We start from the raw sequence: 55,201 nt of genomic DNA on the forward strand, positions 1-55,201 counted from the left end.
CTACATTAGAGTAAATATGCAGTTTTTGCGTATTTTGAAATACTCATCTGCCGATTCGAAACCTTTACCGACCGCGCATCTGCGCTTTGACAGGGCTTCACAATACAAAGGTTTCGGCTTATAACAAGGATATTGACAATGATGACCAAACCCCTCTGCGCTTCTGCCGTTTTTGTGTTGCTCCAATGGAGTGTCTCTGCCTACGCGGCACCCGCTTCCGCACCCGCAGCCCCACCAACCAATACACCCGCCGCAGCTTCTGCACCTGCTCCCGCTCCCACATCGACAACTACGGCCAACCGCCACCGCTGCTATGTGCAACTGGGCGCGTTCCAAAACCAGCAATGGGCGGAACAACAAGTGGCCGAAGTGGCGCTGTTGGGCATCAAGGCACAATCGTATAAAACCAGAACGGCGCAGGGCGATATTTATCAAGTCCGCGTTGAAAGTTTGAACTATCAGCAGGCGCAGACCATTCTGCAACGGCTGAAACAGAGCAACATCAATGCCTTTATCGCCACCAAACCTTAAAGCACAACTTCAATAATCAAAGCAGCCTGCACTTTTCATTCCCTCGAAGTGCAGGCTGCTTTTTCATGGTCAAACAAACAGGCTTATTGCTTGGCCGCTTCCACTTGCAGCGTTAATGTTACATTTTTTGTCATGCCCGCATCCACCAAATAATTCATACCCCATTGGGTTCGGTCGATGGTGGCCGTGAAATCACCGCCGCACACCTGTGTTTTCAACATCGGGCTTTCATAGCAGTTGAATTTTTGCGCCGCGAAACGCACGGGATGGGTTTGCCCCAGCAGCGTCAGTTGGCCGTCCACCGCCGTAACGCGGTTGCCCGAAAAATGGAATTTGCTTGATACAAAACGCATTTCGGGGAATTTTTCCGCGTTGAACAAATCGGCAGATTTCAAGTGGTGTGTGAACGCATCCGAACCGGTTTGCAGGTTTTTCATCGGCACGCGCACATCAATGCTGCCGGTGCGTTTGGCCGCGTCAAACTGCAAGCCACCCTCAATGCCGTAAAAACCGCCTACGTTGGTCGATGTGTTGAAATGGTCAATCGCAAAACGCGCGTTGGTATGCGCCGAATCGATTTTATAATCGGCAGCACCCGCCGTTGCCGCGCACACCGCCAAAACCAATGCCAATACTGTCTTATTCATATCAAAGCTCCTGTTCTTAAAAAATATTCCCAAGGCCGAATCATACCATCAAACCGATTGGCAGAGTTTTCCTGTGGGGCAAAACAGTTTTTACTTGGCGCGCATGCGTTACAATATAACATATTTGCGCTATAATCCGCTCCCTAACCCAACCTTATTCCCTCAAACAACCCGAACAAACAAAGGAAAATCCCATGAAATCCCGTTTGACGTTTCTTGCCGCTTCCCTGTTGCTGGCAGGCAGCCTGCACGCAGAGCCTTTGGAAGTGGTCAGCAGTTTCAGTATTTTGGGCGACGTGGCCAAGCAAATCGGCGGCGAGCGCGTACATGTCAGCACCCTGGTCGGACCGGATGCCGATGCACACGCTTATCAATTAAACAGCGCGGATTTGCGCAAAATCTCTGCCGCCAAACTGATTTTGCTGAATGGTTTGGGCTTGGAAAAAGCCGATGTCGTGCGTGCCGTGCAGCAAAGCAAAGTGCCGTTTATTGAGGCCAGCGCAGGCATCACGCCGCTCAAAGCCAGCGGACACCACCATCATCATGACCACGATCACGACCATGACCACGACGAACACGACCACCATCACGACCACGACCACGGCGAATTCGACCCGCACGTGTGGCACGACCCGATTTTGATGCAGAAATACGCCTCCAATATCGCCCAAGCCCTCATCAAAGCCGACCCTGCCGGCGCGCGCTATTACCAAACCCGCTTCCGCCAATATTCGCAACAACTGGTGCAACTGGACGCATACGCTCGTCAGCAATTCGGTGCCATTCCCGTTGCCCGCCGCAAAGTGCTGACGGGACACCACGCATTCGGTTACATGGCCAAACGCTACAACATCACCTTCCTCGCACCGCAAGGCGTGAGCACGGAAGCACAGCCTTCAGCACAAACTGTGGCCGACATCATCCGCCAAATCAAGCAGCAGAACATCAAGGCCGTGTTCACCGAGAACATTAAAGACGGCCGCATGGTGCAACGCATTGCGCAAGAAACCGGCGCGCGCGTGGGCGGTCAGCTGTATTCGGACGCTTTGTCGCGCGGCGCACCGGCAGCCACCTATGCCGACCTGTTCCGCTACAACGTGCGCACCATCAGCGCGGCCATGAAGTAAACCCAACCGATTGGCACGGCAAACGTGAAAAAGCAGCCTGCACTTTCATTTTCAAAGTGCAGGCTGCTTTGTTGCCTATGGATTGTCCAATCTCCGAATAATGAGAGATAACCGCTAAACAGCGGTCAGCGTGAAATTCAGAGGCAGGCGGCGGTAGGACTCGAACCTACATCATAGCGGAGGCTTTACCCAGCGATAACCTTTGGCCTAGCCGAAAACGGCATTACATATAGGAAACTTCCGCCTGCCTGTTCTCATTTTACCATTCTTTATTCGAAAAACAAATATATAACAGGCTGCAATAAACACCATCACGCCAAACCACACCCAAAGTGCAGGCTGCTTTTTACCATTTGATGCTAGAATATCCGCCTTTCCCCACAACACGGAATCCGCCATGCAGAACGAATTATCCGATGCGCAATTACTGCGTTACAGCCGCCACATCCTGCTGAACGAAATCGGCGTGGAAGGGCAGGAAAAGCTCTGCCGCGCCACGGTTCTGGTGGTGGGTTGCGGCGGCTTGGGCACGGCGGTGCTGCCTTATCTGGCGGCATCGGGCGTGGGGCGGCTGATTTTGGCGGACGACGACACGATTGACGAAACCAACCTGCAACGCCAAACGGCTTATGCCGAAAGCGATGTGGGGCAATCCAAAGCATTGGTCATGCAACGTTTTTTGCAGCAACGCAATAGCGCCTGCCGCATCGACGCACTGACGGAACGCCTGGACGAAGCGCAGCTGAACGCCTTGTTGCCGCAATGCCAGGCGGTGGTGGACTGCTGCGACAATTTTGCCACGCGCCAAGCCGTCAATCGCGCAGCAGTGGCCTGCAAAACGCCGCTGATTTCAGGCGCCGCGGTGCGCTTTGAAGGCCAGTTGGTGGTGTATCGCCCTGATACGGACGGAAGCCCGTGCTATGCCTGCCTGTTCGACATGCCGCATGCCGATGACGGCGCATGTGCCGTGTTCGGCGTATTCTCGCCGCTGGTGGGCGTGATTGGCGCGGCGCAGGCGGCCGAAACGCTGAAAGTGCTGCTGGGGCTGCCCTCCCCCGTGGGCGTGCTGCAATGCTACAACGCTTTGTCGGGCGAATGGCAGCGTTTCCGCTTCGGCAAAAACCCGCAATGCCGCGTGTGCGGTTAAACCGGTTTCCGGCCAATGAAAAAGCAGCCTGCACATTCAAAATAAAAGTGCAGGCTGCTTTTGATTGTTTTATTGGCGGATGGCGGGCAATGCGAATTCACAACACCGCCAGCGTGGTCTGGTCGGCATTGAACATGGCCAGCACTTCCTGCCCTTCGTGTAAATCCAAATATTCGCTGCTGTGCAACGTGATGGCGGCCGCCAATGAATGGCCGTATTCGTCTTCCAGCGCCACCACATTGTTCACCGCGCCTTTTTCCACCTTCCGCACCGTGCAAGTCATCTGGTTTTCCGCCGACAAACGGAACGGCAAAGGGTCGGTGACCACAATGACCGACGGCGCTTTCACCATCACTACCGCCGTTTGCCCCACAAAAGGCCGCAAAGCAGCGGCAGAAGCGCTGCTGATATGGGCATATACCGTGCGCATTCCGCATTCCACTTCAATCCGCCAAAGGTGCGGCCATTCTTCAATGTGCCGTATCGTACCCGCAAACTGGTTCCGCGCGCTACTTTTCATCTCCAATCCTTTATTTATTATTGTGTTTTTCCAAATCCGGCAGCGGAATATTGTGCTGCACGGCATACACGGCAGCCTGCACGCGGCTGTCCAGTTCCAGCTTGCGCAAAATATTCTGCACATGCACTTTCACGGTCGATTCCGCCAAATCCAGATGACGCGCAATGATTTTGTTGCTGTGCCCCGCGCTCAAATGCCCCAAAATTTCCAGTTCGCGCGCCGTCAATTCATCCAGCGGCGTGCTCTCCGGCTGGTGCGGGCGAATCAGCGACTGCACCAGCCGCGCCGTCATTTCGGGCGAAAAAATATTATCGCCGTGATACGCCTTCTTCACCGCCTCAATCAGAAAATCCGCATGGATGTTTTTCAGCAGATAACCGCGCGCGCCCAAGCGCATACATTCGGTCAAATCATCGCCGTCTTCGGAAATCGTCAGCATCAGCACCGTCTGCTCGGGATGTACGCTCATGATTTGCGCCAATGTTTCGCGGCCATTCATCACCGGCATGTCCAAATCCAGCAGCACCACGTCCGGGCGGGTCTGCTCAATCAGTTTCAGGCCGCTCAAGCCGTCCGCCGCTTCGCCCACCACTTCGCAATCCGTCTGACGTGCCAATAAGGCCTTGATTCCGCTTCGGAACAAGGTGTGGTCATCAATCAGGAGAATCCGTATTTTCTCGCTCATTATTCTTTATCCGTCTTTATCATTACATCATCTGACTTATTCTAACATACGCTCACACTCGGGCAACACCAGACGAATCTGTGTCGCATGGTTTTCCTTCGATTCAATGCTCAATTCCGCCCGAATGCGTTTGGCACGCTCACGCATAATGTGCAGCCCCACATGGTTGCCGGCCAGCAAGTGCAGCCGTTCCACATCGAAACCGCGCCCGTCGTCCCAAATCGTCATGCTCACGTCTTTTTCAAGGTCAAACGTGATGCGGACGTTTTTCGCCTGCGCGTGTTTGCGGATATTCGACAAACTTTCCTGCAAAATAAAAATAAACTGCAACTGCTGGTCGGACGACAACGGCAAACCTTCGCCATGCCACTCCACCGCCACCGGGACATGCGTCTGCTGCTCGAACCGTTGCGTCAGCGTTTCCACGGCTTCGCGGAATTCTTTTTTGGTGATTTTGGTGCGGAAATTCAGTAAAAGCTCGCGCACATCGTCATAACACTCTTCCACACCCTCGCGGATAAAGGTCAGGTTTTCCTTCACCTGCTCTTTTTCATCGTTCAGCAGCGCGCTTTCCAACATCTGCACCTGCAAATTCAGGAAGGTCAGGCTTTGGGCAATACTGTCGTGCAGCCCCTGCGCCAAAAGGTTGCGCTCTTGCAGCACCGCCAGCAAACGGTTTTCGCCCACCAGCCGGATATGGTTGAGTGCAATCCCCAACTGGTTGCACAACGCATTGAGCAAATCTTTGGGCAATGCATTGGCCGAACCTTCTTCCGGCATTTTTTGGAAATACAGCGTCATCAGGCCCAATTCCGTGTCTTTATAGCAAATGGGGAACACACTCAGATAATGGAAGCCGGAGCGCTCGCAAACGGCGGTGAAGGGCTGGCTGCCCGGATGTTTTTCGTGAAAACGAATGGGCTGCCATTCGCTGTTTTGCGCAGCCTGCCCGCACAGGCAATCGTCAAACCGCTGGCAGGCTTCTTCTGTTTGCAACACTTCGGGCAGGCCGATATGGGCAATCAAATCCATGCGGCCGCGCTTGTTGTCGATGAGACGGATGCTGCCGGCCTGCGCGGGAAAGTTGGACATGATTTGGGTGAGGAAGTGGGTGGAGGCTTCGGCAACGCTTTGGCTTTGCGTCAGCTTGTGCAGCACTTCATACATCGTGGCCAATTCGCGGTTTTTATGGATTAAATCCTGCGTTTTCTTATTCACTTCGTGTTCCAAATGGCCGTACAGTTCCTGCAAACGTGTACTCATTTGGTTAAAGCCTTTGCCCACCAAGGCAAATTCGGCGGAGTCTTCCAATGGGATTTGCGTGCCGAAATGACCGTCGTGCACTGCCTGCACGCCGTTTTGCAGGCTTTGCAGTGGGCGCAGCACCCAGCGCGACAACAGCAGCACGGTAATGGCGGCGCTGACCAGCACCATCATCAGCAATAAAATCTGAAAGGCGCGCAACCATTGGATATAGCGCGTATTGACGGTTTCCACGGTTTTGTTGAGCCGGTTGATGGTTTGCAGGAAGGATTCCAGCTTCGCCAGCGATTCAGGCATAATCACGGGCGAATTTTCGCTTTCCGACCGGAACATGGGGCGGATTTGCTGCTGCCATTGCTGCTTGACCTGCTGCATCTGCGCCTGCACTTCGGGCGTGGACGGCAAAAAAAGCGGGCGCGACGGGTCGCCCGTTTCCAGCCGGCTGATGGTGTCATCAAACTGTTGGATTTTGGCGTTGATTTCGGCGGTGTTGTGCCATGTATTGTGGCGCAGTAGGCTCAAACGGTAGCTTTGCATGCGCAGGCTGCCCACATCGTTAATCGCTGCCGCGCCGCCTTCAAGCTGCCAGGAAAGTATCAGGGTCAGACTGATGGAAAACGCGGCGGCCACCAGCCAGATGAACGTGAGTGTCTTTAATCGGAAGGAAAGGCTGTTGATGGATACGAACATGATGAAACCATAAACGAAAGTGCAGGCTGCCTGCATCGGTTTGAAACGGGTGTTTTGCCCACCGATATACGCGCGCCTGTGGTTCTGCTGTTAACCGGCGGATGGGAAAAAGCAGCCTGCACTTCAACATCCAAAGTGCAGGCTGCTTTATTTGCTAAAAAATCAGCATTTGGCTTCTGCGCCGTTGCGCGAATAATACCACCAATTCAGCAGCAGACAAACTGCATAGAACAGGATGAAACCGATAAACGCGGCGGTAACACTACCTGTTGCCTTCAGGGAAAAGCTGTAACTTTGCGGAATGAAGAAGCCGCCGTATGCCGCGAACGCACCGGAGAAACCGGCCACTGCCGCACCTTCGCGCGTCGCGTTCAGGCGGGCTTGTTCGGAGCTGACCAATCCTTGTTCGGCATATTTTTGGTGCTGTTCCAGAAAAATCACGGGAATCTGCATAAACGTGGAGCCGTTGCCGATACCGGTTAAGGCGAACAGTACGACAAAGCAGGCGAAAAAGCCCCAGAAGTTACCGCCCTGCCCGTTGTTCGGCAGGAACATCAGGGCACCAATCACGGCAAGAATCATGCCGATGAACACCAGCTGGGTCACTTTTGCGCCGCTTTTGATTTTGTCCGCCCAAATGCCGCCCACAGGCCGTGCCAACGCGCTCACTAATGGGCCGACAAAAGCGTATTTCACGGGGTCGATTTCGGTGAACTGGCTTCGAGTCAGCAGCGCAAAACCAGCGGCAAAGCCCAAAAACGAACCGAATGTGCCCAAATAGAGAATGCACATAATCCAGTTGTGTTTTCGTTTGAAAATAATGGCTTGCTCTTTGAAGCTGGCTTTGGCATCGGCAATATCGTTCATGCCGAACCATGCGGCGATGGTGGATAATACGATAAACGGCACCCAAATAAAGCCGGCGTTTTGCAGCCAGATTTGTTTGGTCACGCCTGCCTTCGTCCAAGTTTGCGGCTCGCCGCCCAATGCGCCGAACACGCCGGCGGTAATCACCAGCGGCACGACAAACTGCACGGTGGACACGCCCAAGTTGCCCAAACCGGCGTTCAAACCCATGGCCGTGCCTTTTTCGGCTTTGGGGTAGAAAAAGCTGATGTTGGCCATACTGGACGAGAAGTTGCCGCCGCCCAAACCGCACAGCAGCGCCAAAACCACCATAGTGGCGTAGGAAGTTTCAGGGTTTTGCACGGCAAAGCCCAAGCCGATGGCGGGCAGCAGCAGGCTGGCAGTGGAAATGGTGGTCCATTTGCGGCCGCCGAACACAGGCACCATAAACGAATAGAAAATCCGCAATGTCGCGCCGGACAAGGCAGGCAATGCGGCCAGCCAGAAGAGTTGGTTTTCGGTGAATTTAAAGCCGATGCTGGGCAGGTTCACCACGGCCACGCTCCAAACCTGCCAAATGGCAAAGGCCAGTAGCAGCGCGGGAATGGAAATCCACAAGTTGCGCTTGGCGATTTTCTTACCGGTGCTCTGCCAGAATTGCGGGTCTTCCGGCTGCCAGTGGGTAATGACTTTGGACATAGTATTATTTTCCTTTTAAAACAAATCGATTTAAAGGTGCAGGCTGCTTTTCAAACGGGCAAAAAGCAGCCTGCACTTTGACGGTATTATTGGTTCTGTTTCGATTTAAACGAGAAGTGCATACAAATCAACGATACGCAGGTGCAGCCGTACAACAGCATAAACGCAGTCGAACGGACGCCGGACCAGTCCAGCAGCGCGCCGAACATAATCGGCAACAGGAAGCCGCCCATGCCGCCGGCCAAACCCACCGCGCCAGATACCGCGCCGATGTTGTCGGGATAATCGTTGGCCACGAATTTGAAGACAGACGCTTTACCCACTGCCATCGCGATACCGGCCGTAAACATCAGCACAGTAAACACCACCACATTCAAGTGAATATTCAGCGAAATATCGCCTTTGCCGCCGTGAATCACAAAATCGGTGTTCGGATAAGACAGGATAAAGAAGCACACCCACAGCACCCACATCACGCCCCAGGTTACTTTATACGCACCATATTTGTCAGACAGCCATCCGCCCAATGCGCGCAGCACGCCGCCGGGCAGGGAGAAGCAAGCGGCCAAGAACGCGGCAGACTGCATGGATACGCCGTATTCGTCGATATAGTATTTGGTCATCCACAATGACAAGGCCACATAGCCGCCGAACACGACGGAATAATATTGGCTGTAACGCAGCACGCCGGGTTCTTTCAGCAGCAACAGCTGTTGTTTGAGCGATGCTTTGGACGACACCAAGTGTTTCGGGTCGTGATAGCTGAAAAACCAGAACGCAATGGCCGTCACCAACATAATGCCGGCATACACGTTTGGCACCAGCGTCCAACCGCCTGCGGCAATCAGGGCAGGCGCGATGAATTTATTAACCGCACTACCCGCGTTACCCGCACCGAACACGCCCATGGCCAAGCCTTGCTGCTCTTTCGGGAACCAGCGCGCCACATAAGGCGTACCCACCGAGAACGAACCGCCGGCCAAACCCATCACCAGACCGATAATCAAGAACTGCCAGTATTGTGTGGCATATTGCATGGCAAAAATAGCGGGAACGCTCAACAGCATCAGCACGAACATCACGATACGGCCGCCGAATTTGTCGGTCCAAATGCCCAGCGGCACACGGATTAACGAGCCGGAAAGCACGGGCAATGCCGCCAAAAAACCGAATTCGGTTTCGCTCAGCCCCAGTTGTTTTTTAATCGGAATGCCGACCACCGCCAGCATCATCCAAATCATAAAGCACACGATAAACGATACGGTGCTCGATACCAAAACGGCATAGCGTTTATATTTTTCGGTTGCCATAATCTATATCTTTCTGTGGATAAAATATTGACGGAGGCGGAGGTGCGGTGTTTTCAGGCCGTGAAAACAGATTCCGCCTTGGACATAAAGCAACATTACGCTATTTTTCACAGGGGCGCATTCCCTTGAAGTTTGTAAGGATAATGCCATTGGGATTAGCGAAACTAAACCAAAAGGATTATTTTTGCGCGGCGGCTTTTATACGGCAGCACACCGCCGCCCGCCGATTCTCGAAACACGGCATTTTATTTATGTGCAGGCTGCTTTATAATAGTCGGAAGTTTTTATAAATTTTTATCAATGTGCCCACAGGAAACGTTATGGCCTTTTCATTTGCACAATATGGTTTGTATTTGCAGTATTTGGGTACCGCTTTATTGATGACGGTGCTGTTTGCCGTGGTGTACGAACGCATCACGCCCATGCACGAATGGAAGTGGATTGCACAGGGCAACATTGCCTGCGCTTTATCGTTCGGCGGCGCCGTTGCGGGCTTTTGCCTGGCCTTGGCTTCGGCCATGGTGCACAGCGTCGGGTTCGCGAATTTTATCGTGTGGGGCTTGGTGGCCGCTTCGGTGCAAATCATCTTGTTTGCCATCGGCTGCCGCGCCCTACCCCGCCTGCCCAAAGAATTGGAAGCGAACAATATCGCGGTTGGCCTGTTTTTGGGGCTTTGGGCCATCGCGGTGGGCATACTCAATGCCGCCAGCCTGGTCGATGGTTAAACCGCCACATTGGCAACACTCAAAAAGGAAATCAACATGTTGAACTTTATCCGCAAGCAGTTTATTGATGTCATCCAGTGGGAAAACCCGGATGAAGACACGCTGGTGTGGCGTTTCCCGATTGCCGACCAGGAAATCCAAAACGGTGCGAGCCTGACCGTGCGCGAAAGCCAAGCCGCGGTTTTTGTTGACGAAGGCGTGGTGGCCGACGTATTCCTTCCCGGCCGCTACACTCTGAACACGAAAACACTGCCAGTGCTGACCAACCTGCGCAACTGGGACAAATTCTTCCAGTCGCCCTTCAAATCGGACGTGTATTTCTTCAATACGCGCCAACAGTTGGGCAAACGCTGGGGCACGGCGCAGCCGGTAACTGTGCGCGACACAGATTTCGGCATGGTGCAGCTGCGCGCGTTCGGCATGTATTCCTACCGCATCGCCCAGCCCGATGTGTTTTTCAAAGAAGTGTCCGGCGTGGTGGAACGCTATTCGGGCAATGATTTGGAAACGCAGTTGCGCAACACGGTGATGACGCAGATGGCGGCAGCGTTCGGCACATCGAACATTCCGTTTTTGGATATGGCGGCCAACCAAGTGCTACTGTCGCAGGCGATGGTGGAAAAATTGCAGCCTGCATTTGCCGCGCTGGGCTTGGCATTGGAAAGCTTCACGGTGGAAAGCGTCACGCTGCCGGAAAACGTGCAACAAGCGTTGGACAAACGCATGAGCATGAATATCGTGGGCGATTTAGGCACCTACACGCAATACCAAACGGCGGAATCCATTCCGCTGGCTGCGCAAAACGAAGGCGGGCTAGCCGGCATGGGCGCAGGCATGGGCGTGGGCGTGGGCATCGGCCAAGCCATGGCGGGCGCAATGTCGAATACCGCCGCGCCGAATGTGCAGGCTGCTTCCGCACCCGCCGCCGACCCGAACGCCAAATTGGCACAACTGAAAACCATGCTGGACAACGGTTTGATTACCCAAGCGGATTACGATTCCGCCAAAGAACAGGTGCTGAAACAACTGCTGGGATAAGCACATAATAAAAGTGCAGGCTGCTTTCGGTTCGCATTGCCCGTTCGTTCGGGCAAACCTTCCGGAGAAAACCACCATGAACATCTTTGCCGCCGCATTCCTGCTGATTTTCGCCCAAGGCGCACTGGCCATCGTCATGCACTGGATTTGGAACGAAGAAGAAAGCATGGACGACTGGATAAAATACTGGTTGTGGCTGACCGGTACGGCACTGCTTTGGGCACTGCTAAAAGCCTGGATGGGCGGCTGAACCAAAGCAGCCTGCACGCATTTATCCGCCACCAACGGCACACACAACACGAGCAACGCATGAATTTAGATTTAAGCAACATCATCAAACTATTACCCGAATTTTACAAAGCACTGGGCGAAACCTTCATCATGGTCGGCATTTCGTCCGTGTTCGGCATTGTGGTCGGCGGGCTGCTGGGCGTGTGGCTGTTTGTCAGCGGCGAACGCCAACTGTTCGCCAACGCCACTGCCAACCGCATTTTAAACGGCGTTATCAGCCTGATGCGCGCCTTCCCGTTCGTCATCTTAATGATTGTGCTGATGCCGCTCACGCGCCTGATTGTCGGCACATCCTTCGGCCCCACCGCCGCTTCCGTATCGTTGAGCGTGGCCGCCAGCTTTTATTTTGCGCGGCTGGTGGAACAAAACCTGAAAGAAGTGCCGCGCGGCGTGGTGGAAGCGGCACAGGCCATGGGCGCAACGCCGAACACCATTATTTTCAAAGTATTACTGAGCGAAGCACGTTCCGGCTTGGTGTTGAGCATCACCATCCTGATGATTGCCGTTTTGGGCGAAAGCGCGGCGGCCGGCCTGATTGGCGGCGGCGGTATCGGCGATTTGGGCATCCGCTACGGACACCAGCGTTACATGCCCGACGTGATGACCGCCGTGGTGCTGGTGCTGACCCTGATGGTGATTGTGATTCAATCCATCGGCAATTTCCTGTCGGCAAAGCTCAACAAACGCTAACGTGCAGGCTGCTTTTTCGGCGGCGCACACTCTCTTTTCCCGAACAACACTCTATTTTTTGGAGCATTTCATGAACACGACACATTCTCTTTTCAAACTTTCTTTGGCAGGCGTGATTGCATTGGCATTGGGCGCTTGCGGCGGACAATCCAACACAGCGCAAACACCGGCGGCTTCCGGCGCGGCAGCCAGCGGTGCGGCCACACCCGTAGTGGAAAAAACCGAAATCCGCTTCGGCACCACCGTGGGCGATTTCGGCGACATGGTGAAAGACCAAATCCAGCCGATTTTGGAGAAAAAAGGCTACCGCGTAACGCTGACCGAATACTCGGATTATGTCACCCCGAACAAAGCATTGGCGGAAAACGCAATTGACATCAACATTTTCCAACACAAGCCTTATCTGGACGGCTTCAAAGCGGAACACAATCTGGATTTGACCGAAGTGTTCCAAGTGCCCACCGCGCCTTTGGGTTTGTACGGCGGCAAACTGACCGCGCTGGACCAAGTGAAAGACGGCAGCACCGTTTCCGTTCCGAACGACCCGTCCAACTTGGCGCGCGCTTTGGTGATGCTGAAAGAATTGGGCTGGATTAAACTGAAAGACGGCATCGACCCGTTGAAAGCGGCGGTGAGCGACATTGCCGAAAACACGCGCAATATCAAACTGGTGGAAATGGAAGCAGCCAACCTGCCACGCAGCCGCCAAGACGTGGATTTTGCGATTGTGAACGGCAACTACGCCATGTCCAGCGGCATGAAGCTGTCTGAAACCCTGTTCCAAGAACCGAGCTTTGCCTATGTGAACTGGGCGGCCGTGCGCACGGCGGACAAAGACAGCCAATGGGTGAAAGACGTTGCCGACGCGTACAACTCCACCGAGTTCAAACAATACGCGCACCAACGCTTCAACGGCTATAAATACCCTGCCGCATGGGGCGAAAACGCCGCCGGCAATGCCAAAGCCGAAGCCTCTGCCGCATCGTCAGCGTCTGCCGCGAAGTAATATCGGACTGAAAAAAGCAGCCTGCACTTTGGTTTTCCAAGTGCAGGCTGCTTTTTTTGTGGGTTATTCAGGCCGGAAGCCCACCGAAAAATCTGTTTCGCCGCGTTCGTCTTCGCGCAGCAGCACGTCATAACGGTGCGTTTTGCCGCACGCTTGCACGCGCCACGTCTCTTGCGCCAACCAGCGGTTTTCCGGACGCGTGACACGTTCGACTTGCGCATCAATCCGCTGAATCTCCCGACAGCCCTGTGCGGCCTCAGACACCGCAATCATGCGCGTCACATCGTTGCGCAGGATATCGTTGCCGCCGAACGTGGTGCTTTCGCCGTGATACGCCAAAGGCTCCGCTGCCGCGCCGCCTGCCAAACCAGCTAATAAACAGCCGAATACACAATAAGACAATTTCATCGTTCTCTTCCCGTATTGTCCGTTTCAAAAACAAAAGTGCAGGCTGCTTTTTCGCCTTCCAAAAGCAGCCTGCACGCCAATCAATCATCCATCAACCGTGCAGCGCGCGTTTATCCGCTGCCAAAGCCGCTTCGTGCACCACTTCCGACAAAGTCGGATGCGCATGGACGATGCGGGCAATGTCTTCGCTGCTGGCTTTGAATTCCATCGCCACCACCGCTTCGGCAATCAGTTCGCTCACCATCGGGCCAATCATGTGCACGCCCAAAATGCGGTCGGTTTTCGCGTCCGCCAGCACTTTCACCGTGCCTTTGGCCTTGCCCAAACCCAAAGCGCGTCCGTTCGCGCCGAAGCCCGAAGTGCCTTTTTTGTAGTCCACGCCTTCGGCTTTGAGCTGCTCTTCCGTTTTGCCCACCCAAGCGATTTCGGGGTCGGTGTAAATCACCCAAGGAATCGTGCCGAAATCCAAATGCGGTTTCTGACCGGCAATGCGCTCGGCCACGGCCACACCTTCATCGCTCGCTTTGTGCGCCAGCATCGGGCCGCGCACCACGTCGCCAATCGCCCAAACGTTCGGCAGGTTGGTTTGGCACAGCTCGTTCACGGCAATGAAACCGCGCTCGTCTTTTGCCAAGCCCACCGCTTCGGCGTTCAGTTTCTGCGTATTCGGAATGCGGCCGATGGCGACAATCAGTTTGTCGAACGTTTCGTCTTTTTTCGCGCCGTTCAATTCGTATTGCACGCGCACGCCTTTTTTCTCTTTGCTGATGCTTTCGATTTTCACGCCCAGCTCAATATTCAGGCCTTGCTCTTTGGTGAAATATTTGAAGGCTTCTTTGGCGATTTGCTGGTCGGCGGCGGCCAAGAAGGTTGGCGCGGCTTCCAGAATGGTCACTTCCGCACCCAAGCGTTTCCATACCGAACCCATTTCCAAACCAATCACGCCCGAACCGATCACGCCCAGTTTGGCGGGCACTTCGGTCAGGTTCAGCGCGCCTTCGTTGTCCAGCACGTTCACATTGTCCACTTCCACCAAAGGCAGCGGGCGCGGCACAGAACCGGTCGCCACAATCACGTGTTTGGCTTCGATGGTGGATTTTTCGCCTTTGTTGTCGATGTCGATTTGCCAGAAATCGCCGTTTTTGCCCTTAAACGAGCCAAAGCCGAAGAAATTTTCCACTTTGTTTTTTTGGAACAGGAACTTAATACCGCCAGTAAGTTTGGTCACAATGGCGTCTTTGCGCTCAATCATTTTGGCTGCGTCAAAGTGCAGGCTGCCTGCGCTGATGCCGTGTTCGGCAAAATCGTGTTGCGCGGCATGGAAATGTTCGGACGATTGCAGCAGGGCTTTGGACGGAATGCAGCCCACGTTCAGGCAAGTGCCGCCCAGCGCAGGCGCATCGCCCGCTTTATTGACACCCGCATCGATACACGCGGTTTTGAAACCCAGTTGCGCGGCGCGGATGGCCGCCACATAACCGCCGGGGCCCGCACCAATGACAACAACGTCGAATTGAGACATGATGTTTTCCTTTGTAAGTAGGTTTAGGTAATGGGCAAAACGACCGCCTTGCCCATGGGATTATTCTAGCATGAAACATCGGCAAACCCTATATCCGCCGTGCTTCTTTGCGCCACGAAAGCAGCCTGCACCCTGCCGGCCGCAAACAGCAGTCGTTAAGTTCCTGCAAATATGGTACATTCTCTTTTACCGCCCAAACGGTGGCCGCGCGCGGCGGTAAGGAAAAGTCCGTCATCATTTTTTCGGGAGAATTATCATGTTGGATTTATTGCTGTTGTTGCTGTTTGCCAAAATGCAGGACCATGTTTACGAAGAAGCCCCTGCTTGGAAATGGGCGCTGGCGTGTTCCGCCGTCATTGTCGGCAAGTCTTGGATTCTGAAATCGACCGGAATCGGCGCGGAAACCACATTGGTTGCAGCCATCATCGCCTTTGCCATGCTGTTTTTCTATGCATGGGGCTATTTTGCCTTACTGCGCCAAGTGGGCGATTCCTTGCTTTTGTGGCTGTTGGTTTTTTTCGGCGGCGCAATTTTGCCGTTTCTGCTTTCAGTCTGGGCAATCACCCAGACAATCGAGAACGGCCCGCCCGTCCGCGGGCATAACGAATGGTCTGTGCCTGCCCAAGCGGCGGCCGCGCATCGCGTTTTGCCCGATTGGGCAGCTTAATGTATTGAACTGTTTTTAAAGAGAAAGGTGTAAAAGTAAAAATGAAGATTATCAACCGTTGGGTGGAAGGACGCTGCTTTGTGGCCAGCAACGAGCAAGGCAACAGCGTTGTGATGGAAGGTGCGGCAGACGAAGGCGCGGTGCGGCGCGGTGCCAGCCCTATGGAAATGCTGCTGATGGGCGTTGCAGGCTGCTCCAGCACCGATGTGGTCGATATTGCCAAAAAACAGCGGCAGAAAATTACCGGCTGCATCACCACCGTCGAAGCGGAGCGTGCCGACAGCATCCCCAAAGTGTTCACCAAAATCCACATCCACTTCAAAGTGTTGGGGCATGATTTGAAAGAAGAGAGCATTGCCAAAGCCGTGCAGTTGTCGGCGGAAAAATATTGCTCCGCATCCATCATGCTGGGCAAGGCGGCGGAGATTTCGCACAGCTTCGAAATTGCCGAAGCGGACGTTTAACCGTTTCCCAACGCCACCAAAACAAAGTGCAGGCTGCTTTCCGTTATCCGAAAAAGCAGCCTGCACTTCTGTTTGCAATGAAAAATCAACGTTTTTCTTTTTTCTGGCACTCCGCGCACACGCCATACATATACAGCGCGTGATCGACAATGCGGAAGCCGTTTTCTTCGGCAATCCTGTCTTGCAGCGCTTCGATTTCCTCGCTGTGAAACTCAATCACCGAGCCGCATTTCACGCACACGATATGGTCGTGGTGGCCGCCTTTGTTCAATTCATATACCGCCTTGCCCGTTTCGAAATGGTGGCGCAGCAGGATGCCCGCCTGCTCAAACTGCGTCAGCACGCGGTAAATGGTGGCCACGCCGATTTCAATGCCCTCATCCAGTAAAATGCGGTACACATCTTCGGCACTCAAATGTTCTTCTGCGTGTGTTTCAAACAAATCCAAAATTTTCAGGCGCGGGCCGGTCACCTTCAAACCGTTGTCTTTTAATTGGGATATATTGTTCATATTTATGTGACTTTCCGATAAAACAATTGAAATATTGTCGATAGAATAATTGCCGTATAATAGCACCTTTTAACCGTTTGCTTGCAAATAATTGATAAAAGTTGTCAATAAGGGTATTTGAACCCGCGCGATTGTGGTATCTTCCCGACTGTTTAAAAGCCCCATTTATCCGAAAGGTCATCTTGTGAAAGCATTATTATCCGCCGCCGCTCTGGCCGTCTGCGTCAGCGCGTGTACCCCTGCCTTGGTCGAAAAACTGCCTTATTACCGGCTGTCCGTCGTGCAGGGCATCCCGCTGGATGCCGCGTCCGTTTTGGCCGTGAAAGAAGGCATGACCCGCCAGCAGGTGGAAATGGAAATCGGCGCGCCCCTGCTACGCCCCAGCTTCCGCGCCGACCGCTGGGATTATGTTTACGAAGTGTCGCGCGGCGGCAAAGTGAAAGAAAACCGCACGCTCACCATTCATTTCGGTGCGGACGGCACGGTGAACCACATTGAAGGCGACGCGCTGGATTTCGCCCGCCAACAAATCCAACATAACCAACAGGGTAACCAATAATGACGCAGCAAATCAGAATTGCCGTGGCCGGCGCGAACGGCCGTATGGGCAAAGTATTGGTGGAAGCGGTGCAGCAAAACCCCCGAACCGTGCTGACAGGCGCGTTGGAACACGCAGGTTCCGATGCCTTGGATTTGGACGCGGGCTATGCCATCGGCCAGAAAACCGGCGTATTGATTTCTGCTGACATGGATGCCGTGCTGGCCAACTGCGACGTGGTGATTGATTTCACCCGGCCGGACGCTTCCCTGCCACTCATCGCCAAATGCGCGGAAAAAAACATCAAAATGGTCATCGGCACAACGGGTTATGACGACAACGGCAAAGCGGCCATCGCCGCGGCGGCGCAGAAAAACGCGATTGTGTTCGCCGCCAATTACAGCGTGGGCGTGAACCTGACCTTCCATATCCTGGACACGGTGGCGCGCGTGCTGAACGACGGCTACGACATCGAAATCATTGAAGCGCACCACCGCCACAAAGTCGATGCGCCCAGCGGCACGGCATTGCGTATGGGCGAAGTGATTGCCAATGCGTTGGGACGCGATTTGAAAACCTGCGCGGTATATGGCCGCGAAGGCCACACGGGCACGCGCGACCCGAACACCATCGGTTTTGCCACCGTGCGCGCGGGCGATATCGTGGGCGACCACACCGCCTTGTTCGCCACCGACGGCGAGCGCGTGGAAATCACCCACAAAGCCAGCAGCCGCATGACGTTTGCCGCAGGCGCGGTGCGGGCGGCGGTGTGGCTGGACGGCCGCAAAACGGGCTTGTTCGATATGCAGGACGTGCTGGGTTTGCGCGGCACGTCATCGTGAAAAACAACGTGCAGGCTGCTTTTGAAGCGTAAAAAGCAGCCTGCACATCGGGAAATCATCATGCAGACAGAAAACGAAAACAGAGAAACCGCCGGCGTGGCAGGCAAAGTGCAGGCGTTGCGCCAAAACAGCATTTACCTGCTGCCCAACTCGTTCACCATCGCCGCCTTGTTTGCCGCATTTTTCGCCATCACCCAATCCATGCACGGACGCTTTGAAAGCGCGGCCGTGTCCGTATTCATCGCCATGGTGCTGGACGGCATGGACGGGCGCGTGGCACGTTTGACCAACAGCCAGAGCGCGTTCGGCGAACAGCTCGACAGCCTGGCCGACATGGTCAGCTTCGGCGTTGCCCCCGCGCTGATTGTGTATAACTGGCATTTGTACCAATTCGGCAAACTGGGCTATTGCGTGGCGTTCGTCTATTGCGCCTGCGCCGCGTTGCGCCTTGCCCTGTTCAACACGCTCATCGGCAAAGTGGACAAAAAATGGTTCATCGGTATCCCCAGCCCGACGGCGGCCGCATTGGTGGTCGGATTGGTGTGGCTGGACTACAGCTACACGGACGGAATGTTCCAGCGCGCCAGCGTGTGGGTGGTGCTGCTGACCCTGTTCGCCGGCCTTTCAATGGTGGCGCAGGTACGCTTTTGGAGCTTCAAGGAAATCAATCCGCGCCTGAAAGTGCCGTTCATCGGCATGATTGGCCTGCTGCTGTTTTTAATGATATTCATCTTGGAACCCGCCTTGGTGCTGTTCGCCTTCTTCTTCGGCTACAGCCTGTCGGGCTACATCATGTGGGCATGGCGCAAATTCAAAACGCGCCGCATCGCCAAAACATCATGAAAATGAAAGTGCAGGCTGCTTTTGCAAGGTTCAAAAGCAGCCTGCACCCTTTAAGCCATGCACACACGCAAAATCATCCACATCGATATGGACGCGTTTTACGCTTCCGTGGAACTGCGCGAGCAACCGCATTTGCGCGGCCTGCCCGTGGTGGTGGCGTGGGATTCGCCGCGCTCGGTGATTTGCGCCGCATCGTATGAAGCGCGAGCGTTCGGCTTGCGCTCCGCCATGTCTGCCGCCCGCGCCAAGCAGCTGTGCCCGCAAGCCGTGTTCGTGCCGCCGCATTTCGATTTATACCGCCAAGTATCACGGCAAATTCATCAGATTTTCCATCAATACACCGACCTGGTCGAACCGCTGGCCTTGGACGAAGCCTATCTGGACGTATCGCACAACAAATTGTCCGTGCCGTATGCCACGGACGTGGCCAGCCAAATCCGCGCGCAAATCTTCCAACAAACCGGGCTGACCGCATCCGCCGGCATCGCCCCGAACAAATTTCTGGCGAAAGTGGCCTCCGACTGGCGCAAGCCGAACGGGCAATTCGTGCTGCCGCCGCCCAAAATCGCCGCCTTCCTGCACGGTTTGCCGATTGAAAAAATTCCCGGCGTGGGGCAAAAAACCGCACAAAAACTGCACCGCTTCGGCTGGAAAACGGCGGGCGACGTGCAGGCTGCCTCCCGCATGCAGCTGGTGCACCTTTTGGGGCAATGGGGCTACCGTTTCTACGATTTGGTGCGCGGCGTGGACAACCGCCCCGTGCAGCCTTCGCGTGAACGGGTGCAGATTTCCACCGAAATCACCGTGCCGGACGATTTGCCGCGCGAAGAAATCGCCCTGCATCTGCCCGACTTGGCGCACGACATTTCCCTGCAAATGCAGCGCAAACGCACGCGCGGGCAAACGGTTACGCTGAAGCTGAAAACCAGCGACTTCCATATCTACACCCGATCGCAAACCTATTCTTCGCCGCTGCCCGATGCCGAATCCCTGCTCAAAGCAGCCTGCACCCTGCTGCAAAAAATGCCCGGCGAACCCGAATACCGCCTCATTGGCATCGGCATCAGCCATTTGCAGCCCGACCGACAACAGCCCGATTTGTGGCACACCGAAAGCACAGAATGACGACACACGACCCCTATTCCGCCTTGGAACGACTGGATTCGCCCGAAACACAAGCACTGCTGGCCAAAGCGCGGCAAAAAGTGCAGGCTGCTTTTCATTCCGCCGAATTCCACCGCACCAAAGCGGAAATCCTCGCCCAACTGCAAGACGAACGGCAAATCCCGTTCTGCCAGGAACACCGCGCGCGGATGTACCACTTCCACCAGTCCGCCGAATTCCCCAAAGGCTTGTACCGCGTGTGCAGCGCATCTTCCTACCGCGCCGGCCTGCCCGAATGGGAAGTGCTGTTTTCCGTGGCGGATTTTGACGCGCTGCTGGGCGACGACGTGTATTTGGACGGCGTGTCGCATTATGTGGAACGGCCCGAAAAAACGCTGCTCACGCTGTCGTCCGCCGGTTCGGACAGCGCCTATACGCTGGAATTCGATTTAAACAAAAAGGCGGTGGTGGACGGCGGCTTTCATTTCCCGCTCGGCAAAAACCATGTGGCCTGGCGCGATGAAGACAGCGTGTGGCTCTGCCCCGCGTGGGACGAACGCCAGCTCACGGATTCGGGCTATCCGCGCCAAGTGTGGCTGATGCGGCGCGGGCAAAGTTTGGCGGAAGCCGTGCCGGTATACGAAATGGCGGCGGACGGCGTGATGGTGAACGCGTGGCGTTATTTGGACGCGCAGGGTGCTCCGCTGGACTTGGTGGAAGCCAATACATCGTTCTTCCATAAAGATTATTTTTATGTGAACGCGCAAAACGAAGCGGTGCCGCTGGCCTTGCCGAGCGATAGCGAAGTGGTGGGCTATCTGGCGGGGCAACTGCTGCTGCATTTGAAATCGGACTGGCAGCGCAGCAAGCAGAAATACGGTGCAGGCTGCCTTTTGGCGGTGAAGCTGAACAAGGGCGAATTGGGCGAGGCGCAGTGCCTGTTTGCGCCCAATCCGCAGCAAGCATTGGAACTGATTGAAACCACGCGAAAATTCGTCATCGCCAGCCTGCTGGACAATGTGTCGGGCAGCCTGAAAGCGTGGAAATGGGAACACGGCGCGTGGACGGAACAGGCGTTGCCCGTTTTCCCGAAAGGCGCGATTGAACTGGCCGACCAGCCTTGGGGCGGCGACACGGTGCATTTGGCCGCCAGCGATTTCGTCACCCCGCTCACGCTGTATTCGCTGGATTTGAACGTGATGGAGCTGACGGTATTGCGAAAGCAGCCTGCACAATTCGACGCGCAAGGCATTGACGTGCAGCAGCGTTTTGCCGAATCCGCAGACGGCACGCGCATTCCGTATTACTGGGTCGGCAAGCAGAAATCACCCGACACGCCCACATTGGTGTACTGCTACGGCGGCTTCGATGTGCCCGAACTGCCGCATTACATGGGCACCATCGGCAAACACTGGCTGGAGCGCGGCGGCGCGTTCGTGCTGGCGAACATACGCGGCGGCGGCGAATTTGTCGGTTGGCACGAAGCCGCCATGCGCCGCAACAAGCACAAAAGCGTGGATGACCTGCTCGCCGTCATTGCCGACCTGCACGCACACGGATACACCAGCGCGCCGCACACCGCCATCCAAGGCGGCAGCAACGGCGGCCTGATAGTGGCTTCCGCGTTTTGCAGGCAGCCTGCACGCATCGGCGCACTGGTTTGCGAAGTGCCGCTCACCGACATGCTGCGCTATACCGAACTCTACGCCGGTGCCAGCTGGGTGGAAGAATACGGCGACCCAGCTGACCCCAAAATGCACGAATATTTGGCGCAATTTTCGCCCTATCACCAACTCTCAGGCAGCCTGCACTATCCGCCCGCCTTTATCACCACCAGCCTGGCGGACGACCGCGTCCATCCTGCCCACGCGCTGAAATTCTATGCCAAGCTCGCCGCCGCGCAGCCCGACACGACCTGGCTTTACGCCCCCGAAACCGGCGGCCACACCGGCAACGGCACGCAGGAACAAAGCGCGGACGAACTGGCGTGCCTGCTGGCGTTTTTGCGCCAAACCATCGGTTCATAAAAAAGCAGCCTGCACTCTGAATTTGATGTGCAGGCTGCTTTCTTGACGTGTGTGTTTATCGTATAAGAGATGGATATAGTAAATTAAAATCGCAATGATACGGCGTTGGCTCGCCTTGACGTACTACCTGTACGCCTTGCGGCTCGCCGCCTTGTCTCATTTTTATTTTAATCCACTATAAAAAAGATTAACGTTGTGCGTCCACCGCTTCCAAAGCACGCAGGGCATAAGTGTAGGCTGCACCGGCGTTCAGGGAAATGGCGGTGGCCAGCGCGCCGGCGATTTCGCTTTCCGTCGCGCCCGCTTTGGCGGCTGCGGCGGCATGGACGCTGATGCAGCTTTCGCAACGGGTGGTGATGGCAACGGCGATGGCAATCAGCTCGCGGGTTTTCGCATCCAACGCTTCGGCTGCGGCGGCTTGCTCCAATGCACCGTAGGCTTGCAGCATTTTCGGATGGTTTTTACCCAATTCGCCGAATGCTTTTTTCACGTGTGCGGTGTGTTCGGGCCAGTTTTGAAACATTTTGATTTCCTTTCCAATGTGTTTGCAAATAAAGGATGCTGCTCTTGCATGACAGATTTCAATTTAATCCGCCATCTTTACATCCGATGAATGGCATTATTGCAATAATCCGACTATTACAATCATCCAAAAATCTCATTCACTGGCAAAAAACACTTATGGACACCTTGGACAAACTCATCGAACTGGCGCAAATCACGGGCAGCGTGGACATACAATGCCTGTTCCGCGACAAATGGTACGCCCCGCACGAACGCAGGCGCGCACACGGCATCGCGCACCTTGTCATTGCCGGGGAAAGCTACATCAAAATAGAAGGCGAAGCCGAAGCGCGGCGGCTGAAAGCGGGCGACCTCATCTTCTTTCCGCGCAGTGCCGAGCACGTCCTCAGCAGCGAAGCAGCCTGCAACAACTGCGGCGATACACCTCATATCAACAATAGCGGCGCATTCACGGTTGCTTCATCCAATAGCGGTGGCGAAAAAGGGCTGGATTTGTTCTGCGCCCGCTTCGAATACGACGAACACGCCGACATCATGCACGACCTGCCCGAAACCGTCCTTATCAGCATGAACCACCCTTCGTTGCAATGCCTTGTATCCATGTTGCAATACGAAAGCGCGCACACGCTTTCCGGCTCGCGCGCCATCGTCAATGCCTTATCCTCCGTCCTCCTCGTCCTCATCGTCCGCGCCTATCTCGAACAAGGCGGGGAAGCACCTTTGGGCGGCATACTCAACGGCCTGCGCGACAAACGCCTGCGCCAACTCATCCAAACCGTTGTCAGCCGCCCCGAAGACGAATGGAACATCGAAAAAATGACCGCACTGGCCAACCTTTCCCGCGCCCAACTCATGCGCCTGTTCAAACAGCAAACCGGCATCAGCCCGCACGCCTTCGTCAACCTCATCCGCCTGCGCCAAGCCGCCGTTCTGCTGCGGCAAACTGCCGATTCCGTTCTGTCCATCGCCTTGAATGTCGGCTTCCAATCCGAAACCCATTTCGGCAAAGCGTTTAAAAAACAATACGGGATTTCGCCGGGGCAATATCGGAAAAATGAAGCGGCAGATACCGCCGCCATCCCCCTTTCCAACGGCATTTGAAAGGCCGTTTCCAGCAAAAGCAGCCTGCACCCCCATTCCCCAAAAAGAATAGGGTTTATGAAGAAATGAATTCGCTTTAAGTTCATTACTCTAATCATTTGCAGGCTGCAAATGCTTGACCCAGTCATTGAATATCACTATCTTTCAATAAAAAATAAATATTTACATACGACATACGCACCGCAACGCTTTTTTCCACTCCTTAACCGAAAAGGATATTGCAATGCTCTGCTTCAAACGTACGTTACCCCGCCTGACCTCCGTCGTGCTGTCGGCATTTACCGCGCTCTCTGCCGCCGCACATGGCGACCATACCCATTGGGGCTACACAGGGCACGATTCCCCCGAAAGCTGGGGCAATCTGTCCGAAGAGTTCCGCTTGTGCTCCACAGGCAAAAATCAATCCCCCGTCAACATTACCGAAACCGTTTCCGGCCGCCTGCCGTCCATCAAAGCCAATTACCGCCCTAGCACCGTGGAAGTGGAAAACAACGGCCATACCATTCAGGTCAATTATCCCGAAGGCGGTAACACCCTGACCGTGAACGGCCGCACCTACACCCTGAAACAGTTCCACTTCCACGTGCCGAGCGAAAACCAAATCAAAGGCCGCACCTTCCCGATGGAAGCCCACTTCGTCCACTTGGACGAAAACAAACAGCCGTTGGTATTGGCCGTGCTGTATGAAGCCGGCAAAACCAACGACCGCTTAGCCTCCATTTGGGACGCCATGCCGATGACGGCAGGAAAAGTGAAACTGGATCAGCCGTTCGACGCTTCATCCCTGCTGCCGCGCAACCTGCGCTACTACCGCTTTGCCGGCTCGCTGACCACGCCGCCATGCACCGAAGGCGTATCATGGTTGGTATTGAAATCCTATGACCATATCGACCAAGCGCAAGCGGAGAAATTCACCCGCGCTGTTGGTTCGCACAACAACCGCCCCGTACAGCCGCTGAATGCACGGGTCGTTATTGAATAAGCGGTAACGCCACGCAATAGAAAAGCAGCCTGCACTTTAGGAATTGGAAAGTGCAGGCTGCTTTTTTGGGAATGTAGGGGCGGCATTTATGCCTACGCAGGTGCAGGCTGCCTTGGGGCAGAGAACGCGTACGTGCGTACCGCACACACCCTACACCTTGGTTTTAAAGTTTGTGCCGCCCGCAGGTAGGGTGTGTGGCGCAGCCACGAACGCGGTTAGCGGGGATGCAGGCTACGGCTTGCTCCTTTGTTGTGTGCTTCAAGCCATTTTTGCATTTGTTCAATTTCCGCTTGTTGTGCGTTAATAATATTCTCAGCAAGCTTACGCATCTCAGGATCCTTTCCGTATTTTAATTCAACTTCCGCCATTTTTACTGCGCCAATATGGTGTGGCAACATACCTGCTGCAAAAGCAACATCAGGATCTTTGTATTGCGCAGCTGCCATCATGTCTTGATGCATTTGATTCATACCTTGCATTAATTCTTGTTGCATTGCAGAACCTGCCGACATTGGCATATTCATGTGTGCTTGATGCGGTTGTTCATTAGCTTGGGCATAAATTGAAACTGCAACAGCGCTAAGTGTGATAAAAGTCATAAGTTTTTTCATGTTTTTCGCCTATGTGATAACTGAAGGAGCACAAATCATAAACTTTGACCTAAGGTTAAAGTCAATATTTATTCCGAAAATTTTTGGTAAGGTGCTAAAATAAGAGAATATTTGATATGAGGGACAGCAAAATGTAGGTTGGGTTGCAAACCCAACATTTCGTAAAATTTAACAGTTTTGTTGGGTCTTGACCCAACCTATGCTTGCTTTGTTGTAATCAAATATTGATATGTTTCTTCTCACTCCGCCCCAAACAACAATCCTTCCTTAATCCCCCGTATCCTATCCCGCAACACAGCCGCCTCTTCAAACTGCAAATCTCTAGCCGCCTGCTGCATGGCTTTTTCCAGTTTGGCGATTTCTTTAATCGCGTCTTCTTCGTTATGAATCTCGCCAACTTTGACCTTGTTTTTGCCTTTCAGACGACCTTTGCCACTGTCTTCTTCGTGGTACACGCCGTCGATGATGTCTTTGACCTGTTTCTTAATCTGCTGCGGCACGATGCCGTGTTCTTCGTTGAATTTCATCTGTTTTTCGCGGCGGCGTTCGGTTTCGTCAATGGCGGCTTTCATGGAGTCGGTGATTTTGTCGGCGTACAGGATGGCGACGCCGTTCACGTTGCGCGCGGCGCGGCCTATGGTTTGAATCAGGCTGCGGTGGGAGCGCAGGAAGCCTTCTTTGTCGGCGTCGAGGATGGCGACGAGGGAGACTTCGGGAATGTCGAGGCCTTCGCGCAATAGGTTGATGCCGACGAGTACGTCAAACAGTCCGAGCCGCAAATCCCTAATGATTTCAACGCGCTCTACGGTGTCGATGTCGCTGTGCAGATAGCGCACTTTGATGCCGAGTTCGCTGTAATAGTCGGTGAGTTGCTCCGCCATGCGTTTGGTGAGGGTGGTAACGAGCACGCGTTCGCCTTTTTGGATGCGGTCGTTGATTTCGCTCATTAAGTCATCGACTTGGGTGGCGACGGGGCGGATGATGATTTGGGGATCGACCAGCCCTGTGGGGCGGACGACTTGTTCGACCACTTGTCCGGCGTGTTCTTCTTCGTATTTGGCGGGGGTGGCGGAAACGAAGACGGTTTGCGGCATGACTTTTTCAAATTCGTGGAATTTGAGCGGTCGGTTGTCGCGGGCGGAAGGCAGGCGGAAGCCGTAATCGACGAGGTTTTGCTTGCGCGATGCGTCGCCTTTGTACATGCCGCCGATTTGGGTAACGGTAACGTGGCTTTCGTCGATGAACATGATGGCGTTGTCGGGCAGGTAGTCCATCAGCGTGGGCGGCGGTTCGCCTTCTTTTTTGCCGGAGAAGTGGCGGGAGTAGTTTTCGATGCCTTTGCAGAAGCCCATTTCGTAGAGCATTTCGAGGTCGAAACGGGTGCGCTGTTCGATGCGTTGTTGCTCGACGGGGCGTTGTTCGCGGGCGAAAAATTCGATGCGTTCGCGCAATTCTTCTTTGATGGACTCGCAGGCGCGCAATACGGTGTCGCGCGGGGTAACGTAGTGGCTGGACGGGAAGACGGTGTAGCGGCCGACGCGCTGGTGCAGGCTGCCTGAAAGCGGGTCGAACATATCGAGGCGGTCGATTTCGTCGTCAAACAGGCTGATGCGCAAGGCGTTTTCGGAGCTTTCGGCAGGGTACACGTCAATCACGTCGCCACGCACGCGGAAGCTGCCGCGTTTGAAGTCCAAATCGCCGCGTTCGTACTGCATGGAAACGAGCGTGGCGATGATGTCGCGCTGCTCGATGGTGTCGCCTTCTTTGACGGACAACACCATTTGCTGATATTCGGTCGGGTCGCCGATACCGTAAATGGCGGACACGGTGGCGACGATAATCACGTCGTCGCGCGTCATCAGGTTTTTGGTGGCGGAAAGGCGCATTTGCTCGATGTGTTCGTTAATCGCGCTGTCTTTTTCGATGAACAAATCGCGGCTGGGCACATAGGCTTCGGGTTGGTAATAGTCGTAGTAGGAGACGAAATATTCCACCGCGTTTTCGGGGAAAAACTCGCGCATTTCGGCGTAAAGCTGGGCGGCAAGGGTTTTGTTGTGCGCCATGATGATGGCAGGACGGCCGCTTTGGGCGATGACGTTCGCCATGGTGTAGGTTTTACCCGAACCGGTTACGCCGAGCAGGGTTTGATAGGCCAGGCCGTCTGAAAGCCCTTCGAGCAGGCCGGCAATGGCGGTAGGCTGGTCGCCTGCAGGGGGGAAGGGTTGGTGGAGTTTGAAGGGGGAATTGGGGTATTGGATGATTTGCATGGTTGCAGGCTGCTTTTGGAATGGGGAAGAAAGCGTGATTTTACGCGATTTGCGGTGTGCAGGCTGCTTTTTCATCGCCCCAAAAGCAGCCTGCACCTGCAGCCTCCGCAAAAAACACCCGACCGAAACATCTGTTGTGCTTCGGCCGGGTATTGTGTGGGTGATGCGTTCGCGTCTTTACGCGGGCACGCCCAAAATCACGCTGCCTGCTTTAAACAGCGCAGATGCGTTTTGTCCGGGGCGCAGTTGCAGCTCGTCCGTGCTTTCGATGGTGATGCCTGCAATCACGGATACGCCTTCGCCCAAGTCGATTTCCACCAAAGAATACACCGAACCGCGGCTGATATTGCGGATGGTGCCGTTCAAGCAGTTGCGGGCGGACAATTTCACTTTGTCGGTATCGGCCGCCACGATAATGCTGGTGGATTTAATCAAGGCGAATACAGGGTCGCCGATTTTCAAATCCAAAGCCTCGCGGCTCTCGCAAGTGATGGTGGCGCAAACTTCTTGGCCGCCTTTCAGCGTTACGATAACTTCGTCGTTCACCGCACCGTTTTTGATGCTTTTTACCGTTCCGGCCAACTGGTTGCGTGCGCTGGTTTTCATCATATTTCCTTTACTGTGAATGGTTCATCAAAATAAAACACGGATGATACCTGAACGTACCAGCATTTAAAAGCAGCCTGCACCTCACTGCATCCAAACCAGCCACGCCGCCAGCAGCACCGCCACCACAAACGAAAGCGCGGCAAACCCTTTCAGCGCGGGCGTGTCGGGCTTCGGATAGCCCATCAGATTGGGCAGCGGATTAGACGGCAGCGCAAGCCCGAACACAAATTGCAGCAGGCCGCCAAACACAATGGGCAGGGCCAACATCGGCAGCACGAAACTGGCCACGGCCAATACCATCGCCGCATACAGCATGATTTCGGCAATGCGCCCGCCACAGCCTGCATCATTGCAACGGCGTTCCAGCCAGCGGTTTTGATAATGCAGCAGGCCATACACCGCCAGCACAAACACCTGTATCGCGCCGCCAATCTGCCCGCCCATCACATTGCCGCCGCACCTGTTTTCCATACACGTTTTGCCCAGCCAAAGCAGCATGGCCGCCAGCAGCCACACACCGAGCAAAACAGGCAAATTGGCAGCGGCAAACCGAATGCGGCTGGCGCGGCGGTGGTCATCATAATCGGGTTGGTCGTCATAAATAATCATCGTGCCGCCGTTTCCGTTTTTAAAGTGCAGGCTGCTTTTGGGCAATGAAAAAGCAGCCTGCATCTTATTTTCTCTTACATTATCAATGGCATAAATTCAACTTATCGTCAATGCCGCCATTAGGCGACACCACGCCCGCGCAACCGAGCACGCTGTGGAAAATATAGTCGTGTGACACCGCCTTATCCGAATTTGCCGCTTCCGCCACGCGCTGCGCCAAAGCCGCGCCTTCGGGCGTTTGCCGGTACGCATCGGAAAACCACACCACAAACGGCACGGAAAACTGCTCTTTCGGCGCCACTGCCACCGGTTTGCCGTGGAAATAATTGCCGTTTTCGCCCAGCGATTCGCCGTGGTCGGACACATAAAACAACAGGGCTTTTCTGCCGCTCTGCGCCAACTGGCGAATCACGTCCGCCAGCAGGTTGTCCACGCCCAGCACCGTGTTGTCGTACGCATTGTCCAGCTCCGTTTTGCTGCATTTGCTCACGTCGGGATTGGTGCAATAGGGTTTAAACACTTGGAATTGCGGCGAAATACGGTCGGCATAAGTTTGGTGCGAACCGAGCGTGTGCAGCACCAACAGCGTTTTGCCGCCGCGATATTGCCCGATGGCCTGCCGCGCATAAGGCAGCAGCGCCGCGTCCCACGCGCCCGTTTGCTGTTCCGCCACAATCTGGTGCTTGCTGACCAATTTGTCGTAATTCAAATATTTATAAAACTCCGACAGGCTTTGCAGCGCGTAAATCTCGGTGTGGTAGCCCAGCGAATGCAGCACTTCGCCGAAAGACGACTGGCGCGGCGTGCGGTCAGGGCTGGATTTGAGCATGGGCGATGCCAGGCAGTGCACGGAATTGATGGTAAGCGTATCGCACGACTGCGCGTGTTTGAAGCTGTACAAATTCGGGATTTGCGACAGCTGCGGATTGGTGTTGCGGCCGTAGCCGTTGAGCGAGAAGCGGTCGCCGCGCGTGCTTTCGCCGATGACGAACACCAGCAGCAAATCGTCGTTTTTGCTTTGATATTGATATTTCTGCGATAAAATTTCCACATGTGCATAATTTTTACGCAGGTTGCGCGCTGCTTTGTAGGCACGTTGCCCATTAAAATACACGTCCAGCGGCGAAAAATGGAAAATGTCGGTCATGAAGCGGCTGTCGCGGATGCTGCCTTTGCTGCGGAACGTGTAGCCCTTCCATTGGAAAATACCGCCCACCGCCAGCACGCCCAGCACTGCGCCCGCCACGGCCAATGCCGCACGCCGTTTCCACGTTTGCGGCGCAACGGGTGTCCGCCACAGCAGCACCGCCGGCACAATGCCCAGCAACACGGTAAACGCGATAAATGGCAGCGACACCATTTCGGCGGTCAATTCGCTTTCCACCGTGAGCAGGCTTAGCAAAATATCTTCGGAAATGAAAATGTTGTATTGCCCGCGCGAAAACACGGCAATAGCGGCGGCGAGCAGGTTGAGCGTCCAAAACAGTTTGAACAGCCACTTGGGCAGCAGCGTGAACAACGAGCCGATGGCAAACAAGGCCAACGCGCCCCACACGGAAGCGGCAATGCCGGCCAAATCATGGTTCGCCCAGCCGTTCAAAATGAAAATATAGCCCGACAAAACTGCATTGAGCAGAAACAGGGAAGCAGGGAAACGGTGCATGTTGAAATGTGTTGAGATGGTCACAAAGAACGGTATTGTAGCGTAAAATGGCGCGTTATCGGCAGGCAGGAAAAGCAGCCTGCACTTTTTTGCCCCACATTTAAAGGACACTTCCATGAACCCAACCGCCATTCTCCGCCAAATCCGTATCGGGCAGCCGCAGCCGTTTGCACGCGGCCAGGTCAGCGCGATTGACAGGCAGCCTGCACACGGCACGGTCGAAGTGCTGGCCGACACATTAGCGGGCGACAGCGTGGGCGACACGCGTTTCCACGGCGGCGCGGACAAGGCCGTGCATTGCTACACGCTGGCCAATTATGATTACTGGCGCGCGCTTTATTCCGACAATCTGCGTTTTCAGGCCGGCGGCTTCGGCGAAAACCTGTGCATTGACGGCGCGGACGAAACTAATGTCTGCATGGGCGATATTTGGCAAATCGGCACGGCGCGCTTCCAAGTGAGCCAAGGGCGGCAACCGTGCTGGAAGCTGAACGAACGTTTCGGCATTGCCGACATGGCGTTGCAGGTGCAGCAAAGCCTGCGCTGCGGCTGGTATCTGCGCGTGCTGGAAACAGGCCGGATTCAGGCGGGCGACCCGATTTTCCTGCTGGAACGCCCGTTTCCTGATTGGCCGCTGACACGCATCCTACAACTCATCGACAGCCGAAATTGCGACGAACACGCCATGCGCGAAGCCTTGCGCCTGCCCCTGCCCTCCTCTTGGCAACGCCTGTTCGAGCAGCGCCTGCTCACCGGCGCCTGTGAAGACTGGCAGCGCAGATTATTCGGCCAATGATGCGCAAAGCAAAAAAGCAGCCTGCACTCGATTCCTCAAAGTGCAGGCTGCTTTTTCCACCGCTAATCATCACGCAGCAATTCCTGTCCGATTTCCGACTGCGCCAAAATCACACCGTCTTTCACTTCCGCCACTTCCAAAAGCTTTCCCTGATGCAGCAAGGCCGTGCGGTGGCACAGTTTGCGAATCACCGCCATTTCGTGCGTCACAATCACAATCGTTACCTGAAACCGCTCGTTGATTTCCTGCAAACACGCCAGCACGCTGCGCGTTGTAATCGGGTCAAGCGCGGAAGTCGGCTCGTCCGCCAAAATCACGCTGGGGCGCGGCGCCAATGCGCGTGCAATCCCCACGCGCTGCTTCTGCCCGCCCGACAACTGCGCCGGATAATGGCCCGCACGCTCCGACAAACCCACAATTTCCAAGCATTCCGCCACGCGCACCGCAATTTTGTCCGCCGGCCAGCCTGCAATTTCCAAAGGAAACGCCACATTTTCCGCCACCGTGCGGTTGCTCAACAAATTAAACTGCTGGAACACCATGCCGATATTCTGCCGCGCCTGTCGTAATTGCGCCTCTGAAAGTCGCGTCAAATCCTGCTCACCCACCACCACGCTGCCCGAATCGGGGCGCTCCAACAGATTGATTAAGCGCAACAATGTGGATTTACCCGCGCCCGAATAGCCCATCAACCCGAAAATTTCCCCCTGGCGGATGGACAGGCTGGTCGGCTCGACAGCGGAAAACCACGTTTTTTTATCGCTATGCAGATATTTTTTACTGACATTTTCCAAACGAATCATGTTCATCTTCACAATCAATATGGCCGGTGTGCGGCGGCAAACGGTAAAGTAAAAACAAGGGCTTAAACATATATCGTTTAAGCCCTTGCTGAATTTGGCTCCCCGAGCTGGGCTCGAACCAGCGACCTGCGGATTAACAGTCCGTCGCTCTACCGACTGAGCTATCAGGGAATAAGCTGCGCATTATAAAGCAATACGGTTTTTCGTCAAGCGAAAATTCGCATCGAAAAAATATTTTTCTCTATTTCATTGTTTTTCAAAATTTTATTTTTTCAGCAATTCATCCACCGTTTGATAAAGTTCCGCAAATTTCGGCTCACCGACAAAGGTGTGCACGATTTCGCCTTTCTGGTTAATCAGAAAGCTGGTGGGATACAGTTCGGTTTTGATGAAACGGCTCACCGCCGCCTTTTGCGGGTCGAGCAGCACGGTGAACGGCAGTTGGTGCTGCGCGGCGTATTCGCGCACGGCGGCTTCGGAATCGACCGGCACGGCAATGCCGATAATCTGGAAGTTTTTGCCGCGATAATCTTTTGCCATCTGAATCAACTTGGGCATTTCGGAAACGCAGCCGGGGCAGGACGGAAACCAAAAATTCACCAGACTGACGCGGTTTTTCAATTCGTCCTGATTCACGGTTTTGCCGTTCAAATCGGTCAGGGAGAATTCGGGCGCGGCGGAATAGCTCGGTTTGAGCATGACGGCAATCAGGCCGGCCACAATCAGAACGGCGGCAAAAATGCCTATTTTTTTCATGATGTTTCCAATAGGTGTGTAAGCAATGTGTGCAATGCGTCAGGCAGCCTGCACATTTTACCGTCGGCATTGGTGGGGACGAGTGTGATTTCGGCAGTGGCGCATATGCTGCCCGCTGCCTGTTCCGCCACTTGCTGCGTCAGGATAATTTGCCGCGACTGCACGCTTTGCAGACGGCTGCGGATATTCAGAATTTCGTCCAATTTGGCAGCACGGCGGTAGCGGATGTCGGCGCGCGCCACGACCAGTTGTGCTTGGCGCAGGCTGCCCAGCAGTTGGTAGTGCTCAAAAAAATGCCAACGCGCCGCTTCCAGAAATTCCAGATAGCGGGCGTTGTTCACATGGCCGTAGCCGTCCAGATGATAATTGAGAACGCGGACGGCGAAATCGGGTGTAGGCTGCTTTTGCATCAGCAGTAAATTTCCTGAAAGGATTCGCGCTGCAAAGGCTCGCTGCTCAAATCGGTCACAATGCTGGACAATTCGACATCAAACCATTCGCGGAAAATATCCAAATGCAAATCCGGCCAATGGGTTTCGTCTGCGCACCAGTCGGCCAGTTCGGCAGCAAAGATTTCTTCCACGCGCTCTTCGATAATGTCCCACAATTCGTCCGCATTTTCGCAGGCGTCCACCAAATAGGAATTGGCGTCTTCCTGCAAATCGATCAGGTTCAGGCCGCCCAAATCGCTGTCGGGCAATTCGTTGAGCCAATACCAAAACGGTTCGCGCGGAATCACGATAAAAACGCTGCGGTTCACTTCATACATAAGGCTACTCCTGTGTCGTTGCGGGGGCGGAAGCGGCTGCCGTGCCGTCCTGCCAATCGGCTTCCGGATCGGTCAGGGCTTCTTCTTCGCTTTCGGGCGGGGTAATACCCAATTGCTTGTTGCGCATGGCGATGTAGGTATCGCGCATCATGGTGTATTTGTCCAGCGACACTTCGTCCAACGTGTCGGTGGCATCCAGCAGGCGCTCGCGCTGGTCGATGCCGTCCACCACGGCGGCGGGATAGCGCACGGCATCTTTGGGCATCACCACGCCGTTAATCGAATACGCCGTGTGAATGCCGGTGCCTAACGCATCGCGCATGGTGGTCGGCCCCAGGAATGGCAGCACGACATAATTGCTGTTTTTCCAGCCCCACGAAGCGAATGTATCGCCCAAGGTGTTTTTGTTGTTCGGCATTTGCGCCTCGCCGGCAATATCGATTAGGCCGCCCAAACCGAAGGTGGTATTGATGGCGACACGCATCAGATCGATGCCGGCATTTTTGATATTGCCGCGCAAAAGGTTGCTGCCCAAACTGTGCACATCGCGCAAATTATTGAAGAAATTGCCGATGGCGGTGCGTGCGGGTTTCGGCGTTACGGTGCGGTAAGCGCGTGCCACGGGCGCCATCACATAGCGGTCGGCGGCTTCGTTGAAACGGAACATGGCGCGGTTGTAGCCTTGATACGGGTCGCGCGTGTTGTCGGCGCGGGCAGTGGTACTCAACCCTAGCAAAACCAGGCTGCAACACAGCCACGATATTTGTTTTATTCGCTTATCCATTCTTCAATCTCATAAAGTTCTGCCAACAGCCGCACTGATTCGGGCAGGTTGCGCCATTGCAGGCTGCTTTGTCCGCGCGCGCGCAAAGCGGCAATCATCAAGGCCAATGCCGTTGAATCCGCACGAGTCACACCCTGCCAGTCGATGGCGCGGATGTCGTCGGAAGCGCATTGCTGCTTCCATTGGCGGTACGCGGCGGTATCCAGCGTCTGCACACTCACGTCGCCCGACAGATACAGGCATTGTTCACGCACTTCGCTGTTCATTTAACGGCTGCCGTTTTTGCTTTTCAATTCGGCAATCAGGCCGTCCACGCCTTTGGCATCCAAAATCGGCTTGAATTGCTGGCGCTGGCTTTCCACCAATTTGAACACGCCTTCAAACGACACGTTGAACACGCGGTAGATATTGCCGTCTTTATATGTGCTGAACACGGCTTCCACCGGCTGGCCGCTGGTGGGCTTGATGGTGGCGCGCACTTCGACAATCTGTTTGCCGCGCAGCAGGCTGCCACCGTCTTTGGCCACGGCGTTGTCCTTCACCTGCACTTGGGCATTTTTGTAACGCAGCATTTGCGATGCGTACACGCGAATCAGCATTTTGCGGAATTCCTGCACCAGCGTTTGTTTTTGCGCTTCGCTGGCGCGGTTCCAAGGCGCGCCCACCGCCAAACGCGTCATCAGGGCAAAATCGAAATACGGCGTGGCGTAATCTTCCGCCTGTTTGCGCACGGCGGCATCATTGCGACCATTGGCCTGTTTCAGGATATTCAGCACTTGGCCGGCGTTTTCGCGCACTTGTTCCACCGCTTGTTTGGGTGTGGCAAATGCCAGGTTGATGCTCAATACGCCGATGCTCAAAGCCGTCATCAGTTGCATTTTTTTCATGTGGTTATCCTTTCCGGTCAATATATGATATGCGTTTCAAAAGCAGCCTGCACTTTTGCCTTTAAGGCAATGTCGGCCCGCTGGCAGGTGCAGGCTGCTCTTTGTTAATGAAATTATTGACAAATTTGTTGATTAAATTTTCCAGCACCATGGCCGAAGTGGTCAATGTGAGCGTGTCGCCGTCCCGCAGTTTGTCCTCCTCGCCGCCCTGCTCCAAGCCGATGTATTGCTCGCCCAGCAGGCCGGAAGTGAGAATTTTAGCACTGGAATCCACGCTGAACGCATATTTTTTATCCAAACTCATGCGCACTTTTGCCTGAAAATTTTTCGGGTCCAGCTCAATGCTCTCCACGCGCCCCACCAGCACACCCGCCGTTTTGATGGGCGCCTGCGGTTTCAAGCCGCCGATATCATCAAACGATGCATACACTGTGTACGTCTGCGCGCCGCCGCCCATCGATTTGCCGCCCGCCGCCTGAAACGCCAGCACGCCCAACGCGGCAACGCCCAGCAGGACGAACAAACCCACCCAAAATTCCAAAATACTCTTTTTCATTATAAATTCACCTGTTTAACTGTCCCGTGTCCACGCCGGAACCCATCATTATACCGACAAACCGCGCCGCCCTGATAGTTGTGCGACGCCAAAGTGCAGGCTGCTTATGTAAACATAAACGCCGTCAGGATAAAGTCCAACGCCAGCACCGTGAGCGCGGACGACACCACCGTGCGCGTGCTGGCACGCAAAATCCCCTCGGCCGTGGGCGTGCAGTGAAACCCTTGATACACGGCAATCAGCGACACCGCCGTGCCGAAAATCAGCGATTTCAGCAAGCCGTTGCCCACATCATAAACTACATCGATATTGTTCTGCATATTCGACCAGAACACGCCGGAATCCAGCCCCAGCCATTGCACGCCGACCAAATAGCCGCCATAAATGCCGGCCACGTTAAAAATACACGCCAATAGCGGCATGGACAGCACGCCCGCCCAAAAGCGCGGCGCCACCACGCGGGCCACGGGGTTCACCGCCATCACGTTCATGGCTTCCAGCTGTTCGGTGGTTTTCATCAGGCCGATTTCGCTGGTCATCGCGCCGCCCGCGCTGCTGGCAAACAAAATCGCCGCCAGCACAGGGCCCAATTCGCGCAGCAGGGACGCTGCCACCATAAAGCCCAGCACGTCCGCCGACTTGAATTTGGCTAGCTGCGTATAGCCCTGCAAACCGATGACCATGCCGACAAACAAGCCCGACACGGCGATAATCAGCACCGACATCACGCCCGAAAAATACATCTGCCGCACGGTGAGCCGCATTCGGAACAGCGACTGCGGCAGCAGCATCAGGATATTGAGCAAAAATAAAACGGTCGCACCGAGCGCCTGAATAAAGGCAATGGTTTTCGCGCCGATGTTTTGAATCGGGTTCATGGTGTTTGTCTGTCAAGAATGGGGTGCAGGCTGCTTTTCATATTTTTTACACAACCGCACCCGAATTTAAACAAATCCGACAATTATTTGTTGGAAAAAAGCCGCAATTTCGCGCATTGGAAATTCTGCAGATATACGATCTATCCGCCTCACGACCGGCCGAGCATGGTTTCGCGCATATCCTTGTCGGCAGGATAACGGAACGCCACCGGCCCGTTGGGCAGGCCGCCGACAAACTGCTTAATCCACGCCGAATCCGACTGCACCATTTCGTCTGGGCTGCCGGAAAACAGGATTTCGCCATGCGCCAAAAAGATAATCTGGTCAACCAGTTGCAGCGAATGCCCCACATCGTGCGTTACCATCACGCTGGTAGAGCGCAGGGCTTTGGTCACGCGGTAAATCAGGTGGGCAATCACGCCCAGCGAAATCGGGTCGAGCCCGGTAAACGGTTCGTCGAACAACATCAGTTGCGGGTCAAGCGCAATCGTCCGCGCCAGTGCCACGCGCCGCGCCATGCCGCCGGAAAGTTCGGACGGCATCAGCTTTTCCACGCCGTGCAGCCCCACGGCATTGAGTTTCAGCACCGCCAAATCGCGCATCACTTCGGGCGGCAGCTTGGTCAGCTCGCGCATGGGGAACATGATGTTTTCTTCCACGCTCAAATCGGTAAACAATGCGCCGTGCTGGAACAAAACGCCCATATTGCGGCGGTGCGCCTGCATTTTTTGCGCGGAAAACTGCGCCAAATCTTCGCCGTTCACCAAAACTTTGCCCGATGAAGGGCGCAGCTGCCCCGTAATCAGGCGCATCATGGTGGTTTTACCGCTGCCCGAACCGCCCAGAATGGCGGCAAATTTCCCCTGCTCAATCACAAAATTGACGTTTTTGAGAATGGTGCGGTCGCCATAGGCAAAGACAACGTTTTGAAATTCAATGGCCGGCATGATGTGTTCGTGAAAAAATAAAGCGCATATATTAAAGGATATTGCAGGCTGCTTACAAGTTGGGGCGGCAAACCCAAAAGCAGCCTGCACTTTCATTTCCGCCGTTTATTCGGGCTTATTCAGCGCGTTGCCGACAGTATTTCCTGTTGCCGGTCATTGCCGTTCAAAGTGCAGGCTGCTTTTCCGTTCACGGCGCCAAGCGCTCTTTGCGCCACACCCCTTCCTGCAAACGGTACACGATGCGGTCATGCAATCGGCTGGGCCGCCCCTGCCAAAATTCCACGCAGTCCGGCACCAGCACATAGCCGCCCCAATGCGGCGGACGCGGCACGTGCAGCGGATATTTGGCGGCGAATATGGCGGCACGCGCCACCAACGTTTTTTTGCCCTCAATCACTTGGCTCTGCTCGCTGGCCCACGCACCGATGCGGCTGGTATAAGGACGGCTGGCGAAATATTCGTCCGAAGCCGCTTCCGGCAGCTTCTCCACCCGCCCTTCAACACGCACCTGCCGCTCCAATTCCGGCCAGAAAAACGTAAGCGCAGCAAACGGCTGATGCGCCAGCGCCCGCCCTTTCCGTCCGGCATAATTGGTAAAAAAAACAAAACCCTGCTCACCCACTTCTTTCAACAGCACCATGCGCGCGCTGGGGCGTTGGTTTTCATCGACCGTGGCGATATTCATGGCGGTCGGCTCGTGCACCTGCGCGGCCATGGCTTCGTTCAGCCACTGCTCGAACTGCGTGATGGGATGGTCGGCACACGCGCTCACCGATAATTCCTGCCGGCAATAATCTTGCCGGATGTCGTGTAAATCCATCGCATTCCTCCAAAAAGCAAACAGCAGAATTATAGCCCCATTCAAAAGCAGCCTGCACCCTTCCGCAAAAGGCAACCCGCCTTAAATGATAATGACTCGCATTTCAATAGTTAAAAACTTTGATTTTTGAAAACACAGTAATTTTTTGCTATAATCTCCACGTTTCAAACGGAAGGACCCAATTCGTCCTTCATTGACTTCAACCAACATAAGCCGCTGTACGATAATGAAATTAACTACTATCGGGCTGAACCATCAAACCGCCCCTTTGTCTATCCGCGAAAAACTGGCATTCACCGCCGCGCAACTGCCCGAAGCACTGCGCGATTTGGCGCTGCATGCGGCAGAAGCCGTCATTTTATCGACCTGCAACCGCACCGAACTGTATTGCGTGGGCGATGCCGATGCGGTTATCGAATGGCTCGCGCATTATCACAATGTCTCCGAAGCGGAAATCCGCCCGTATCTTTACACCCTCGGCTGCAGCCAAACCATCCACCATGCCTTCCGCGTGGCCTGCGGTTTGGACAGCATGGTTTTGGGCGAACCGCAAATTTTGGGGCAGATGAAAGAAGCCGTGCGTGTGGCCAAAGCGCAAAACAGTGTCGGCACTTGGCTCAACGCGCTGTTCCAACGGACATTTGCCGCCGCCAAGGAAGTCCGTACGCACAGCGGCGTGGGCGACAACGTGGTCAGCATGGCATCGGCGGCCTACCGCATGGCAGAGCAGGTTTTCAGCGATATTCATTCGTTGAACATCCTGTTTGTGGGCGCTGGGGAAATGAACGAATCGGTGGCCGCTTATTTTGCCGCCAAACAGCCGCGCACATTAACCGTGGCCAACCGCACGGCGGAACGTGCAGAAGCCTTGTGCCGCAAATTGGGGCAGAACGCACGCACCGCAGCGCTGGAAGATATTCCGTCCCAACTGGCGCAATATGACGTGGTGATTGTCTGCACCGCCAGCGAGCGGGAATTGATTACGCGGGAGATGGCGGCGCAATCGGCAGCACAACGCAGCGGAAAAACACAATTCTTCTTGGATTTGGCCGTGCCGCGCAATATCGAGCCGCAAGTGGCGCACATCGGCGGAACGGTGCTGTTTACTGTGGACGATATGGCGGAGCGTGTCCACCAAGGCAAAGAAGCACGCCAAGCGGCAGCCGCAGCAGCTGAAGAGATGGTGCAGGCGAAAGTGGCGGAATTTTTGGCATGGCAACAGAGCCGCCAGCGCGTACCGCTCATTTGCGCCCTGCGCGACGAAGGCGAACGCGCCCGCAAACAAGTGTTGGAAAACGCCATGCGCCAACTGGCCAAAGGCACGCCCGCCGAAGAAGTGCTGGAACGCCTGTCGGTGCAATTAACCAACAAACTGCTGCACTCGCCCACCCGCGCTTTGAACAAAGCTACCGCGCATGATACGCACGTGGTCAATGCGCTGACACAGGTATACCGTTTACCAAAATAGAGACACAAAAGCAGCCTGCACTTGAAAAATATGAAGTGCAGGCTGCTTTTTAATTTGTGGGCGGCACAAAACACATTACAATGGCGCATCATTTATTTTAACCACACCAACCGAAAGGAGTTTTTCATGAAATTCAACGCAACGGTTCTTTCCATTGCCACAACACTCGCGCTGGCTGCATGTGGCGGTGGCGGTGGTGGCGACAGTGTCACCACTAACAGCCGCAACACTCTTCCCGTCCGCCAAATCGACCCAGCTAATGCCGACAAAGCCACCTACCAACGCACGCAGGACACCACCATTTACTCCGTCGTGGCCAATTCAAACAACATTGCCAAGCCGGAAAGCAGCACAGACAGAATGATGGCGGCCAACGTCATTCTCGAAACCAATTTGGAACGCGGGCGCAAAGGTGCAGGCAGCTTGGCGGAAGACCCGCAACTGACTGCCTACGCACAGCAGCGCGCCGAAGAAATCTCTCGCGATTTCGAGCACCGCCGCCCGGGTAATACCGCATGGCACTCTGGTCTGACAGGATACGGAGTCGCGGGCGAAAACCTGGCATACGGTTATAGCGATACCCAAAGCGTGATGACAGGCTGGAAAAACAGCCGAGGCCATTACCAAAACATGATCAACGGCGATTTCACCAAAATCGGCGTAGGCTTGGCGAAAATCAACGGCATTTATTACTGGGTACAGATTTTCGGCGACGACACGGCAACCAGTTTCTACAACACCCGCAACGGCAACAACCCTTCAGTCGGCTTTGAACGCCTGTCGGTCGACAACGTCAGCATTCCGCTGGCCAACAACAATCTGAACGGTTCATGGCAGGACTTTTCCGCCAATGTTACCGGCAGAAACTACAACGGCACAGAAAGCGGCTACGACAACGTGAAATTCGGCCTCATCCGCAACAACGACACCAACGCCTCGGGCGCGTACCAAACGTTCTACCAAGGCCGCACCTATACCGGCGTGGTGCCCACATCCGGCAGAGCGCTGTATAACGGCACGGCCGTTTGGGTGAACAACAACGGCATCGGCACTGTGAACAACAATCTGTCATCGCGCTTCTCCGTGGACTTTGCCAACAGAACCATCGACGGCAACATCACCAACCGCCGCAACGGCAACGACTCGATACAACTGAGCGGCAAACTGGACGGCGCGAACTTCCACAGCGCACCCGGCAGCCGCGTAGAAATGCACGGCCAGTTTTACGGCAACAACGCCGAAGCGCTGGCGGGCGATTTCCGCGAACATCCGGGCGTCGGCCAAGACCGTATCGGCGCATTCGGCGCGGTGAAACAATAACGCATTGCCCGAACATACCGAAAAGCAGCCTGCACATTCTGGAAATGGAAGTGCAGGCTGCTTTTTTCAGTTGCCACTATAACGCAAATCTTATCCGCGATACGTTTGCAGCAGTTTGTCCGCCGCCACAATCGCGTCATACACCATATCCGACGTTACCTTAAACGGTTCGTTGTGGATGGTTTCCCCTTCCGCGCAGGAAAGTTCCGCCACCTGCCGCCATTCCGCCTCTTTGAACTCTTTCAAGCCCAAATCCTGCAAGGTCAAAGGCAGGCCGACCGCTTTGATAATGCCGATGACTTCGTCCAATTCTTCGGCAGACGCACCTTCCATTACCAGCTGCGCCACCAAACCGAACGCCACTTTCTCGCCGTGCATGGCGCCGTGCAAATCGTGAACCGCCGTCATGCCGTTGTGGATGGCGTGCGCCGCCGCCAAACCGCCCGATTCCGCGCCTACACCGCTCATATAAATCGTTGCTTCAATGGTTTTTTCCAACGCAGGCGTTACTGCTTTCGCCGCCACCGCGTGCATGGCTTGCGGCGCAAAATCGCGAATCGTCTCATAACACATTTTCGCAATGCCCAAACCCGTCAGGCTCGGCTGCATCAGCACCAAGTTGATACCGTTGGACGCATAACACGTTCTGGCTTCAAAATAAGTGGCCAAACCATCGCCCACGCCCGCGGCAAAAAAGCGCGCAGGCTCGGCCGCCAGCAGCTTCGTATCCGCCAAAACCGCATTCGGATTATTCGGCAGGAACAGGTAGCGGTTGAACGAACCGTCCGCGTTATAAATCACCGTCAAAGCCGTGCACGGCGCGTCTGTCGATGCCAACGTCGGCACAATCACCACCGGCACTTTTTGGTAATACGCCACCGCTTTCGCCGTATCCAGCGTTTTGCCGCCGCCGATGCCGACCACATATTCGCAGGAATGCTCTGCAAACAAGGCTTGGTTTTTGTTGATTTCATCGTCCGAACATTCGCCGCCGAACACGCTGAACACCGCCTGAATGCCGCATTCTTCAAAGCAGCCTGCACTGTCCTTCCGCGCCTTCTCTTGGATGAACGGGTCGGCAATAATCAAGGCCTTTTTGCCGTATTGTTCGATATGCTTGCCCAAATCCGCCAGCAGGCCGGCTTGGATTAAAAATTTCATGGGTGATGTAATGGATTTCACAACAGACATTTTTAGCTCCTATCGCTTTAAAAACAAAACACAAACAACATAATTATCTTTATACGCCCAATCGACCGGCAGTGACTTGCCCTATATCAAGGAAATTTTCTTTCAGTATTATTTCGAACCTAGCTGAGAACCGAAACAATATTTCGGTTTGCAAATAAAAATAATTCATAATTATTTGTATTTTTGTATTAAATATCGTAAAATTCCGCGCCTTTTATTGGATTATTTATCCTATTTTTGTCTTTTAGAGATTTTTACCTCACTGGAAAACACATGAAAATCAAAGCATTGATTTTAGCACTGGCAGCCATTCACAGCACAGCCTGGGCCGAAAACGCCACAGATAGCGAAAACAACGGGCAAGAACTGCAAACCGTACACGTAACCGGCAAAGCAGCGCGTTACGACAACGGTTACCAACCCATGGCGGCCGAAGTGGTCGGCGGCGGATACACGCGCTTGTCGGACGTGCCGCGCAGCGTGAACGTGGTCACTTCTGCCGTGTTGGCAGACCGCCGCCCCGAATCCTTGGACGAAGCCTTGCAGACCGTGAGCGGCATCCGCCAAGCCAACACCTTGGCCGGCACGCTGGATGCCGTGGTGAAACGCGGCTTCGGCGACAACCGCGACAATTCCGTGTTGCGCAACGGCATGCAGATGTCGCAAACACACATCTTCTCGCCCACCGCCGAGCGTGTGGAAGTGCTGAAAGGCCCGTCTTCCGTGCTGTACGGCGTGCAAGACCCGGGCGGCGTGGTGAACGTGGTGACCAAACAGCCGCAATACAAATCCGCCACTTCCGTTGAAGCCAGCATCGGCAGCAACAACAGCCGCCAGTTCGGTTTCGACAGCACCGGCCGTATCGGCAACAGCGCGTTTGCCTACCGCTTCATTGCCGACCACCGCCAAAGCGACTATTGGCGCGATTTCGGCAAAATCCGCCAAACCACTATCGCGCCTTCTTTGCGCTGGAAAGGCGAAAACACCACCATCACCGCGTCATACGAATATCTGGACTACAAAACCCCGTTCGACCGCGGCACGTTCTTAGACAGCACGCCCGGCGCGAACTACGGCAAACCGCTGCGCATTCCGGCCAAACGCCGTATCGACCAGCCATATAACGAGCAGGTCGGCAAAAACCACATGTTCCAGCTTTCCATCGACCATTATTTGAGCGAACAATGGAAACTGCGCTTCAACTACGGCTACACCTACCACACTTATGACGACTGGAAAGCGCGGATTACCCAATCCGCCGCCGGCATCAACACCACCACCGGCGACGTGCGCTACCGCATCGACGGCACACAAGACGCGGGTTTGCGCGTGCACAACGTCGGCTTCAGCCTGCAAGGCGATTTGATGTGGGGCAGCGTGCGCCACAAATTGTCGATTGGCCTGGAAGCCATGCGCAACAGCCGCCTGCTGGCCAAAGTGTACCAAAGCAACCGGACCTACACGAACAATATGTACGCCCCAAGCGCGAGCACCGTGCGCCCGATGCCCGGTGTGAACACGTTTGACGGCTACGGCGGTAACACACAGCAAACCGAACTGCTGAAAACCGTTTCCCTGTCGGTAAACGATGTGGCTTATCTGAACGACAAATGGATTCTGTCCGGCGGCGTGCGCGTGGATTATTACGACCAAATGGCCGGCCGCATGGGCTATGTCAATCCGCGTGCCCCCAATGCCGCAGCGCGCTATGCTTCCGGCCTGCGTTTCTATAAAAACACCGACAACAGCGGCTGGAACGTGTCGCCGCAAATCGGCGCGGTGTACCGCATGAACAAAGAATGGTCGCTGTACGGCAGCTACGCCTCTTCGTTCCGCCCGCAAGTATCCATCTCCAGCGAACTGCCGTCCGATGCGCAACCGGAAAAAGGTCGCGCGTTTGAAATCGGCGCGAAATACACGGGTGCACGCATTTCGGGCAGCGTTGCCGCGTTCCACATCATCAAACGCAACGTGCGCTACACGGCGGCCAACGATGTGCGCTTTGCCGGCCGTGCGCGTTCCTACGGCCTGGAAGCCGAAGTGGGCGGCCTGATTACCGACAAACTGGGCGTCAATGCCAACTATGCCTACACGGAAACCAAAACGCTGGAAGGCGAAGACGCGATTGTCGGCCTGCCTCTGAACAACACGCCGCGCCACCAGTTCGGTGCGTATCTGACGTATGATTTCGGCAAAATCGGCCCGGGCAACCTGCGCGGCGGTATCGGCGCGAAATACAACGGCAGCTGGCACGTCGGCAAGAACGTTACCACCGGCGAGCGCACTTGGAAAATCCCAAGCGCAGTGGTGGCAGACGCATTCCTGGCCTACAACGTGCCGATGGCGGACAACCGCAATTTTAGCCTGCGCCTGAACGCGAAAAACCTGACCAACCGCCAATACTTCACATCGGCCACCGGCAATTACGCCGAATACCCGATGGTGGCCTATGGCAGACCACGCGAAATCAGCCTAACGGCAAAATTTGAGTTCTAAACACTGGCCATTAAAGTGCAGGCTGCTTTCCAACACACGAAAAGCAGCCTGCACTTTTTATCGCGCCGTATTTGAACGGCCGCACGGTATTGAGCCACCTTTCCAATCAATGCAACTACACCGATATAGTGGATTAAAATCAAAATGAGACAAGGCGGCGAGCCGCAAGGCGTACAAATAGTATGTCAAGGCGAACCAACGCCGTATCATTGCGATTTTAATTCACTATAAAAGCAGCCTGCACACGGATTTCCGATGTGCAGGCTGCTTTTTCAAACGCAAAACCCCACCGTCATCAGACAGCAAAACACAGCCCCGCCGTGCAAAAAAAGGTTTACAATCTGCCAACACCCCAGGCCAAACGAAAGGATTTCAAACATGACCGACTTAAAAACACGTTTGCATGACATTCTGCCCAAAGGCGCCTCCATCGGCTGCGACTGGTTTGTGGAAAGCGCACAAAACGCCACGCTCAAAGCCACCGACGGGCGCGAATTTATCGACTTTGCCGGCGGTATCGGCGTGGTGAACACGGGGCACCGGCACCCGAAAGTCGTCGCCGCCGTGAAAGCGCAACTGGACAAATTCACCCACACCGCATTCCAGCTCACCCCGTATGAAAGCTATATCACGCTGGCCGAACGGATTATCAAGCTGCTGCCGATTTCGGGCAAAAGCAAAATCCAATTTTTCTCGGCAGGCGCGGAAGCGGTGGAAAATGCGGTGAAAATTGCCCGCGCATACACCAAACGGCACGGCGTGATTGCCTTTGGCGGCGCATTTCACGGACGCACACTGATGACGCTGGCGTTGACCGGCAAAGTGCTGCCTTACCAAGCCGACTTCGGCGCCATGCCCACCGGCGTTTACCATGCCGATTTCCCGTCCGCCACGCAAAACATCAGCACGGACGATGCCATAAAATCCATCCGCCGCATCCTGAAAACCGAAATCGCGCCCGAAAATGTGGCCGCCATCATTTTGGAACCCGTGCAGGGCGAAGGCGGCTTCAACATTGCGCCGCCCGAATTCATGCGCGCCGTGCGGCAGATTTGCGACGAATACGGCATTGTGCTGATTGCCGATGAAATCCAGTCGGGCTATGCGCGGACAGGAAAAATGTTCGCTATGGAGCATTACGGTGTCGAACCCGATTTAATCACCATGGCCAAATCGCTGGCGGGCGGCATCGTGTTGAGCGGTGTGGCCGGCAGGGCGGAGATGATGGACGCGCCGCGCCCGGGCGGATTGGGCGGCACATACGCAGGCAACCCGTTGGGCATTGCCGCAGGTTTGGCGGTGCTGGACATCATTGCGGAAGAAAACCTGCTGGCGCGCTCGCAAGCCTTGGGCGGCCAACTGAAAGCCTTCCTGACCGATCTGAACGCGCCTGAAATAGGCGAAGTGCGCGGCTTGGGCTCGATGGTGGCGGTGGAATTCGGCAACGGAGAACAGCCGAACACCGATTTTGCCAACAAAGTCAAACGGATTGCCATGCAACACGGCTTGCTACTGCTCACCTGCGGCGCACATGGCAACGTTATCCGCTTCCTTTACCCGCTGACCATCGAACAAACGCAATTCGAACGCGGCCTGGCCATTTTGAAACAGGCGATTGAAGAAGCGCGCACCGCCTGATGATTCGGGTGCAGGCTGCTTTTGAGCGTATGAAAAAAGCAGCCTGCACGCCGAATTTCACAGTGCAGGCTGCTTTTTCAAACCTGCCACACCGCAACACCCTTTTGGAGACTGCCATGAACACCATTGCCCCCCTACTTCGCCACGCGGATATCTCGTTCGCCCCCGCCGAGAGCAGCATTGCCGTGCGCAACCCCGCCACCGGCGAAACCATCGCCCATGTGCGCACCACCGACATATCACAACTGCAAGCACGCATTGCCCAAGCCCAAACCGCGCAAAAACAATGGGCCGCCAAAACTGCCTTGGAACGCGCCGATATTTTGTGGCAATGGTATCGGCTGATGAAAGAACACAAAGAAGGTTTGGCACGGCTGATGACAATGGAGCAAGGCAAAAGCCTGGCCGAATCGCGCGGCGAAATCGATTACGCGGCCGCCTTCGTACGCTGGTTTGCCGAAGAAGCGCGGCGCATTGACGGCGACGTGCTGACCAGCGTGAAAGCCAACCAGAAGCTGTTGGTCATCAAACAACCGATTGGCGTGGCCGCCGCCATTACACCGTGGAACTTCCCTGCCGCCATGATTACGCGCAAAGCCGCGCCTGCTTTGGCGGTGGGCTGCGCCATGCTGGTCAAACCCGCCTCTTTAACGCCGTTGAGCGCGTATGCCCAAGCCGTGCTGGCGTATGAGGCCGGCGTGCCGGAAGACCTGTTCCAAATCGTGTGCGGTTCCGCCGCCGACATCGCGCAAACCTTCGCGCAAAGCCCCATTATCCGCAAAATCAGCTTCACAGGCTCCACCGAAACGGGCGCGAAAATCTTTGCCGAAAGCGCCACCGGCATTAAAAAATTGAGCTTGGAACTGGGCGGTAACGCGCCGTTCATCGTGTTTGACGACGCGGATTTGGACAAGGCGGTGGAAGGTGCGCTGGCCAGCAAATTCCGCAACAGCGGGCAAACCTGCGTCTGCACCAACCGCGTTTATGCGCAGGCCGGCATTTACGAAGCGTTTACCGCCAAGTTGGCAGAACGCGCGGCGCAACTGAAATTGGGCAACGGTTTGGAAGACGGCGTGCAACAAGGCCCGCTGATTGACGAAAAGGCGGTGGCCAAAGTGGAAGCGCATATCGCCGATGCCTTGGCCAAAGGTGCAGGCTGCCTGACAGGCGGCAAACGCAGCGCATTGGGCGGCACGTTTTTCGAACCGACCGTGCTGCGCGATGTGACGGCTCAAATGGCGGTGGCGCGCGAAGAAACCTTCGGGCCGCTGTGCCCCGTGTTCCGCTTCGAGCAGGAAGACGAAGTGATTGCCGCCGCCAACAACACGGAATTCGGCTTGGCGGCTTATGTGTTCACACGCGATGCGGCACGGCAATGGCGCGTGGGAGAAGCCTTGGAATACGGCATGGTGGGCGTGAACACGGGCTTAATCAGCAATGAAGTCGCCCCGTTCGGCGGCGTGAAGCGCAGCGGTTTGGGGCGCGAAGGCAGCAAATACGGCACGGACGAATATTTGGAATTGAAATATTTGTGTTTGGATTTGGGCTGAGGGCTGAATTTGCAGACAAAAAAGCAGCCTGCACCCCAAACGATTCGACATAAAAAACGCAGGCTGCTTGAAATCTCAAAGCAGCCTGCATCATTTTTTTACCGTTTCGGATTAACCCATGTGGCGTTCGGCATCCACCAAAGCGCGACGAGCCAAAGCCAAGTTAGATTTAGAGCGGTCCAATACAGAATACAGGAACAAACCGTCATGTTTAGGCAAAGGACGCAGCAAGTGGTATTGTTTGCCCAAAGTCATCAGAATATCTTCGATGGCATCGTTCAAACCCAACATTTGCATGGTTTTTACTTTGGCACGCATCACTTCGGTATTGCCCGCAGCAGCGATTTCCAAGTCGATTGCAGAAGAACCGCCACCTGCCAACAACATGCCGCTCTCGTAGTCCACCACAGCAGCAGCCAAAGCACCGTCAACATTCAATAATTCGGATACAATTGCATCGTAGTTCATAGTTACAACTCCTAAATAAATAATAAAATCACTGGTTTTGAGTCAATATTTTCAAATTATCATCAATCGGGTATTTGCCTACCGACTCATTTCATTGCCTAGAAAGCGTCTAGAAAATAATCGGCATTTTAAGTTCAAAATCCAGCCGTGTCAAAGTTATTTACGCTTCAACACTAGGGATAAGGCCTTTATCTTGCAACGTTTAGCGCATTTGCAACACTCGCCCGGCAATATCGCCGCCGCTTCTTTTTTTCAAATATGCACCTTATTTGCACCATAAAAACCGCCGCAAATTATGTTAAAATTGCCGCAAATTTTCTGATGAATGTGTTGTATTTTTGATAACGCCCATTCATCCGCCCGATTTGGGTCGCCTGTTTTTAGTATTTATTTGTATTTGTAAAAGTGCCGACATGACCTCCGACAAAATCCTCATCCTCGACTTCGGTTCGCAAGTCGCCCAGCTCATCGCCCGCCGCGTGCGCGAAGCCCATGTGTATTGCGAGCTGCACCCCTACGACATGCCGCTGGCCGACATCAAAGCCTTCAACCCCAAAGGCATCATCCTTTCCGGCGGCCCCAATTCCGTGTACGACAGCGAATACCAGGCCGACACGGGGCTGTTCGACTTGGGTGTGCCCGTGCTCGGCATCTGCTACGGCATGCAGTTTATGGCGCACCATTTGGGCGGCGAAGTGCAGGCCGGCAACCAGCGCGAATTCGGTTACGCGCAAGTGCAAACGCAAGACAGCGCGCTCACCAACGGCATTCACGACGGCGCACCGAATACCTTGGACGTGTGGATGAGCCACGGTGACAAAGTGAGCAGGCTGCCTGAAAACTTCCGCACCATCGGCAGCACGCCCTCCTGCCCCATCGCCATGATGGAAAATGCAGAACGCCGCTTCTACGGCATCCAATTCCACCCCGAAGTCACCCACACCAAACAAGGCCGCGCCCTCATCAACCGCTTCGTGCTCGACATCTGCGGCGCGCAGCCCAGCTGGACCATGCCGAACTACATCGACGAAGCCGTGGCCAAAATCCGCGAACAAGTCGGCAACGACGAAGTGATTTTGGGCTTGTCCGGCGGCGTGGATTCCTCCGTGGCCGCCGCACTCATCCACCGCGCCATCGGCGACCAGCTCACCTGCGTGTTCGTCGACCACGGCCTGCTGCGCCTGAACGAAGCCGAAAATGTGATGAAAATGTTTGCCGACAACTTGGGCGTGCGCGTGATTCATGTGGATGCCAGCGAACAGTTTATGGCGAAACTCGCCGGCGTGACCGACCCAGAACAGAAGCGCAAAATCATCGGCGCAGAATTCATTGAAGTGTTTGACGCCGAAGAGAAAAAACTCACCAACGCCAAATGGCTGGCGCAAGGCACGATTTATCCCGACGTAATCGAATCCGCCGGCGCGAAAACCAAAAAAGCCCACGCCATCAAATCGCACCACAACGTGGGCGGGCTACCTGAAAACATGAAGCTGAAACTGCTCGAACCGCTGCGCGACTTGTTCAAAGACGAAGTACGCGAACTGGGCGTGGCACTCGGCCTGCCGCGCAAAATGGTGTACCGCCACCCCTTTCCAGGCCCCGGCTTGGGCGTGCGGATTCTGGGCGAAGTAAAACGCGAATACGCCGACCTGCTGCGCCAGGCAGACGACATTTTCATTCAGGAACTGCGCAACCACAAAGACGAAAACGGCACCTCTTGGTACGACCTCACCAGCCAAGCGTTTGCCGTGTTCCTGCCCGTGAAATCCGTGGGCGTGATGGGCGACGGGCGCACTTATGACTACGTCGTCGCCCTACGCGCCGTCATCACCAGCGACTTCATGACCGCACACTGGGCGGAACTGCCCTACTCGCTCTTGGGCAAAGTGTCCAACCGCATCATCAACGAAGTGCGCGGCATCAACCGCGTGGTGTACGACGTGAGCGGCAAACCGCCCGCCACGATTGAGTGGGAATAAGGGAAAGCAGCCTGCACTTTGAGCAGAATGCAAAGTGCAGGCTGCTTTTTAACCTGACGGCACACATTAACCGCCATCCCCCGCAACACGAAAAAAGCAGCCTGCACAATTATTTTGAAAGGTTCGGCAATGACTGCACAACTTAACAATTTCGACATCATTTTATTCGGCGCCACCGGCGATTTGGCCATGCGCAAACTGCTACCTTGCCTGTATCAGGCGCATGCGGCCGGACTACTGCACCCCGAAGGGCGCATTCTGGGCGTATCGCGCAGCAAACTCGACACAGCCGGCTTCTTGGAAAAAATCCACAGCGACAGCAAAATCCACATCAAAACGCATTTCAGCGAAGAAATGTGGCAAAGTTTTGTCCGGCGCATCCAATACCTGACGGTCGATGTAAACAATTTGTCCGATTTTGAACGGCTGGCGCAAACCGTGAAGGCGCGCACGCAAACCGACAACGTGGTGATTTACCTTTCCACCGCGCCCAAATTTTTCGCGCCCGCGTGCGAACATTTGGCCAAAGTCGGCTTGAACGGCAGCAACGTCCGCATTGTGCTGGAAAAACCGCTGGGCACCGATTTGGCCTCCTCGCAGCAAATCAATGCCGATGTGGCACAATATTTCCAAGAGCAGCAGATTTACCGCATCGACCATTATTTGGGCAAAGAAAACCTGCAAAACGTGCTGCCGCTGCGTTTTGGCAATATTTTCTTCGAACCCGTGTGGAACCGCGATTTCGTGCAATCCGTGCAAATTACCATTGCCGAACAACTGGGCGTGGAAGAGCGCGGTGAGTTTTACGACAGCACGGGCGCGCTGCGCGACATGGTGCAAAACCACATCATGCAAATGCTGTGCTTTGTGGCGATGGAACGGCCGAAATCGTTGGGCGCGGACGATGTGCGCGATGAAAAACTGAAAGTCGTGGCGGCGCTCAAACCGATGACGGCAAACGATGTGGCGCGCAACGTGATTCGCGCGCAATACACCGCCGCCAACGGGCTGAAGGGTTATTTGCAGGAACACAACGTGCCGGCCGACAGCCGCACCGAAACCTATGTCGCCATCCGCGCCGAAATCGACACGCCGCGCTGGCAGGGTGTGCCGTTTTATCTGCGCACGGGCAAGCGCATGCCTTCGCGCAGTGCGGAAATCGTGCTGAATTTCAAACCGCAGGCGAAGCCGTTGTTTGGCGCGAATGCGAACCGCTTGGTCATCCGTTTGCAGCCGGACGAAACCATCAGCACGACTTGGTGGGTCAAACAAGTAGGCAGCGGTTTGGACGTGCAGGCTGCCACGATGACGCTGGACATGGCCCAAGTGTCGGACGAGCGCCGTGCCGAAGCCTACGAACTACTGCTGCGCGAAGTGATTGACGGACGGCTGAATCTGTTCAACCGCCGCGACGAATTGGAAAAAGCATGGGAATGGGTAATGCCGATTTTGGATTACTGGGCAACCACGCCCGACAAACCGTGCGAATATCCCGCACAAAGCTGGGGCCCGCAAGAAGCCAAAGACTTGCTGGCACGGGACGGCAATGCCTGGTTGGAAGACCAACAATAAGATTGGCGGAACAAAAAAGCAGCCTGCACCTTGAAAATCCAAGTGCAGGCTGCTTTTTCATCGGCAGGATTATTGTGCGGCTTTGGCCACGGTAACCATGGCCGGACGCAACACGCGGTCGTGCAGGACATAGCCTTTTTTCAGCGTGCTGACAATGGTGCCGGGCGCCTGTTCGGGCGCATCCACTTCCTGCATGGCCTGGTGCTGGTGCGGGTTCAGCGCTTCGCCTTTGGCAGAAGGGATTTCTTTGATTTGCGCCGCTTCAAACGCTTTCACCAATTCGTTCAGCGTCATGCTCACGCCCATTTTCAGCGCGTCAAACTGGCCGCTTTGGTCTTGCAGCGCCATTTCCAGATAATCTTTCACGCTCAACATTTCGGCGGCGAATTTTTGCGCGGCAAATTTGTGTGCAGCCTGCAATTCTTCCTGATGGCGGCGGCGCAGGTTTTGCTCGTTCGCCAGACCGCGCAGTTTCTCATCTTGCAGCATGCCTTCCAGTTCGGCAATACGTTCCTTCATTGCTTCTGGCGTGTCCAATGCTTCTTGTTCGGCAGCGGTTTCGTTTTCCATATGTTCAGTAGCTTCGCTCATAGTGGCACCTTGTTTGGATTTAAAAAAAGAAAATTTCATGGGGTTATATAGGGGCAAAAGAAGGGTTTTCAAGATATAGTGGATTGAAATCGCAATGATACGGCGTTGGCTCGCCTTGTCTCATTTTTATTTTAATCCACTATACGGCGCGGCACCCTGCTCACGGCTGCGTTTGGAATCCTGCGCTGAACGAGCGGCCGTCTGCCTGCCAATGGATTTGCCAATCGTTCCGCCCTTCCACGCACAGCGGCAGATAAACCGATGACACGCGCCATGTGGTCTCATCCACCTTCTGCAATTCAAAGCGGTTGAAACCCATCTCCATATGGTTCATTTGAAACGATGCGCTTATCGACCGGACATGCGGCGGAACGTGCCGCGCTTCAATGGTAAACGGGGTTTTGGCATTGCCCACACCGATTAAATGCAGCGTTGCGCCATCCAAAAACGGGCAGCCGCCGTTCGTCACGCTGCAGGCAGCCTGCACTTGGGCGGCAGGGGCGTTTTGCCGTTGCTGCCACCAATGGACAGCCGCCACCTTCAACAACGCAAACAGCAGCAAACCACAGGCCAGGGCGATTTTCTGACGGTTATTCATGTGCAGGCTGCTTTTCGGTTTCGGCAAAACGGAACAGGCGGTTCAGCACCGCTTCAATATCTTGTTTCACTTCCGCTTTATCGCGGTGGCTATTGATGACCGCATAACGCTGCGGCGACTGTGCCGCACGTTGCAGGTACGCCGCACGCACACGGGCAAAAAAAGCCGAATCCTCGCGCTCGAAGCGGTCTTTGTCGCGGCTACCTTCAATGCGCGCCACCGACACTTCCAGCGGCACGTCCAGCAGAATGGTCAAATCGGGGCGCAGGCTGCCTTGAACCCAGTCTTCCAGCACCTCCACCTCCGCCGTCGGCAAACCGCGGCCGCCGCCCTGATAGGCAAACGTCGCATCCGTGAAGCGGTCGCTCACCACATGAATGCCCTGCGCCAAAGCCGGCAGCACCACATCTTCCAAATGCTGGCGGCGCGCGGCAAACATCAGCAGCGTTTCCGTGCGCAACGACACGCGCGTCTGCGGGTCGAGCAACAATTCGCGCAATTTTTCGCCCAACGGCGTGCCGCCCGGTTCGCGCGTAAACACCACAGGCATTTTCCGCGCCGCAAACCATTCGCGAATCACATTCAGCTGCGTCGTTTTCCCTGAACCGTCAATGCCGTCCAGCGTGATGAATTGAGCGCGTGTTTCCATAAAACTGTCCTATTTTGTGCCGATTTGTAACTATATTGTAGCAAAAATGGGTGCTTTGTTATAAAATTTGCATGACGGAATACCGTTTCCGTTTTTAACCACTTTTCCATGAAGGATGGCTATTATGTTCCCAGAATACCGCGACTTGATTTCCAAACTGAAACAAGAAGATGCACACTTCGCCCGTTTGTTTGACGAGCACAACGAGCTGGACGACAAAATCAAAGGTTTGGAAAACAACCCTGTTACCGGCTCTTCTGCCGAAGAAGAAATCCACGCGCTGAAACACAAAAAACTGGCGCTGAAAGACGAATTGTACGTTTTATTGCAAAAAGCCGCCGGCAAAGCATAATCCCCGTACACAAGAAAACCGTGTTCCCATTGGAGCACGGTTTTTTAATGGACGGCCGATATCATCGGTTAAAAATCAAACAAGTCCGCTTTGCCGCCTTGTTCGTTCAAATAAACGATTTGCGTGTCAAACAGTGTTTTCTGGGTGAATGTGTCGCCCTGCTTGATGATTTGCAGGCAGCATTGCACCGGAGAACCGCCCACCACAACGACCATGCGGCCGCCATCGTTTAAAGATTGCAGCAGTGCTTCGGGCACTTCGCGCAGCGCACCGCCCACATAAATGGCATCGTACCGTTCGCTTTGCGCCGCCAATCCGTCTTCGGTTTGGTATTGTATATTGTCGAAACCCAACTGCTGCAAAGCGGCTTTGGCGCGTGCCTGCTGGCTGCCGTCGGTATCGAACGTGCGCACGCTGCCGGCCAGCGTGGCCAAAACGGCGGTGGCATAACCCGAACCGGTGCCCACTTCCAAAACACGGTCGGTTTTGGTCAGGGACAAGCCTTGTATCATCCGTGCCACGATTTTAGGTTCCAGCATCCGGCCGCCGTTGGGCAGCGCCAGGGAAATATCGGCATAGGCATAACCCTGTTGATTTTCCTGCACGAATTTTTCGCGCGGAATGCTTTCAAGGGCATCTAACAAATCGAAATTTAACACGTCCCAAGGGCGGATTTGTTGTTCCACCATGTTGAATCGGGCTTGCTGGAAATCCATGTGGTCGCTCCAAAAAGGAATTTTTGTTATTTGAACGGCGCAATTATAGCGCGTTGCAGGCTGCTTTGTAAGCCATTTTTATGACAGGCCAAATCCGCTATATAATTAC

58 protein-coding genes and 1 tRNA gene are annotated in these 55,201 nt (G+C 54.8%); 26 read left to right on the plus strand and 33 right to left on the minus strand.

Annotated features, from left to right (window positions below; all coding sequences use genetic code 11):
* Window positions 1-138 precede the first annotated feature (138 nt).
* Window positions 139-531, plus strand: a complete 393-nt coding sequence (locus HMPREF9098_RS11430) for an SPOR domain-containing protein (protein ID WP_115324799.1) — start codon at window positions 139-141, stop codon at window positions 529-531.
* 83 nt (window positions 532-614) lie between these two features.
* On the opposite strand, the gene HMPREF9098_RS05690 is transcribed toward HMPREF9098_RS11430, so the two are convergent.
* A complete protein-coding gene (locus HMPREF9098_RS05690; RefSeq protein WP_003782835.1) occupies window positions 615-1,178 on the minus strand; it encodes a YceI family protein in 564 nt (187 codons plus the stop codon).
* A 194-nt stretch (window positions 1,179-1,372) separates the two neighbouring features.
* Between HMPREF9098_RS05690 and HMPREF9098_RS05695 the strand changes: the two genes are divergently transcribed.
* Entirely contained in the window at window positions 1,373-2,305 is a 933-nt protein-coding gene (locus HMPREF9098_RS05695; protein ID WP_003782836.1) for a metal ABC transporter solute-binding protein, Zn/Mn family, read from the plus strand.
* Between the two features lie 397 nt (window positions 2,306-2,702).
* The gene (locus tag HMPREF9098_RS05705; RefSeq protein WP_003782838.1) at window positions 2,703-3,452 is read left to right on the plus strand and encodes a HesA/MoeB/ThiF family protein; all 750 of its coding nucleotides are present in this window, start codon (window positions 2,703-2,705) and stop codon (window positions 3,450-3,452) included.
* A 97-nt stretch (window positions 3,453-3,549) separates the two neighbouring features.
* Here the strand turns inward: HMPREF9098_RS05705 and HMPREF9098_RS05710 are convergent, their stop codons facing one another.
* From HMPREF9098_RS05710 to HMPREF9098_RS05730, 5 genes are all read right to left on the minus strand, one after another.
* On the minus strand, window positions 3,550-3,972 hold the full coding sequence (locus HMPREF9098_RS05710) for a TOBE domain-containing protein (RefSeq protein ID WP_003782840.1): 423 nt from the start codon (window positions 3,970-3,972) through the stop codon (window positions 3,550-3,552).
* A 10-nt stretch (window positions 3,973-3,982) separates the two neighbouring features.
* A complete protein-coding gene (locus HMPREF9098_RS05715) occupies window positions 3,983-4,657 on the minus strand; it encodes a response regulator (RefSeq protein ID WP_003782841.1) in 675 nt (224 codons plus the stop codon).
* 36 nt (window positions 4,658-4,693) lie between these two features.
* The gene (locus HMPREF9098_RS05720) at window positions 4,694-6,610 is read right to left on the minus strand and encodes a type IV pili methyl-accepting chemotaxis transducer N-terminal domain-containing protein (RefSeq protein ID WP_040564764.1); all 1,917 of its coding nucleotides are present in this window, start codon (window positions 6,608-6,610) and stop codon (window positions 4,694-4,696) included.
* A gap of 162 nt (window positions 6,611-6,772) precedes the next feature.
* Window positions 6,773-8,155 (minus strand): NarK family nitrate/nitrite MFS transporter, encoded by a 1,383-nt coding sequence (locus tag HMPREF9098_RS05725; protein WP_003782844.1) that lies wholly within the window; start codon window positions 8,153-8,155, stop codon window positions 6,773-6,775.
* An 86-nt stretch (window positions 8,156-8,241) separates the two neighbouring features.
* On the minus strand, window positions 8,242-9,465 hold the full coding sequence (locus tag HMPREF9098_RS05730; RefSeq protein ID WP_003782846.1) for an MFS transporter: 1,224 nt from the start codon (window positions 9,463-9,465) through the stop codon (window positions 8,242-8,244).
* A 320-nt stretch (window positions 9,466-9,785) separates the two neighbouring features.
* On the opposite strand from HMPREF9098_RS05730, the gene HMPREF9098_RS05735 reads away from it, so the two are divergent.
* The 5 genes from HMPREF9098_RS05735 (at window position 9,786) to HMPREF9098_RS05755 (ending at window position 13,215) form a co-directional block, all read left to right on the plus strand.
* On the plus strand, window positions 9,786-10,190 hold the full coding sequence (locus tag HMPREF9098_RS05735) for a DUF350 domain-containing protein (protein WP_003782850.1): 405 nt from the start codon (window positions 9,786-9,788) through the stop codon (window positions 10,188-10,190).
* A gap of 36 nt (window positions 10,191-10,226) precedes the next feature.
* Window positions 10,227-11,228: an SPFH domain-containing protein gene (locus HMPREF9098_RS05740; RefSeq protein WP_040564299.1), complete on the plus strand. Its 1,002-nt coding sequence runs from the start codon at window positions 10,227-10,229 to the stop codon at window positions 11,226-11,228.
* Window positions 11,229-11,304: 76 nt separating this feature from the next.
* A complete protein-coding gene (locus HMPREF9098_RS11725) occupies window positions 11,305-11,478 on the plus strand; it encodes a hypothetical protein (RefSeq protein WP_003782854.1) in 174 nt (57 codons plus the stop codon).
* 59 nt (window positions 11,479-11,537) lie between these two features.
* Window positions 11,538-12,209, plus strand: a complete 672-nt coding sequence (locus tag HMPREF9098_RS05750; RefSeq protein WP_040564301.1) for a methionine ABC transporter permease — start codon at window positions 11,538-11,540, stop codon at window positions 12,207-12,209.
* A gap of 70 nt (window positions 12,210-12,279) precedes the next feature.
* Window positions 12,280-13,215, plus strand: coding sequence for a MetQ/NlpA family ABC transporter substrate-binding protein (locus HMPREF9098_RS05755; RefSeq protein WP_050781233.1), 936 nt, complete (start codon window positions 12,280-12,282; stop codon window positions 13,213-13,215).
* A gap of 63 nt (window positions 13,216-13,278) precedes the next feature.
* On the opposite strand, the gene HMPREF9098_RS05760 is transcribed toward HMPREF9098_RS05755, so the two are convergent.
* Together HMPREF9098_RS05760 and lpdA are read right to left on the minus strand one after the other, a co-directional pair.
* Window positions 13,279-13,623 carry a hypothetical protein gene (locus HMPREF9098_RS05760; protein ID WP_003782857.1) on the minus strand — a complete coding sequence of 115 codons (345 nt, stop codon included), beginning with the start codon at window positions 13,621-13,623 and terminating at the stop codon, window positions 13,279-13,281.
* Window positions 13,624-13,714: 91 nt separating this feature from the next.
* Window positions 13,715-15,145: a dihydrolipoyl dehydrogenase gene (gene lpdA / locus HMPREF9098_RS05765; RefSeq protein WP_003782858.1), complete on the minus strand. Its 1,431-nt coding sequence runs from the start codon at window positions 15,143-15,145 to the stop codon at window positions 13,715-13,717.
* A 256-nt stretch (window positions 15,146-15,401) separates the two neighbouring features.
* On the opposite strand from lpdA, the gene HMPREF9098_RS05770 reads away from it, so the two are divergent.
* Both HMPREF9098_RS05770 and HMPREF9098_RS05775 read left to right on the plus strand, forming a co-directional pair.
* Window positions 15,402-15,812: a hypothetical protein gene (locus HMPREF9098_RS05770; RefSeq protein ID WP_003782859.1), complete on the plus strand. Its 411-nt coding sequence runs from the start codon at window positions 15,402-15,404 to the stop codon at window positions 15,810-15,812.
* 41 nt (window positions 15,813-15,853) lie between these two features.
* Entirely contained in the window at window positions 15,854-16,276 is a 423-nt protein-coding gene (locus HMPREF9098_RS05775) for an OsmC family protein (RefSeq protein WP_003782861.1), read from the plus strand.
* An 85-nt stretch (window positions 16,277-16,361) separates the two neighbouring features.
* Here HMPREF9098_RS05775 and fur read toward each other — a convergent pair whose 3' ends face one another.
* Window positions 16,362-16,787, minus strand: coding sequence for a ferric iron uptake transcriptional regulator (gene fur, locus HMPREF9098_RS05780; protein ID WP_003782862.1), 426 nt, complete (start codon window positions 16,785-16,787; stop codon window positions 16,362-16,364).
* A gap of 184 nt (window positions 16,788-16,971) precedes the next feature.
* On the opposite strand from fur, the gene HMPREF9098_RS05785 reads away from it, so the two are divergent.
* The 5 genes from HMPREF9098_RS05785 to HMPREF9098_RS05805 are packed head-to-tail and all read left to right on the plus strand — an operon-like array spanning window position 16,972 to window position 22,141.
* A complete protein-coding gene (locus tag HMPREF9098_RS05785) occupies window positions 16,972-17,346 on the plus strand; it encodes an outer membrane protein assembly factor BamE (protein WP_003782865.1) in 375 nt (124 codons plus the stop codon).
* Window positions 17,346-18,167, plus strand: coding sequence for a 4-hydroxy-tetrahydrodipicolinate reductase (dapB, locus tag HMPREF9098_RS05790; RefSeq protein WP_003782866.1), 822 nt, complete (start codon window positions 17,346-17,348; stop codon window positions 18,165-18,167). Before HMPREF9098_RS05785 ends, dapB begins: the two co-directional genes overlap by 1 nt.
* A 60-nt stretch (window positions 18,168-18,227) precedes the next feature.
* Entirely contained in the window at window positions 18,228-19,010 is a 783-nt protein-coding gene (gene pssA, locus HMPREF9098_RS05795; protein WP_050781234.1) for a CDP-diacylglycerol--serine O-phosphatidyltransferase, read from the plus strand.
* Between the two features lie 57 nt (window positions 19,011-19,067).
* A complete protein-coding gene (gene dinB, locus HMPREF9098_RS05800) occupies window positions 19,068-20,135 on the plus strand; it encodes a DNA polymerase IV (protein WP_003782870.1) in 1,068 nt (355 codons plus the stop codon).
* Window positions 20,132-22,141 carry a prolyl oligopeptidase family serine peptidase gene (locus HMPREF9098_RS05805; RefSeq protein WP_003782871.1) on the plus strand — a complete coding sequence of 670 codons (2,010 nt, stop codon included), beginning with the start codon at window positions 20,132-20,134 and terminating at the stop codon, window positions 22,139-22,141. The genes dinB and HMPREF9098_RS05805 overlap by 4 nt, the downstream gene beginning before the upstream one ends.
* A 187-nt stretch (window positions 22,142-22,328) precedes the next feature.
* Here HMPREF9098_RS05805 and HMPREF9098_RS05810 read toward each other — a convergent pair whose 3' ends face one another.
* A complete protein-coding gene (locus HMPREF9098_RS05810; protein WP_003782872.1) occupies window positions 22,329-22,664 on the minus strand; it encodes a carboxymuconolactone decarboxylase family protein in 336 nt (111 codons plus the stop codon).
* Window positions 22,665-22,822: 158 nt separating this feature from the next.
* On the opposite strand from HMPREF9098_RS05810, the gene HMPREF9098_RS05815 reads away from it, so the two are divergent.
* On the plus strand, window positions 22,823-23,767 hold the full coding sequence (locus tag HMPREF9098_RS05815; protein ID WP_040564302.1) for a helix-turn-helix domain-containing protein: 945 nt from the start codon (window positions 22,823-22,825) through the stop codon (window positions 23,765-23,767).
* Between the two features lie 223 nt (window positions 23,768-23,990).
* On the plus strand, window positions 23,991-24,749 hold the full coding sequence (gene cah / locus HMPREF9098_RS05820; RefSeq protein WP_040564303.1) for a carbonic anhydrase: 759 nt from the start codon (window positions 23,991-23,993) through the stop codon (window positions 24,747-24,749).
* Between the two features lie 215 nt (window positions 24,750-24,964).
* Here the strand turns inward: cah and copM are convergent, their stop codons facing one another.
* The 5 genes from copM to HMPREF9098_RS05845 form a co-directional block, all read right to left on the minus strand.
* The gene (gene copM, locus HMPREF9098_RS05825) at window positions 24,965-25,360 is read right to left on the minus strand and encodes a CopM family metallochaperone (RefSeq protein ID WP_003782876.1); all 396 of its coding nucleotides are present in this window, start codon (window positions 25,358-25,360) and stop codon (window positions 24,965-24,967) included.
* 239 nt (window positions 25,361-25,599) lie between these two features.
* A complete protein-coding gene (gene uvrB, locus HMPREF9098_RS05830) occupies window positions 25,600-27,627 on the minus strand; it encodes an excinuclease ABC subunit UvrB (protein WP_040564773.1) in 2,028 nt (675 codons plus the stop codon).
* A gap of 177 nt (window positions 27,628-27,804) precedes the next feature.
* Entirely contained in the window at window positions 27,805-28,233 is a 429-nt protein-coding gene (locus HMPREF9098_RS05835; RefSeq protein WP_040564304.1) for a TOBE domain-containing protein, read from the minus strand.
* An 84-nt stretch (window positions 28,234-28,317) separates the two neighbouring features.
* On the minus strand, window positions 28,318-28,908 hold the full coding sequence (locus tag HMPREF9098_RS05840) for a hypothetical protein (protein ID WP_003782880.1): 591 nt from the start codon (window positions 28,906-28,908) through the stop codon (window positions 28,318-28,320).
* Window positions 28,909-28,927: 19 nt separating this feature from the next.
* Window positions 28,928-30,508: a phosphoethanolamine transferase gene (locus tag HMPREF9098_RS05845; protein WP_040564305.1), complete on the minus strand. Its 1,581-nt coding sequence runs from the start codon at window positions 30,506-30,508 to the stop codon at window positions 28,928-28,930.
* A gap of 115 nt (window positions 30,509-30,623) precedes the next feature.
* Here HMPREF9098_RS05845 and HMPREF9098_RS05850 point away from each other — a divergent pair, with 115 nt between their 5' ends.
* Window positions 30,624-31,304 (plus strand): MOSC domain-containing protein, encoded by a 681-nt coding sequence (locus HMPREF9098_RS05850; protein ID WP_003782882.1) that lies wholly within the window; start codon window positions 30,624-30,626, stop codon window positions 31,302-31,304.
* 62 nt (window positions 31,305-31,366) lie between these two features.
* On the opposite strand, the gene HMPREF9098_RS05855 is transcribed toward HMPREF9098_RS05850, so the two are convergent.
* The 12 genes from HMPREF9098_RS05855 to pdxH all read right to left on the minus strand — a co-directional run bounded on the left by HMPREF9098_RS05855 (window position 31,367) and on the right by pdxH (window position 38,504).
* Complete coding sequence (locus tag HMPREF9098_RS05855; protein ID WP_003782883.1) at window positions 31,367-32,113, minus strand: methionine ABC transporter ATP-binding protein; 747 nt, start codon at window positions 32,111-32,113, stop codon at window positions 31,367-31,369.
* Window positions 32,114-32,202: 89 nt separating this feature from the next.
* Window positions 32,203-32,278, minus strand: a tRNA-Asn gene (locus tag HMPREF9098_RS05860).
* Between the two features lie 93 nt (window positions 32,279-32,371).
* Window positions 32,372-32,863: a TlpA family protein disulfide reductase gene (locus HMPREF9098_RS05865; protein ID WP_003782885.1), complete on the minus strand. Its 492-nt coding sequence runs from the start codon at window positions 32,861-32,863 to the stop codon at window positions 32,372-32,374.
* Complete coding sequence (locus tag HMPREF9098_RS05870) at window positions 32,860-33,273, minus strand: acyl-CoA thioesterase (RefSeq protein ID WP_003782888.1); 414 nt, start codon at window positions 33,271-33,273, stop codon at window positions 32,860-32,862. Before HMPREF9098_RS05870 ends, HMPREF9098_RS05865 begins: the two co-directional genes overlap by 4 nt.
* Entirely contained in the window at window positions 33,273-33,632 is a 360-nt protein-coding gene (locus tag HMPREF9098_RS05875; RefSeq protein ID WP_003782893.1) for a hypothetical protein, read from the minus strand. The genes HMPREF9098_RS05870 and HMPREF9098_RS05875 overlap by 1 nt, the downstream gene beginning before the upstream one ends.
* 4 nt (window positions 33,633-33,636) lie before the next feature.
* A complete protein-coding gene (locus tag HMPREF9098_RS05880) occupies window positions 33,637-34,359 on the minus strand; it encodes an MlaA family lipoprotein (RefSeq protein WP_232617984.1) in 723 nt (240 codons plus the stop codon).
* A 41-nt stretch (window positions 34,360-34,400) separates the two neighbouring features.
* The gene (locus HMPREF9098_RS05885) at window positions 34,401-34,682 is read right to left on the minus strand and encodes an STAS domain-containing protein (protein WP_003782897.1); all 282 of its coding nucleotides are present in this window, start codon (window positions 34,680-34,682) and stop codon (window positions 34,401-34,403) included.
* Entirely contained in the window at window positions 34,683-35,303 is a 621-nt protein-coding gene (locus tag HMPREF9098_RS05890; RefSeq protein WP_003782899.1) for an MlaC/ttg2D family ABC transporter substrate-binding protein, read from the minus strand.
* A gap of 61 nt (window positions 35,304-35,364) precedes the next feature.
* The gene (mlaD, locus tag HMPREF9098_RS05895; protein WP_003782901.1) at window positions 35,365-35,859 is read right to left on the minus strand and encodes an outer membrane lipid asymmetry maintenance protein MlaD; all 495 of its coding nucleotides are present in this window, start codon (window positions 35,857-35,859) and stop codon (window positions 35,365-35,367) included.
* A gap of 104 nt (window positions 35,860-35,963) precedes the next feature.
* Window positions 35,964-36,737, minus strand: coding sequence for a lipid asymmetry maintenance ABC transporter permease subunit MlaE (gene mlaE, locus HMPREF9098_RS05900; protein ID WP_003782903.1), 774 nt, complete (start codon window positions 36,735-36,737; stop codon window positions 35,964-35,966).
* Window positions 36,738-36,886: 149 nt separating this feature from the next.
* Window positions 36,887-37,684 (minus strand): ABC transporter ATP-binding protein, encoded by a 798-nt coding sequence (locus HMPREF9098_RS05905; RefSeq protein WP_040564306.1) that lies wholly within the window; start codon window positions 37,682-37,684, stop codon window positions 36,887-36,889.
* A 187-nt stretch (window positions 37,685-37,871) separates the two neighbouring features.
* Window positions 37,872-38,504 (minus strand): pyridoxamine 5'-phosphate oxidase, encoded by a 633-nt coding sequence (gene pdxH, locus HMPREF9098_RS05910; protein WP_040564307.1) that lies wholly within the window; start codon window positions 38,502-38,504, stop codon window positions 37,872-37,874.
* Between the two features lie 226 nt (window positions 38,505-38,730).
* On the opposite strand from pdxH, the gene hemA reads away from it, so the two are divergent.
* Together hemA and HMPREF9098_RS05920 are read left to right on the plus strand one after the other, a co-directional pair.
* Window positions 38,731-39,972 (plus strand): glutamyl-tRNA reductase, encoded by a 1,242-nt coding sequence (gene hemA / locus HMPREF9098_RS05915; protein ID WP_003782908.1) that lies wholly within the window; start codon window positions 38,731-38,733, stop codon window positions 39,970-39,972.
* Window positions 39,973-40,098: 126 nt separating this feature from the next.
* Window positions 40,099-41,292 (plus strand): transferrin-binding protein-like solute binding protein, encoded by a 1,194-nt coding sequence (locus HMPREF9098_RS05920; protein ID WP_040564776.1) that lies wholly within the window; start codon window positions 40,099-40,101, stop codon window positions 41,290-41,292.
* A 90-nt stretch (window positions 41,293-41,382) separates the two neighbouring features.
* Here HMPREF9098_RS05920 and HMPREF9098_RS05925 read toward each other — a convergent pair whose 3' ends face one another.
* Entirely contained in the window at window positions 41,383-42,483 is a 1,101-nt protein-coding gene (locus HMPREF9098_RS05925; protein ID WP_003782911.1) for a glycerol dehydrogenase, read from the minus strand.
* A 273-nt stretch (window positions 42,484-42,756) separates the two neighbouring features.
* On the opposite strand from HMPREF9098_RS05925, the gene HMPREF9098_RS05930 reads away from it, so the two are divergent.
* From HMPREF9098_RS05930 to HMPREF9098_RS05940, 3 genes are all read left to right on the plus strand, one after another.
* Window positions 42,757-44,979 carry a TonB-dependent siderophore receptor gene (locus tag HMPREF9098_RS05930; RefSeq protein WP_003782913.1) on the plus strand — a complete coding sequence of 741 codons (2,223 nt, stop codon included), beginning with the start codon at window positions 42,757-42,759 and terminating at the stop codon, window positions 44,977-44,979.
* A gap of 378 nt (window positions 44,980-45,357) precedes the next feature.
* Window positions 45,358-46,617 (plus strand): 4-aminobutyrate--2-oxoglutarate transaminase, encoded by a 1,260-nt coding sequence (gene gabT, locus HMPREF9098_RS05935; RefSeq protein ID WP_003782916.1) that lies wholly within the window; start codon window positions 45,358-45,360, stop codon window positions 46,615-46,617.
* 116 nt (window positions 46,618-46,733) lie between these two features.
* A complete protein-coding gene (locus HMPREF9098_RS05940; RefSeq protein ID WP_040564777.1) occupies window positions 46,734-48,167 on the plus strand; it encodes an NAD-dependent succinate-semialdehyde dehydrogenase in 1,434 nt (477 codons plus the stop codon).
* 111 nt (window positions 48,168-48,278) lie between these two features.
* Here the strand turns inward: HMPREF9098_RS05940 and HMPREF9098_RS05945 are convergent, their stop codons facing one another.
* A complete protein-coding gene (locus HMPREF9098_RS05945) occupies window positions 48,279-48,635 on the minus strand; it encodes a hypothetical protein (RefSeq protein WP_003782919.1) in 357 nt (118 codons plus the stop codon).
* A gap of 413 nt (window positions 48,636-49,048) precedes the next feature.
* Between HMPREF9098_RS05945 and guaA the strand changes: the two genes are divergently transcribed.
* Window positions 49,049-50,614: a glutamine-hydrolyzing GMP synthase gene (gene guaA / locus HMPREF9098_RS05950; protein WP_040564308.1), complete on the plus strand. Its 1,566-nt coding sequence runs from the start codon at window positions 49,049-49,051 to the stop codon at window positions 50,612-50,614.
* 129 nt (window positions 50,615-50,743) lie between these two features.
* Window positions 50,744-52,186 (plus strand): glucose-6-phosphate dehydrogenase, encoded by a 1,443-nt coding sequence (gene zwf / locus HMPREF9098_RS05955; RefSeq protein ID WP_003782922.1) that lies wholly within the window; start codon window positions 50,744-50,746, stop codon window positions 52,184-52,186.
* A 69-nt stretch (window positions 52,187-52,255) separates the two neighbouring features.
* On the opposite strand, the gene grpE is transcribed toward zwf, so the two are convergent.
* From grpE to tmk, 3 genes are all read right to left on the minus strand, one after another.
* Entirely contained in the window at window positions 52,256-52,777 is a 522-nt protein-coding gene (grpE, locus tag HMPREF9098_RS05960; RefSeq protein WP_040564309.1) for a nucleotide exchange factor GrpE, read from the minus strand.
* A gap of 160 nt (window positions 52,778-52,937) precedes the next feature.
* Window positions 52,938-53,375 carry a hypothetical protein gene (locus HMPREF9098_RS05965; RefSeq protein WP_003782924.1) on the minus strand — a complete coding sequence of 146 codons (438 nt, stop codon included), beginning with the start codon at window positions 53,373-53,375 and terminating at the stop codon, window positions 52,938-52,940.
* The gene (gene tmk, locus HMPREF9098_RS05970) at window positions 53,368-54,024 is read right to left on the minus strand and encodes a dTMP kinase (RefSeq protein ID WP_003782925.1); all 657 of its coding nucleotides are present in this window, start codon (window positions 54,022-54,024) and stop codon (window positions 53,368-53,370) included. Before tmk ends, HMPREF9098_RS05965 begins: the two co-directional genes overlap by 8 nt.
* A gap of 124 nt (window positions 54,025-54,148) precedes the next feature.
* Between tmk and HMPREF9098_RS05975 the strand changes: the two genes are divergently transcribed.
* Entirely contained in the window at window positions 54,149-54,376 is a 228-nt protein-coding gene (locus HMPREF9098_RS05975) for an HP1242/YdcH family protein (RefSeq protein ID WP_040564310.1), read from the plus strand.
* Window positions 54,377-54,444: 68 nt separating this feature from the next.
* Here the strand turns inward: HMPREF9098_RS05975 and HMPREF9098_RS05980 are convergent, their stop codons facing one another.
* The gene (locus tag HMPREF9098_RS05980) at window positions 54,445-55,092 is read right to left on the minus strand and encodes a protein-L-isoaspartate O-methyltransferase family protein (RefSeq protein ID WP_003782927.1); all 648 of its coding nucleotides are present in this window, start codon (window positions 55,090-55,092) and stop codon (window positions 54,445-54,447) included.
* Window positions 55,093-55,201 lie beyond the last annotated feature (109 nt).

The organism is Kingella denitrificans ATCC 33394 (assembly GCF_000190695.1).
Classification (GTDB): Bacteria; Pseudomonadota; Gammaproteobacteria; order Burkholderiales; family Neisseriaceae; genus Kingella_A; species Kingella_A denitrificans.

Bases quoted from the DNA above. Each gene is read 5' to 3' on its own strand.
- fur (WP_003782862.1), bottom strand. From the start codon at position 16,787: ATGAACAATATATCCCAATTAAAAGACAACGGTTTGAAGGTGACCGGC.
- HMPREF9098_RS05865 (WP_003782885.1), bottom strand. From the start codon at position 32,863: ATGAAAAAAATAGGCATTTTTGCCGCCGTTCTGATTGTGGCCGGCCTG.
- HMPREF9098_RS05705 (WP_003782838.1), top strand. From the start codon at position 2,703: ATGCAGAACGAATTATCCGATGCGCAATTACTGCGTTACAGCCGCCAC.
- HMPREF9098_RS05815 (WP_040564302.1), top strand. From the start codon at position 22,823: ATGGACACCTTGGACAAACTCATCGAACTGGCGCAAATCACGGGCAGC.
- HMPREF9098_RS05965 (WP_003782924.1), bottom strand. From the start codon at position 53,375: ATGAATAACCGTCAGAAAATCGCCCTGGCCTGTGGTTTGCTGCTGTTT.
- HMPREF9098_RS05805 (WP_003782871.1), top strand. From the start codon at position 20,132: ATGACGACACACGACCCCTATTCCGCCTTGGAACGACTGGATTCGCCC.
- cah (WP_040564303.1), top strand. From the start codon at position 23,991: ATGCTCTGCTTCAAACGTACGTTACCCCGCCTGACCTCCGTCGTGCTG.
- HMPREF9098_RS05715 (WP_003782841.1), bottom strand. From the start codon at position 4,657: ATGAGCGAGAAAATACGGATTCTCCTGATTGATGACCACACCTTGTTC.
- HMPREF9098_RS05775 (WP_003782861.1), top strand. From the start codon at position 15,854: ATGAAGATTATCAACCGTTGGGTGGAAGGACGCTGCTTTGTGGCCAGC.
- dapB (WP_003782866.1), top strand. From the start codon at position 17,346: ATGACGCAGCAAATCAGAATTGCCGTGGCCGGCGCGAACGGCCGTATG.
- HMPREF9098_RS05980 (WP_003782927.1), bottom strand. From the start codon at position 55,092: ATGGATTTCCAGCAAGCCCGATTCAACATGGTGGAACAACAAATCCGC.
- HMPREF9098_RS05930 (WP_003782913.1), top strand. From the start codon at position 42,757: ATGAAAATCAAAGCATTGATTTTAGCACTGGCAGCCATTCACAGCACA.
- HMPREF9098_RS05850 (WP_003782882.1), top strand. From the start codon at position 30,624: ATGAACCCAACCGCCATTCTCCGCCAAATCCGTATCGGGCAGCCGCAG.
- HMPREF9098_RS05890 (WP_003782899.1), bottom strand. From the start codon at position 35,303: ATGAAAAAAATGCAACTGATGACGGCTTTGAGCATCGGCGTATTGAGC.
- HMPREF9098_RS05840 (WP_003782880.1), bottom strand. From the start codon at position 28,908: ATGCAGGCTGCTTTTTCATTGCCCAAAAGCAGCCTGCACTTTAAAAAC.
- HMPREF9098_RS05710 (WP_003782840.1), bottom strand. From the start codon at position 3,972: ATGAAAAGTAGCGCGCGGAACCAGTTTGCGGGTACGATACGGCACATT.
- HMPREF9098_RS05695 (WP_003782836.1), top strand. From the start codon at position 1,373: ATGAAATCCCGTTTGACGTTTCTTGCCGCTTCCCTGTTGCTGGCAGGC.
- uvrB (WP_040564773.1), bottom strand. From the start codon at position 27,627: ATGCAAATCATCCAATACCCCAATTCCCCCTTCAAACTCCACCAACCC.
- HMPREF9098_RS05720 (WP_040564764.1), bottom strand. From the start codon at position 6,610: ATGTTCGTATCCATCAACAGCCTTTCCTTCCGATTAAAGACACTCACG.
- HMPREF9098_RS11430 (WP_115324799.1), top strand. From the start codon at position 139: ATGATGACCAAACCCCTCTGCGCTTCTGCCGTTTTTGTGTTGCTCCAA.
- HMPREF9098_RS05750 (WP_040564301.1), top strand. From the start codon at position 11,538: ATGAATTTAGATTTAAGCAACATCATCAAACTATTACCCGAATTTTAC.
- mlaE (WP_003782903.1), bottom strand. From the start codon at position 36,737: ATGAACCCGATTCAAAACATCGGCGCGAAAACCATTGCCTTTATTCAG.
- mlaD (WP_003782901.1), bottom strand. From the start codon at position 35,859: ATGAAAAAGAGTATTTTGGAATTTTGGGTGGGTTTGTTCGTCCTGCTG.
- HMPREF9098_RS05810 (WP_003782872.1), bottom strand. From the start codon at position 22,664: ATGTTTCAAAACTGGCCCGAACACACCGCACACGTGAAAAAAGCATTC.
- lpdA (WP_003782858.1), bottom strand. From the start codon at position 15,145: ATGTCTCAATTCGACGTTGTTGTCATTGGTGCGGGCCCCGGCGGTTAT.
- HMPREF9098_RS05755 (WP_050781233.1), top strand. From the start codon at position 12,280: ATGAACACGACACATTCTCTTTTCAAACTTTCTTTGGCAGGCGTGATT.
- HMPREF9098_RS05730 (WP_003782846.1), bottom strand. From the start codon at position 9,465: ATGGCAACCGAAAAATATAAACGCTATGCCGTTTTGGTATCGAGCACC.
- HMPREF9098_RS05690 (WP_003782835.1), bottom strand. From the start codon at position 1,178: ATGAATAAGACAGTATTGGCATTGGTTTTGGCGGTGTGCGCGGCAACG.
- HMPREF9098_RS05845 (WP_040564305.1), bottom strand. From the start codon at position 30,508: ATGCACCGTTTCCCTGCTTCCCTGTTTCTGCTCAATGCAGTTTTGTCG.
- pssA (WP_050781234.1), top strand. From the start codon at position 18,228: ATGCAGACAGAAAACGAAAACAGAGAAACCGCCGGCGTGGCAGGCAAA.
- HMPREF9098_RS05835 (WP_040564304.1), bottom strand. From the start codon at position 28,233: ATGAAAACCAGCGCACGCAACCAGTTGGCCGGAACGGTAAAAAGCATC.
- zwf (WP_003782922.1), top strand. From the start codon at position 50,744: ATGACTGCACAACTTAACAATTTCGACATCATTTTATTCGGCGCCACC.
- HMPREF9098_RS05770 (WP_003782859.1), top strand. From the start codon at position 15,402: ATGTTGGATTTATTGCTGTTGTTGCTGTTTGCCAAAATGCAGGACCAT.
- HMPREF9098_RS05905 (WP_040564306.1), bottom strand. From the start codon at position 37,684: ATGCCGGCCATTGAATTTCAAAACGTTGTCTTTGCCTATGGCGACCGC.
- HMPREF9098_RS05945 (WP_003782919.1), bottom strand. From the start codon at position 48,635: ATGAACTACGATGCAATTGTATCCGAATTATTGAATGTTGACGGTGCT.
- HMPREF9098_RS05855 (WP_003782883.1), bottom strand. From the start codon at position 32,113: ATGAACATGATTCGTTTGGAAAATGTCAGTAAAAAATATCTGCATAGC.
- HMPREF9098_RS05885 (WP_003782897.1), bottom strand. From the start codon at position 34,682: ATGAACAGCGAAGTGCGTGAACAATGCCTGTATCTGTCGGGCGACGTG.
- HMPREF9098_RS05760 (WP_003782857.1), bottom strand. From the start codon at position 13,623: ATGAAATTGTCTTATTGTGTATTCGGCTGTTTATTAGCTGGTTTGGCA.
- dinB (WP_003782870.1), top strand. From the start codon at position 19,068: ATGCACACACGCAAAATCATCCACATCGATATGGACGCGTTTTACGCT.
- gabT (WP_003782916.1), top strand. From the start codon at position 45,358: ATGACCGACTTAAAAACACGTTTGCATGACATTCTGCCCAAAGGCGCC.
- pdxH (WP_040564307.1), bottom strand. From the start codon at position 38,504: ATGGATTTACACGACATCCGGCAAGATTATTGCCGGCAGGAATTATCG.
- HMPREF9098_RS05870 (WP_003782888.1), bottom strand. From the start codon at position 33,273: ATGCAAAAGCAGCCTACACCCGATTTCGCCGTCCGCGTTCTCAATTAT.
- HMPREF9098_RS05725 (WP_003782844.1), bottom strand. From the start codon at position 8,155: ATGTCCAAAGTCATTACCCACTGGCAGCCGGAAGACCCGCAATTCTGG.
- HMPREF9098_RS05925 (WP_003782911.1), bottom strand. From the start codon at position 42,483: ATGTCTGTTGTGAAATCCATTACATCACCCATGAAATTTTTAATCCAA.
- HMPREF9098_RS05875 (WP_003782893.1), bottom strand. From the start codon at position 33,632: ATGTATGAAGTGAACCGCAGCGTTTTTATCGTGATTCCGCGCGAACCG.
- HMPREF9098_RS05975 (WP_040564310.1), top strand. From the start codon at position 54,149: ATGTTCCCAGAATACCGCGACTTGATTTCCAAACTGAAACAAGAAGAT.
- tmk (WP_003782925.1), bottom strand. From the start codon at position 54,024: ATGGAAACACGCGCTCAATTCATCACGCTGGACGGCATTGACGGTTCA.
- HMPREF9098_RS05735 (WP_003782850.1), top strand. From the start codon at position 9,786: ATGGCCTTTTCATTTGCACAATATGGTTTGTATTTGCAGTATTTGGGT.
- grpE (WP_040564309.1), bottom strand. From the start codon at position 52,777: ATGAGCGAAGCTACTGAACATATGGAAAACGAAACCGCTGCCGAACAA.
- HMPREF9098_RS11725 (WP_003782854.1), top strand. From the start codon at position 11,305: ATGAACATCTTTGCCGCCGCATTCCTGCTGATTTTCGCCCAAGGCGCA.
- HMPREF9098_RS05940 (WP_040564777.1), top strand. From the start codon at position 46,734: ATGAACACCATTGCCCCCCTACTTCGCCACGCGGATATCTCGTTCGCC.
- hemA (WP_003782908.1), top strand. From the start codon at position 38,731: ATGAAATTAACTACTATCGGGCTGAACCATCAAACCGCCCCTTTGTCT.
- guaA (WP_040564308.1), top strand. From the start codon at position 49,049: ATGACCTCCGACAAAATCCTCATCCTCGACTTCGGTTCGCAAGTCGCC.
- HMPREF9098_RS05740 (WP_040564299.1), top strand. From the start codon at position 10,227: ATGTTGAACTTTATCCGCAAGCAGTTTATTGATGTCATCCAGTGGGAA.
- HMPREF9098_RS05920 (WP_040564776.1), top strand. From the start codon at position 40,099: ATGAAATTCAACGCAACGGTTCTTTCCATTGCCACAACACTCGCGCTG.
- copM (WP_003782876.1), bottom strand. From the start codon at position 25,360: ATGAAAAAACTTATGACTTTTATCACACTTAGCGCTGTTGCAGTTTCA.